General features: G+C 70.4%; 38 protein-coding genes and 4 tRNA genes (1 of these 42 running past the window's edge). 28 read left to right on the top strand and 14 right to left on the bottom strand.

Annotated elements, in window-relative coordinates; all coding sequences use genetic code 11:
• Together AC3DE3_RS12700 and AC3DE3_RS12705 are read left to right on the top strand one after the other, a co-directional pair.
• Positions 1 to 653, top strand: the 3' portion of a protein-coding gene (locus tag AC3DE3_RS12700) for a phosphoribosylaminoimidazolesuccinocarboxamide synthase (protein ID WP_488370223.1). The gene continues 241 nt to the left of window position 1, outside the view; the window shows 653 of its 894 coding nt (coding positions 242-894); its start codon lies beyond the left edge, outside the window; its stop codon occupies positions 651 to 653.
• 74 nt (positions 654 to 727) lie between these two features.
• A complete protein-coding gene (locus AC3DE3_RS12705) occupies positions 728 to 2,893 on the top strand; it encodes a S9 family peptidase (RefSeq protein WP_488370245.1) in 2,166 nt (721 codons plus the stop codon).
• Positions 2,894 to 3,026: 133 nt separating this feature from the next.
• On the opposite strand, the gene AC3DE3_RS12710 is transcribed toward AC3DE3_RS12705, so the two are convergent.
• Both AC3DE3_RS12710 and AC3DE3_RS12715 read right to left on the bottom strand, forming a co-directional pair.
• The gene (locus AC3DE3_RS12710; protein ID WP_260487344.1) at positions 3,027 to 3,578 is read right to left on the bottom strand and encodes a hypothetical protein; all 552 of its coding nucleotides are present in this window, start codon (positions 3,576 to 3,578) and stop codon (positions 3,027 to 3,029) included.
• Positions 3,575 to 3,853, bottom strand: coding sequence for a helix-turn-helix transcriptional regulator (locus AC3DE3_RS12715; protein WP_260487345.1), 279 nt, complete (start codon positions 3,851 to 3,853; stop codon positions 3,575 to 3,577). The genes AC3DE3_RS12710 and AC3DE3_RS12715 overlap by 4 nt, the downstream gene beginning before the upstream one ends.
• 63 nt (positions 3,854 to 3,916) lie before the next feature.
• Here AC3DE3_RS12715 and AC3DE3_RS12720 point away from each other — a divergent pair, with 63 nt between their 5' ends.
• The 4 genes from AC3DE3_RS12720 (at position 3,917) to purQ (ending at position 6,232) form a co-directional block, all read left to right on the top strand.
• Positions 3,917 to 4,414, top strand: coding sequence for a glutathione peroxidase (locus AC3DE3_RS12720; RefSeq protein WP_260487346.1), 498 nt, complete (start codon positions 3,917 to 3,919; stop codon positions 4,412 to 4,414).
• Positions 4,415 to 4,500: 86 nt separating this feature from the next.
• Complete coding sequence (locus AC3DE3_RS12725) at positions 4,501 to 5,205, top strand: DUF2334 domain-containing protein (protein ID WP_488370224.1); 705 nt, start codon at positions 4,501 to 4,503, stop codon at positions 5,203 to 5,205.
• Positions 5,206 to 5,303: 98 nt separating this feature from the next.
• The gene (purS, locus tag AC3DE3_RS12730; protein ID WP_488370225.1) at positions 5,304 to 5,558 is read left to right on the top strand and encodes a phosphoribosylformylglycinamidine synthase subunit PurS; all 255 of its coding nucleotides are present in this window, start codon (positions 5,304 to 5,306) and stop codon (positions 5,556 to 5,558) included.
• Positions 5,555 to 6,232, top strand: coding sequence for a phosphoribosylformylglycinamidine synthase subunit PurQ (purQ, locus tag AC3DE3_RS12735; RefSeq protein ID WP_488370226.1), 678 nt, complete (start codon positions 5,555 to 5,557; stop codon positions 6,230 to 6,232). The genes purS and purQ overlap by 4 nt, the downstream gene beginning before the upstream one ends.
• An 88-nt stretch (positions 6,233 to 6,320) precedes the next feature.
• Here the strand turns inward: purQ and AC3DE3_RS12740 are convergent, their stop codons facing one another.
• A complete protein-coding gene (locus AC3DE3_RS12740) occupies positions 6,321 to 6,509 on the bottom strand; it encodes a hypothetical protein (RefSeq protein WP_260487350.1) in 189 nt (62 codons plus the stop codon).
• 207 nt (positions 6,510 to 6,716) lie between these two features.
• Between AC3DE3_RS12740 and AC3DE3_RS12745 the strand changes: the two genes are divergently transcribed.
• The 3 genes from AC3DE3_RS12745 (at position 6,717) to AC3DE3_RS12755 (ending at position 11,055) form a co-directional block, all read left to right on the top strand.
• On the top strand, positions 6,717 to 7,928 hold the full coding sequence (locus AC3DE3_RS12745) for a saccharopine dehydrogenase family protein (RefSeq protein WP_488370227.1): 1,212 nt from the start codon (positions 6,717 to 6,719) through the stop codon (positions 7,926 to 7,928).
• Between the two features lie 117 nt (positions 7,929 to 8,045).
• On the top strand, positions 8,046 to 10,346 hold the full coding sequence (gene purL, locus AC3DE3_RS12750; RefSeq protein ID WP_488370228.1) for a phosphoribosylformylglycinamidine synthase subunit PurL: 2,301 nt from the start codon (positions 8,046 to 8,048) through the stop codon (positions 10,344 to 10,346).
• A 40-nt stretch (positions 10,347 to 10,386) separates the two neighbouring features.
• Positions 10,387 to 11,055: a YoaK family protein gene (locus AC3DE3_RS12755; protein ID WP_488370229.1), complete on the top strand. Its 669-nt coding sequence runs from the start codon at positions 10,387 to 10,389 to the stop codon at positions 11,053 to 11,055.
• Between the two features lie 22 nt (positions 11,056 to 11,077).
• On the opposite strand, the gene AC3DE3_RS12760 is transcribed toward AC3DE3_RS12755, so the two are convergent.
• A complete protein-coding gene (locus AC3DE3_RS12760) occupies positions 11,078 to 12,217 on the bottom strand; it encodes a hypothetical protein (RefSeq protein WP_260487354.1) in 1,140 nt (379 codons plus the stop codon).
• 60 nt (positions 12,218 to 12,277) lie between these two features.
• Between AC3DE3_RS12760 and AC3DE3_RS12765 the strand changes: the two genes are divergently transcribed.
• The 4 genes from AC3DE3_RS12765 to purM all read left to right on the top strand — a co-directional run bounded on the left by AC3DE3_RS12765 (position 12,278) and on the right by purM (position 17,141).
• Complete coding sequence (locus AC3DE3_RS12765; protein ID WP_488370230.1) at positions 12,278 to 13,834, top strand: LssY C-terminal domain-containing protein; 1,557 nt, start codon at positions 12,278 to 12,280, stop codon at positions 13,832 to 13,834.
• A complete protein-coding gene (locus AC3DE3_RS12770) occupies positions 13,831 to 14,217 on the top strand; it encodes a sterol carrier family protein (RefSeq protein ID WP_260487356.1) in 387 nt (128 codons plus the stop codon). The genes AC3DE3_RS12765 and AC3DE3_RS12770 overlap by 4 nt, the downstream gene beginning before the upstream one ends.
• 170 nt (positions 14,218 to 14,387) lie before the next feature.
• A complete protein-coding gene (gene purF, locus AC3DE3_RS12775) occupies positions 14,388 to 16,019 on the top strand; it encodes an amidophosphoribosyltransferase (RefSeq protein ID WP_260487357.1) in 1,632 nt (543 codons plus the stop codon).
• A 39-nt stretch (positions 16,020 to 16,058) separates the two neighbouring features.
• On the top strand, positions 16,059 to 17,141 hold the full coding sequence (gene purM / locus AC3DE3_RS12780; protein ID WP_260487358.1) for a phosphoribosylformylglycinamidine cyclo-ligase: 1,083 nt from the start codon (positions 16,059 to 16,061) through the stop codon (positions 17,139 to 17,141).
• A 154-nt stretch (positions 17,142 to 17,295) separates the two neighbouring features.
• On the opposite strand, the gene AC3DE3_RS12785 is transcribed toward purM, so the two are convergent.
• Together AC3DE3_RS12785 and ygfZ are read right to left on the bottom strand one after the other, a co-directional pair.
• On the bottom strand, positions 17,296 to 17,481 hold the full coding sequence (locus AC3DE3_RS12785) for a DUF3073 domain-containing protein (protein WP_067712007.1): 186 nt from the start codon (positions 17,479 to 17,481) through the stop codon (positions 17,296 to 17,298).
• Between the two features lie 171 nt (positions 17,482 to 17,652).
• Positions 17,653 to 18,816 carry a CAF17-like 4Fe-4S cluster assembly/insertion protein YgfZ gene (ygfZ, locus tag AC3DE3_RS12790; protein ID WP_260487359.1) on the bottom strand — a complete coding sequence of 388 codons (1,164 nt, stop codon included), beginning with the start codon at positions 18,814 to 18,816 and terminating at the stop codon, positions 17,653 to 17,655.
• A 39-nt stretch (positions 18,817 to 18,855) separates the two neighbouring features.
• On the opposite strand from ygfZ, the gene AC3DE3_RS12795 reads away from it, so the two are divergent.
• Positions 18,856 to 19,764, top strand: coding sequence for an aminodeoxychorismate lyase (locus tag AC3DE3_RS12795; RefSeq protein WP_260487360.1), 909 nt, complete (start codon positions 18,856 to 18,858; stop codon positions 19,762 to 19,764).
• A gap of 131 nt (positions 19,765 to 19,895) precedes the next feature.
• Here AC3DE3_RS12795 and AC3DE3_RS12800 read toward each other — a convergent pair whose 3' ends face one another.
• The 4 genes from AC3DE3_RS12800 to AC3DE3_RS12815 form a co-directional block, all read right to left on the bottom strand.
• Positions 19,896 to 20,585: a heme-binding beta-barrel domain-containing protein gene (locus tag AC3DE3_RS12800; protein WP_260487361.1), complete on the bottom strand. Its 690-nt coding sequence runs from the start codon at positions 20,583 to 20,585 to the stop codon at positions 19,896 to 19,898.
• 119 nt (positions 20,586 to 20,704) lie between these two features.
• Positions 20,705 to 21,205, bottom strand: coding sequence for a DUF8021 domain-containing protein (locus AC3DE3_RS12805; RefSeq protein WP_488370231.1), 501 nt, complete (start codon positions 21,203 to 21,205; stop codon positions 20,705 to 20,707).
• A 48-nt stretch (positions 21,206 to 21,253) separates the two neighbouring features.
• Positions 21,254 to 22,084, bottom strand: coding sequence for a sulfurtransferase (locus tag AC3DE3_RS12810; protein ID WP_488370232.1), 831 nt, complete (start codon positions 22,082 to 22,084; stop codon positions 21,254 to 21,256).
• Positions 22,085 to 22,094: 10 nt separating this feature from the next.
• A complete protein-coding gene (locus tag AC3DE3_RS12815) occupies positions 22,095 to 22,835 on the bottom strand; it encodes an LmeA family phospholipid-binding protein (protein ID WP_488370233.1) in 741 nt (246 codons plus the stop codon).
• A gap of 82 nt (positions 22,836 to 22,917) precedes the next feature.
• Here AC3DE3_RS12815 and AC3DE3_RS12820 point away from each other — a divergent pair, with 82 nt between their 5' ends.
• The 6 genes from AC3DE3_RS12820 (at position 22,918) to pstB (ending at position 28,761) form a co-directional block, all read left to right on the top strand.
• A complete protein-coding gene (locus AC3DE3_RS12820; protein WP_260487366.1) occupies positions 22,918 to 23,607 on the top strand; it encodes a winged helix-turn-helix domain-containing protein in 690 nt (229 codons plus the stop codon).
• Positions 23,604 to 24,575 carry a mycothiol synthase gene (gene mshD / locus AC3DE3_RS12825; protein WP_488370235.1) on the top strand — a complete coding sequence of 324 codons (972 nt, stop codon included), beginning with the start codon at positions 23,604 to 23,606 and terminating at the stop codon, positions 24,573 to 24,575. The genes AC3DE3_RS12820 and mshD overlap by 4 nt, the downstream gene beginning before the upstream one ends.
• Before the next feature lie 250 nt (positions 24,576 to 24,825).
• A complete protein-coding gene (pstS, locus tag AC3DE3_RS12830) occupies positions 24,826 to 25,935 on the top strand; it encodes a phosphate ABC transporter substrate-binding protein PstS (RefSeq protein ID WP_260487369.1) in 1,110 nt (369 codons plus the stop codon).
• Positions 25,936 to 26,014: 79 nt separating this feature from the next.
• Positions 26,015 to 27,061, top strand: a complete 1,047-nt coding sequence (gene pstC / locus AC3DE3_RS12835) for a phosphate ABC transporter permease subunit PstC (protein WP_260487371.1) — start codon at positions 26,015 to 26,017, stop codon at positions 27,059 to 27,061.
• Positions 27,061 to 27,975: a phosphate ABC transporter permease PstA gene (gene pstA, locus AC3DE3_RS12840; RefSeq protein WP_260487374.1), complete on the top strand. Its 915-nt coding sequence runs from the start codon at positions 27,061 to 27,063 to the stop codon at positions 27,973 to 27,975. Before pstC ends, pstA begins: the two co-directional genes overlap by 1 nt.
• A gap of 9 nt (positions 27,976 to 27,984) precedes the next feature.
• Positions 27,985 to 28,761, top strand: a complete 777-nt coding sequence (pstB, locus tag AC3DE3_RS12845; protein WP_260487376.1) for a phosphate ABC transporter ATP-binding protein PstB — start codon at positions 27,985 to 27,987, stop codon at positions 28,759 to 28,761.
• 87 nt (positions 28,762 to 28,848) lie between these two features.
• Here pstB and phoU read toward each other — a convergent pair whose 3' ends face one another.
• The 3 genes from phoU to AC3DE3_RS12860 all read right to left on the bottom strand — a co-directional run bounded on the left by phoU (position 28,849) and on the right by AC3DE3_RS12860 (position 31,058).
• Positions 28,849 to 29,631 carry a phosphate signaling complex protein PhoU gene (gene phoU, locus AC3DE3_RS12850; protein ID WP_488370236.1) on the bottom strand — a complete coding sequence of 261 codons (783 nt, stop codon included), beginning with the start codon at positions 29,629 to 29,631 and terminating at the stop codon, positions 28,849 to 28,851.
• 95 nt (positions 29,632 to 29,726) lie between these two features.
• Entirely contained in the window at positions 29,727 to 30,905 is a 1,179-nt protein-coding gene (dusB, locus tag AC3DE3_RS12855) for a tRNA dihydrouridine synthase DusB (protein WP_488370237.1), read from the bottom strand.
• A gap of 80 nt (positions 30,906 to 30,985) precedes the next feature.
• Positions 30,986 to 31,058: transfer RNA gene (locus tag AC3DE3_RS12860), tRNA-Lys, on the bottom strand.
• Positions 31,059 to 31,161: 103 nt separating this feature from the next.
• On the opposite strand from AC3DE3_RS12860, the gene AC3DE3_RS12865 reads away from it, so the two are divergent.
• The 7 genes from AC3DE3_RS12865 (at position 31,162) to AC3DE3_RS12895 (ending at position 38,152) form a co-directional block, all read left to right on the top strand.
• A tRNA-Glu gene (locus AC3DE3_RS12865) sits at positions 31,162 to 31,234 on the top strand.
• Between the two features lie 274 nt (positions 31,235 to 31,508).
• Positions 31,509 to 31,582: transfer RNA gene (locus tag AC3DE3_RS12870), tRNA-Asp, on the top strand.
• Positions 31,583 to 31,633: 51 nt separating this feature from the next.
• Positions 31,634 to 31,707 (top strand) — tRNA-Phe (locus tag AC3DE3_RS12875).
• Between the two features lie 86 nt (positions 31,708 to 31,793).
• Positions 31,794 to 35,033, top strand: coding sequence for an arabinosyltransferase domain-containing protein (locus AC3DE3_RS12880; RefSeq protein ID WP_488370238.1), 3,240 nt, complete (start codon positions 31,794 to 31,796; stop codon positions 35,031 to 35,033).
• A gap of 80 nt (positions 35,034 to 35,113) precedes the next feature.
• Positions 35,114 to 35,899: an enoyl-CoA hydratase gene (locus AC3DE3_RS12885; RefSeq protein ID WP_260487384.1), complete on the top strand. Its 786-nt coding sequence runs from the start codon at positions 35,114 to 35,116 to the stop codon at positions 35,897 to 35,899.
• Positions 35,887 to 37,086, top strand: a complete 1,200-nt coding sequence (locus tag AC3DE3_RS12890; protein ID WP_260487386.1) for a CobW family GTP-binding protein — start codon at positions 35,887 to 35,889, stop codon at positions 37,084 to 37,086. Before AC3DE3_RS12885 ends, AC3DE3_RS12890 begins: the two co-directional genes overlap by 13 nt.
• Before the next feature lie 181 nt (positions 37,087 to 37,267).
• Positions 37,268 to 38,152 carry a LuxR C-terminal-related transcriptional regulator gene (locus AC3DE3_RS12895; RefSeq protein ID WP_256820132.1) on the top strand — a complete coding sequence of 295 codons (885 nt, stop codon included), beginning with the start codon at positions 37,268 to 37,270 and terminating at the stop codon, positions 38,150 to 38,152.
• Between the two features lie 34 nt (positions 38,153 to 38,186).
• On the opposite strand, the gene AC3DE3_RS12900 is transcribed toward AC3DE3_RS12895, so the two are convergent.
• Positions 38,187 to 38,762, bottom strand: coding sequence for a cob(I)yrinic acid a,c-diamide adenosyltransferase (locus AC3DE3_RS12900; protein WP_260487390.1), 576 nt, complete (start codon positions 38,760 to 38,762; stop codon positions 38,187 to 38,189).
• A gap of 72 nt (positions 38,763 to 38,834) precedes the next feature.
• Here AC3DE3_RS12900 and murA point away from each other — a divergent pair, with 72 nt between their 5' ends.
• Positions 38,835 to 40,118 carry a UDP-N-acetylglucosamine 1-carboxyvinyltransferase gene (murA, locus tag AC3DE3_RS12905; protein ID WP_488370239.1) on the top strand — a complete coding sequence of 428 codons (1,284 nt, stop codon included), beginning with the start codon at positions 38,835 to 38,837 and terminating at the stop codon, positions 40,116 to 40,118.
• The last annotated feature ends 406 nt before the right edge of the window (positions 40,119 to 40,524 follow it).

Below are 40,524 nucleotides of genomic sequence, written 5' to 3' on the forward strand. Positions count from 1 at the left end.
TCGAGGTGCTGGGCAGGGCCATGGTGGTGCGTCGGCTGGACATGGTGCAGGCCGAGTGTGTGGCCCGCGGGTATCTCACCGGGTCGGGCATCGTCGAGTACCGCGAGTCCGGGACCGTGTGCGGCATCGAGTTGCCCGGTGGCCTGGTGGAGGCCAGCCGACTGCCCGAGCCGATCTTCACCCCGGCCACCAAGGCCGCGGTGGGGGACCACGACGAGAACATCTCGTTCGACCAGCTCGTCGGCATCGTCGGGGCCGATCTGGCCGAACGGCTGCGTTCGACGACCCTGGACGTCTATTCGCGGGCGGCGGAGATCGCGGCCGACCGGGGCGTGCTGCTGGCCGACACGAAGTTCGAGTTCGGCCTGGCGGACGGGGAACTCATTCTGGCCGACGAGGTCCTCACCCCGGACTCCTCCCGCTACTGGCCCGCGGACGATTACACCCCGGGTCGTGTGCAGCCGAGCTTCGACAAGCAGTACGTGCGCAACTGGCTCACCGGGCCGGAGGCCGGGTGGAACAAGGATGCCGACACCCCGCCCCCGGCGTTGCCGCAGGAGGTGGTGGACGCGACGCGGTCCCGCTACATCGAGGCCTACGAGCGCATCTCGGGTCGGCGGTTCGCCGACTGGATCGGCGGTGACGCCGCGTGAGCGCCTTCGACTCCACCTCGCAGACCCCGGCTGTTGACCCCGCCGAGCCCGCGGCGACCCCGCCCGCTCCGCCGGTGGCCGAGCGTCGGCCCCATCGCCGGGAACACCACGGCCGGGTTTTCGTCGACGACTACGAGTGGCTGCGTGACAAGGACGCCCCGGCGACGCGCGCGTACCTCGAGGCGGAGAACGCCTACACGGACGCGATGACCGCCGACCTCAAGCCCCTGGAAGACGAGGTCTACGAGGAGATCCGGTCGCGGGTGAAGGAGACCGACATGTCGGTCCCCGTCCGCGCGGGCGGTTGGTGGTACTTCTCCCGGACCGAAGAGGGGCGGTCGTACGCGCGGCACTGCCGGGTCCCGGTCCCGCAGCAGTTCGTCGACGACCCCTCGGATCCGGCCGGTTGGGCCCCGCCGGAGGTCTCGCCGGACGCGGAGCTGCCCGGAGAGCAGTTGCTCCTGGACGGCAACGCCGAGGCGGAGGGGCACGACTTCTTCGCGCTGGGCGCGTTCTCGGTGAGCCACGACGGGCGGGCCCTGGCCTGGGCCACCGACACGGAGGGCGACGAGCGCTACACGCTGCGGTTCCGGTCGCTGGACCCGGACTACACGGCTCCGGACGAGGAGATCTCGGGCATCGCCGCCGGGGTCACGTGGTCCCGCGACGGTCGGTACGTGTTCTACGTGACGGTGGACGACGCGTGGCGGCCGGACACGGTGTGGCGTCACCGACTGGGCACGACGAGGGACGACGACGAGAAGGTGTTCCACGAGCCCGACGAGTCCTACTGGATCGGGGTCGGCGAGACGCGCAGCGAGAAATTCCTGCAGATAGCGGCGGGGTCCAAGATCACCACGGAGGTGTGGTGCCTGGACGCCGACGATCCGGCGGGTGAGTTCTGGTGCGTCCGGCCCCGGCAGGAGGGCGTCGAGTACGACGTCGAGCACGCCGTGGTGGGCGGCGAGGACCGGTTCATCATCACCCACAACGACGGTGCGCCGAACTCCGAGATCGTGGAGGCGCCGGTCGGTCCGGTCGAGGGCGACTTCGGGGACCTGCGCACGCTGGTGGCGCACCGGGACGACGTCCGGCTGGAGGGCGTGGACGCCTTCGCGCGGGTCCTGGTGCTGGGCTACCGGGAGGGGGCGCTGCCGCGCTTCGGGCTGATGCCTCTCGACCGGGAGTCCACGGCCGGGGTGGAGGCGTATTCCCGGTTCGAACCAGTCGAGTTCGACGAGGAGCTGTTCACCTCCGGGCCCGGGTCCAACCCGGAGTGGGACGCACCGGTCCTGCGGTTCGGCTTCGGTTCGTTCGTCACTCCGGGTCGCGTCTACTCGCTCGACCTGGCTTCCGGCGAGCGAACGCTGCTGCGCGAGCAGGAGGTGCTCGGCGGGTACGACCCGAGCGGGTACGTGCAGCGCCGGGACTGGGCCACGGCCATCGACGGCACCCGGGTACCGATCTCGCTGGTGATGTCCACCGACACCGCCGCCCGCGTCGACGCCGGTGAGCAGGTGCCGACTCTGCTGTACGGCTACGGCTCGTATGAGACCAGCATCGACCCCGCGTTCTCGGTGGCCAGGCTCTCGCTGCTCGACCGGGGTATGGCGTACGCCGTCGCCCACGTCCGCGGGGGCGGCGAGATGGGGCGTCTCTGGTACGAGAACGGCAAGACGCTCACCAAGCGCAACACCTTCACCGACTTCGTCGACTGCGCCCGCCACCTGATCGACTCGGGGCTCACCGCGCCGGACCGTCTGGTGGCCGAGGGCGGCAGCGCCGGGGGACTGCTCATGGGCGCAGTGGCCAACCTCGCCCCCGAGCTGTTCGCGGGGATCCAGGCCGTGGTCCCGTTCGTCGACCCGCTCACCTCGATCCTCATGCCGGAGCTGCCGCTGACGGTGATCGAGTGGGACGAGTGGGGCGATCCGCTGCACTCGGAGGAGGTCTACGAGTACATGGCCTCCTATGCCCCGTACGAGAACATCGAGGCCAGGGACTACCCGGCGATCCTCGCGGTGACCTCTCTCAACGACACCCGGGTGCTGTACGTGGAGCCCGCCAAGTGGGTGGCCAAGCTGCGCGCCGTGGCCCCGTCGGCGAACTCGACGGACCGGCCGGTGCTGCTGCGCTGCGAGATGAGCGCGGGGCACGGGGGAGTGTCCGGACGCTACGAGCGGTGGCGTCAGACCGCCTTCGAGTACGCGTGGACGGTCCGCACGGCCGGCGCAGGCTAGGCCGGACGCGCCGCCCCACTCATCCCGGCATCCGTGCGCAATCACTGCAGCCGCACACAAGAATTCGTGTGCGGCTGCAGTGGATTGCGCACGGCCGTGCTCGGCGACGCCGGTCAGTGCCCGTCAGTGCCCGTCAGTGCCCGTCGGGAGTGGGCTCCGCGACGTCGTCCGGGCTCTCGGGGGCCATGGTGCCCGCCATCGCGGCGGCGGGGATGACGGCACCGGCGAGGAACGTGAGGATGCCCAGACCGCCCATCATGTAGGCGAGCCGGTGTCCGTCTCCGATCTCCAAGCTCGAGCCGAAGATCAGCACCATCGAGATCACGAACAGTCCGCCGGTGACCAGCGAGAGCGCCCGCGAGCGTGCCTCCAGGAGCGTCGCCAGTTCGAACTCGTCCAGGTATCGGGCGGGGGCGGTGTCCTTGGAGTCGATGGTGATGCGCAGCATCGTCCAGACGACGCAGATCACCACGGTCATGGGGAGCCAGGCCAGGATGATCGGGAACCAGAAGTAGCCCGCCACCGCGATTGTGGCCATGAACGCAAGGCTCGCCCAGTTCAGGCGGACGAGCAGTCGGCGACGTGCCGGGGTCCTCCACGACGGGAGTCTGCCCTCCGTCCGGGTCTGCATCCTCTCGAAGCGCTGCTCGGATCGGGTGAGGGTGTCGACGCGGTAGCTGGTCATGATCGGTCCTCTCGGGTGCGGCGGTAGATCTCGGCGGACATCGGCTGGAACTCCTCGCGGGAGAAGACGGCTTCGACGGGCAGGTCGAAGACCGCGCAGATCCGGAAGGCCAGATCCAGGCTCGGGTAGTGATCGCCTCTCTCGAGGGCCCCCACGGTCTGGGGGTTGACCTCGATCTGCTCGGCGAGCGCCGCCCGGCTCAGGCGGTGTTCTGCCCGCAGCACGGCGATCCGGTTGTGGATGGGGAGCTTTTCTCCCCTTCGGACTGGGCTCATGTATCTAAGTGTTGGGAAAACCCAACGATTTGTCAATGGCCGGGACCGAGTAGGCTGTGTCACATGAGCAGCGGAAGCGTCCACGACATCTCCTTCACCACCATCGACGGCGAGCAGGCGAGCCTCTCCGACTACGCGGGTCACGCGGTCCTCGTGGTCAACGTCGCCAGCGAGTGCGGCCTCACACCGCAGTACGAGGGCTTGCAGGAGCTGGCGGATGACTACCGCGACCGCGGGCTCTTCGTCCTCGGGTTCCCGTGCAACCAGTTCATGGGCCAGGAGCCCGGGGACGAGGACACCATCAAGGAGTTCACCTCCGGCAAGTACGGGATCACCTTCCCGCTCGCGGCCAAGGTCGACGTGAACGGCCCCGACCGCCACCCGCTCTACGCCGAGCTGACCAAGACCGCCGATTCCGACGGTGAGGCGGGGGACGTTCAGTGGAACTTCGAGAAGTTCCTGCTCTCGCCCGAGGGGGAGGTCGTGGCGCGGTTCCGTCCCAAGGTCGAGCCCGGTGCCCCCGAACTGGTGGAAGCGCTCGAGGAGACACTTCCGATCTGAGGGCGTGTGCAGGGATATCGGGCCCGGCAACGTGGCGTACACCTCGCCGTCGTCGCCTGGTCACCCCTCCCTGACACGATGGCCGCATGACACCGCGCCTCATCGTCTCGGTCTCCGGGCTCCGCGACACCACCCTCGACGACGCCGTCGACCTGGTCGGTGAGCTCGAGCGACGTTCCGTGCCCGTCTCCCTTCTCGTGGCGCCACGGCGAGGGCACGAGTACCGGCTCGCCGAGGACGCGGGCACCCAGGACTGGCTGCGGCACCGCCGCGCGCAGGGCGACGCGATCGTGCTGGGCGGCTACGACGACGCCGCGACCAAGCCGCGCAGGCCCGAGTTCGCCTCCATCGGACCCGCCGAGGCGGCCGTGCGCCTCGCCGCCGCCGACCGGCTCATGGCCGAGATGGGCCTGCGGACCCGGGTGTTCGCGCCGCCCCGCTGGAACGCCTCACCCGGATGCCTCAAGGCCCTGCCCGGGGCCGGCTTCCGGGTGTGCGCCGCACTGACCGGTGTCCACGACGTGGTCCGCGGCACCACCCATCGGGGTCGGGCGCTCTCGATAGGGGAGGGCTTCGTCGCCGACGGCTGGTGGTGCCGGGCCCTCGTCGCCGCGGCCGGACGCACCGCCGAGGCCGGTGGGCTCGTCCGGCTCAACATCTCGGCCACGCAACTCTCTCGGCGGGCGCCCCGGGCGGCGCTGCTCGACGCGGTCGATCTGGTGGCCGGCGAGCGCGGCGCGCAGGTCGCCCGGTACGAGTGGTCCCCGGTCGCGCTCGTGGGCGCCGCGTGAGCTTTCGGTCCCGCGATCAGCGGCGGGTAGGATCGGGCGGTGAGTCCCGGCCGGTCCGGGGCCGTCCCGCGTAGCCGTCCGATCGAGGAGATCCCACCGTGGCCCGAGTCGTCGTCGAAGTCATGCCCAAGGCCGAAATCCTCGATCCGCAGGGTCAGGCCATCCACCGAGCGCTCGGCCGCCTGGGCCACGGCGGCGTCACCGACGTCCGGCAGGGCAAGCGGTTCGAGCTCGAGGTCGCCGACGGTGTGTCGGACGCCGAACTCGAGGAGATCGCCTCGTCGCTGCTGGCCAACACGGTGATCGAGGACTGGAAGGTCGTCCGCGTGGGCACCGCGGAGGCGGCCTCGTGACCGCACGGATCGGCGTCATCACCTTCCCCGGCACTCTCGACGACATCGACGCCTCTCGCGCCATCACCCGGGCCGGCGGCGAGGCCGTCTCGCTGTGGCACGACGACGCGGACCTCAAGGGCGTCGACGCGGTGGTGGTCCCCGGCGGATTCTCCTACGGCGACTACCTTCGCTGCGGCGCGATCGCCTCGATGGCCCCCGTCATGGGTGAGGTCATCTCGGCAGCCAAGTGTGGCATGCCCGTTCTGGGCATCTGCAACGGCTTCCAGATCCTGTGCGAGGCCGGACTGCTCCCCGGCGCCATGGGGCGCAACCGCGACATGCACTTCATCTGCCGTGACGAGTGGCTGCGGGTGGAGAATAACGGCACCGCCTGGACCTCCCGGTTCGAGCAGGGTGCCGAGATCCTCATTCCTCTCAAGTCCGGCGAGGGGCGCTACATGGCCACGCCCGAGACCATCGAGCAGCTCGAGGCCGAGGGGCGCGTGGTCTTCCGCTTCGCGACCGACGCCCCCAACGGGTCCACCAACAACATCGCCGGCATCAGCTCCGCCAACGGGCGCGTGGTGGGCCTCATGCCGCACCCCGAGCATGCGATCGACCCGCTGACCGGCCCCTCCGACGACGGGCTGGGACTGTTCCTGTCCGCACTGGACACGGTCGTGAAGGTCTAGGTCCGAATTCGGGCGCCGCACGGCGCCGACGCCATAGCGAAGGGCCCGCTGGGATTGCTCCCGGCGGGCCCTCCGGTGTTGCGCCTGATCAGGCGAGGCCGCCCGTGCTGCCCAGGTCGGCGCCGAAGCTGCCGATGAGGCCCAGGAGCAGGTTCGGGAGGAGGAACGCGGCACCGACGAGCGTGTCGATGGCCGACGAGCCGGTCTCCGGCAGGCTGCCGGAGAACTCCGCGCTGAGGGGGGTGGTGAATTCGGCGATCGAACCGGTGAGGTCCATGGGGTCTCCTTTAAGAAATTCGCTCCGACATGATCGGGGCGAGGTGCGGCGACCCGGGTGGTCGCGCGCGCGAGATGATTTTGCACCCCGTGATGGTCGTTTGTTCAACTTTCTTCACATCAGTGACAGACGTCACTTCCGACACTCGAATCCTCTCGCGACCCCTGCGTCGCTCGCCGGGCGCCGTCGATGCGGTAGAACCGTGGAATGAGCGAAGCACACAGCCAGCCCGCCTCGGCCTCCGACAAGGCCGACCGTCCGTTCGACATCGTGCTCTACGGTGCGACCGGCTTCACCGGGGGCCTCGTCGCCGAGTACCTCATGCAGAACATGCCGGTGGGCGGCTCCTGGGCGGTCGCCGGCCGTAACCGGACGAAGCTCGACGCGATCGTCGCGCGACTGGCGAGCGAGATGCCCGACGTCCCCGCGCCCGGGGTCGTCGTCGCCGACACCGACGACGCGCGGTCGCTGGACGAGATGGCACGGTCGGCCCGGGTCGTCATCACCACCGTCGGCCCGTATCTCGAATACGGCGAGCCGCTGGTCGCCGCCTGCGCCGACGCCGGCACCGACTACGTGGACCTGACCGGTGAGCCCGAGTTCGTCGACCGCATGTACCTCGAGTACCACGACGCGGCCGTGGCCTCCGGCGCACGGATCGTCCACGCCTGTGGATTCGACTCGATCCCCCACGACCTGGGCGTTTTCTACACCATGAAGCAGGTGCCCGAGGGCGTGCCCGCGGTGGTCTACGGGGCCGTGCACGCGGACGCCCAGTTCTCCGGCGGGACCTTCCACTCGGCCATCGGGCAGTTCGCGCGCCTGCGGGACGCGGCCAAGACCGCCCGGCTCCGGCGGCAGAAGGAGGGCAAGGTCGCCGGCCGTCGGATCAAGTCGGTCCAGGGCAAGCCGCACCGCGACAGCGTGCTGGGTCGGTGGCTCGTGCCGCTGCCGACCATCGACCCCCAGGTCGTCCTGCGCTCCGCCGCAGCCCTCGACAGCTACGGCCCGGACTTCACCTACTCGCACTACGCCTCGGTCGGCTCGCCCGTCACCGCCACGGCCGGGATGGTCGGTGTCGGCGCGGTCGCGCTCGGTTCCCAGATCGGCCCCCTGCGTTCACAGATCCTCAAGCGGATCGACCGGGGTGCGGGGCCGAGCGAGTCCCGGCGGGCCCGGTCCTCGTTCGACGTCACCTTCGTCGCGCTGGCCGGTGGCCGTCGGGTCGTCACGCGTGTCTCGGGAGGCGACCCGGGGTACACGGAGACCTCGATGATGCTCGCCGAGTCCGCGCTGTGCCTGGCGTTCGACGAGCTGCCCGCGCTCTCGGGTCAGCTCACCACGGCACAGGCCATGGGCGACGCCCTCCTCGACCGCGTCCAGCGCGGCGGTCTGACGTTCGAGGTCCTGTCGACCTGACCCGGGAGTGCCCGGGAGACGTCACGGGAGCGCCGGAGGGGCACCGCACGACCCCGCTCGAGGTGGCGGCGCGGGCGTGGATTCGCCACCGGGTGGGGGCCGACTAGACTCGGCCCCGTGACCTCTCACGTGGACTCCATCTCGCACGCCTTCGACACTCCCGACCTCGCCCAGCCGTGGGCGGAACTCGGACTCAAGGAGGACGAGTACGCCCGCATCCGCGAGATCCTGGGGCGCCGCCCCACGGACGCCGAATTGGCGATGTACTCCGTCATGTGGTCGGAGCACTGCTCCTACAAGTCGTCCAAGGTGCACCTGAAATACTTCGGGGAGACCACCACCGACGAGATGCGCTCGTCCATGCTCGCCGGCATCGGTGAGAACGCCGGCGTCGTGGACATCGGCGGTGGCTGGGCCGTGACGTTCAAGGTCGAGTCCCACAATCACCCCTCGTACATCGAGCCCTACCAGGGCGCCGCGACCGGTGTCGGCGGGATCATCCGCGACATCATGGCGATGGGTGCGCGGCCGGTGGCCGTGATGGATCAGCTCCGCTTCGGCCCCGCCGACGCCGACGACACGCACCGTGTGCTCCCCGGTGTCGTGGCGGGCGTCGGCGGGTACGGCAACTGCCTGGGCCTGCCCAACATCGGTGGTGAGACGGTGTTCGACGAGTCCTACGCCGCCAACCCGCTGGTCAACGCCCTCGGTGCGGGCGTCATGCGCGTGGAGGACCTGCACCTGGCGTTCGCCTCCGGCACGGGCAACAGGATCATCCTGTTCGGTGCCCGCACCGGCCTCGACGGGATCGGTGGCGTGTCCGTGCTGGCGTCCGAGACCTTCGATGTGGACGAGAACGGCGCGCCGGTCAAGCCGCGCAAGCTCCCCAGCGTCCAAGTGGGCGACCCGTTCATGGAGAAGGTCCTCATCGAGTGCTGCCTCGAGCTGTACCGCGACGAGCTGGTCGTGGGCATCCAGGACCTCGGCGGTGCCGGCCTGGCGTGCGCCACCTCCGAGCTGGCCGCGGCCGGCGACGGCGGCATGCACATCGTGCTCGACAACGTCCCGCTGCGCGCGGAGGGCATGTCCGCCGCCGAGATCCTCTCCAGTGAGTCGCAGGAGCGCATGTGCGCCGTGGTGACGCCGGAGAACGTCGAGGCCTTCATGGAGGTGTGCCGCCGCTGGGACGTGTTGGCCGCCGACATCGGCGAGGTCACCGACGGCGACCGGCTCACCATCGAGTTCCGCGGCGAGACCGTGGTGGACGCCCCGCCGGAGTCGCTGGCCGACGAGGGGCCGGTCTACGAGCGCCCCCTCGAGCGGCCCGCCGACCAGGACGCCCTGCAGGCCGACACCACCGCGGACCTGGCCCGCCCGGCCACCGGCGACGAGTTGCGTCAGACCCTGCTGGACATGATCTCCAGCCCGGCCCTGTGCTCGCGCAAGTTCATCACCGAGCAGTACGACCGGTACGTCCGCGGCAACACGATCCTCGCGGAGAACGCCGACGGCGGAGTCCTGCGCATCGACGAGGAGTCCGGCCGCGGCATCGCGCTGTCGACCGACGCGTCGGGGCGCTACACCAAGCTCGACCCGTACACCGGAGCCCGGCTGGCCCTGGCGGAGGCGTACCGCAATGTCGCCGTCACCGGCGCCACCCCGGTCGCGGTGACCAACTGCCTGAACTTCGGCTCCCCCGAGGACCCGGGCGTGATGTGGCAGTTCCGCGAGGCCGTCCACGGTCTCGCGGACGGCTGTGCCGAGCTCGGTATTCCCGTCACCGGCGGCAACGTCTCGTTCTACAACCAGACCGGTTCCACCCCGATCCTGCCGACGCCCGTCGTGGGCGTGCTCGGCGTGATCGACGACGTCGCCCGCCGCACGCCGACGGCCTTCGGTGACACCCCCGGCGAGAGCATCTACCTGCTCGGCGAGACCCGCGACGAGCTCGACGGCTCCATCTGGGCCCAGGTCGCCCACGACCATCTCGGTGGGCTGCCCCCGACCGTGGACCTGAAGTGGGAGGCCACGCTGGCCCGCATCATGGCGACCAGCTCCAAGGACGGTCTCATCACCGGTGCCCACGACCTGTCCGAGGGCGGGCTCGCCCAGGCCCTCGTCGAGTCGGCGCTGGCGGGGGAGTGCGGCATCCGCGTCGTGCTGCCGTCCGACGCCGACCCGTTCGTCTGGTTGTTCTCCGAGTCCGCCGGGCGCGTGATCGTCTCCGTGCCCCGCGGCGAGGAGATCCGCTTCCAGCAGATGCTCACCGCGCAGAACATCCCGCACACCCGCGTCGGTGTCACCGACCCCGAGTCGGGGACGTTCGAGGTGCAGGGCCAGTTCACCCTGACGATCGACGAGCTCCGCGACGCCCACGAGGGGACGCTCCCGGCGCTGTTCGGGGTCGACCCGGTCTGAGTCGGTGCGGTAGGCGGCCGGATCGGGGGTAGGCGGGCGGATGCGCGACCTGCGCAAGCGTGAACGGGTCCTCGCGGTGGTGCTCGCCGCCACCGCCGGGTTCGTCGACGCGGTGGGGTTCCTCGTGGTGGGCGGCTACTTCGTGTCCTTCATGAGCGGGAACTCCACCCGCATGGTCGTCGACCTCTCGGGCGGTGACCTGGGCGGCGCCGGCATCGCCGCGGTCGTGCTGGTCTCGTTCTTCCTCGGTGCGGTCGGCGGAGCCGTGGTCACCCGTCGCCGCAACCTCGACGACCGCCCCGCGGTCCTGTCCCTGGTCGCGGTCCTGCTGCTGGCGTCCCTCGCCCTGCACCGGGTCACCACGGCCGCGGTGCTGGGGGCCCCGGTGTCGGTCGCCGCGGCGGCCGCGTCGATGGGTGCCATGAACTCCGTCTTCCACTCACGCGGCGAGGTCTCGCTCGGCGTGACGTACATGACGGGCGCGGTGGTGAAGTCGGCCCACCGCCTGGTCGATGCGCTGGCCGGGGGGTCCTGGGCCCCGTACCGCCAGCAGGTGGCCCTGTGGTCCGCACTCGTCCTGGGTGGTGTCGCCGGAGCGTCGCTGCACGCCGTCATGGGGGCCGACGCACTGTCGCTGGCCGCTGTGGTCGTGATCGGCGCGGCGGTCGTGACCGTCCTGTTGCGGGCCCGGGACTACCGCACCCCCTGACGGCCCGCCAGGGCCCCGGGCCTCATGGATGTGCTCGTCGTCGTGCCCCCAGATAGGCCTCCCGCGCGGCGAGGCCACGGACCACCTCGTCGAGCATCGGTCGCACGAACCGTTCCTTGTGCGCGGCATCGGACGCCGCCGCGGCGGCCAGGTTGAGCGCGGAGAACGTCGCCAGCATCAACGACACGCGCACGAGGGTGACGCTGACGGGCAACCCGGACAGGAGCCCGCCCGGCTCGTCCGGGGGACGCAGCGTCCACCGCGTCTCGGTGATCTCGGGGATGGCGATCCACCCGAGGGTCACGAAGAACAGGAACACGAGGGAGGCGAAGAGCGCCGCCTGGATGAGGGTGGCCAGCACCGGCACCAGCACGAGGTTGACCCGCTCGGCGCGGCGCAGGAGCTGCTCCGGTTCCCGGCCGCGCAGGTCGTGGAGGATGTCGTCCCGGGTGGAGATGCCCACCAGGAGCACGGTGAGCCCCACCATCACACCGAGCACGGCGAACGTCCGCGGCCAGGACAGCTCCACCATGATCTGCCAGATCTCCACGCTGAAGAACAGGAACAGCACGGCCAACATGAGGATCGGCAGCACCCGCGCCACCATCGGTCCCATGGTGGTCAACTCGCGTCGCACGCGGCGCGCCGACCACCGGACCAACGAGCCGAGCCCCGTGTAGGTCCCCGCCAGGACGCCCGCCGCCAGCAGGGCGGTGGTGCGGTGCGTGGGGCCGTCGTGGGGGTCGAAGGCGAGGTGGGGGACGACGACGAGGGCGGCCAGTGCGACGAGACCGAGCACCGAGCCGACCGCCGGGTGCGCGCGACGGGCGGTCTTCGAGACCAGCCATCCCACGAGCGGGGCGGCGACCCACAGCGCGATCGCGAGCACGAGCAACCCGACGATCGGCGCGGGGACGTCGATCAGCTCGGGGTCCGCGTCCGGGCCGAGCCGCTCGAGCAGGGCGATCATGTGGTCGTTCGAGCGGTCCACGGCCGAGATCCCGGTGCAGGCCACCGCGAGACCGGCGCTGACGCCGGCGGACCGGGCGAGCAGTTCCCGCCGCCGCGTGGCGGGGGCGATCATGAGCGGCAGGCCCAGGGCGCGCAGGTGGTCCTCGTGGGCGGGCAGGCTGCTCGCGGGGGTGGGATCGGGCGTGGGCACGCGCACATTCTCGCAGTGATCGCGGTCCGCGAGGGTCGGACCGGAGGCTATCGTCGAACCATGTCCACCAGCGAGCGCACGGCGCCCGTCTACGTCAGCCCGCCGTCCAAGGTCCGCGACGACACGGTGCGCCCCGTCCTGCCCGGCCTCGCGGTGGACACCGTGTTCTTCGCGCTCGCGACACTGTCGGCGTGCTGGCTGGGGTGGCGACTGCTGGCCGACGTCTGGCACCACACCTGGTGGCACCTGCTCCTGCTCATCCCGTTCTGGGCGCTGGTCGCCTACCTGGTCCTGCCGCGCCTGCAGACGCTCATCACGGCGGTGTACGTCCCCGGGTACTTCATCGCGCGCACCCGCACCTCCGACGGGCTGTTGGGGGACCCGGTCAACCTGGCCGTCGACGGCACCGCCCGTCAGATCCACGAGGCCATGACCGCCTGCGGCTGGGTGCTGGCCGACGACATCACGGTGCGCTCATCCTGGGGCATCATCGTCTCCTCGGTGCTGCGCCGGTCCTACCCGTCGGCCCCGGTCAGCCCGCTGAAGCTCTTCGGTCGGCGGCAGTGCCTCGCCTACCAGCAGGAGGTGGAGGGCAACGCGGCCCAGCGCCACCACGTGCGCTTCTGGCGCTGTCCGGACGGCTGGCTCCTGCCCGGCGGGCACCGTGTCCAGTGGCTCGGCGCCGGCACCTACGACCGCGCGGTGGGCCTGTCGCTGTTCACCCTCCAGGTGACCCACAAGATCGACGCGGACATCGACGTCGAGCGCGACTACATCGTGGACTCCATCCAGTACCACATGCCGGCTGTGGGGGTCCGGGTGCTGGAGAACTTCTCGACCGGTTACCACTCCCGCAACGGCGGCGGCGACGCGATCCGTACCGATGGAGACCTGCCCGTGGTGGACCTGCGGTGCGTGCCGGTCCCCGAGGCGTCGGCGGCCGACCTACCGCCCGGCGTGGTGCGCGCGGCTCGCGGCTTCGACGACCCGGACGCCGAGGGGGGCGTGGCCTCGGGGGATCCGGACCGGCCGGCCGACGACGTCGCACCCGACCCCGGGCACCTGCCGCGACCGGCGGCGCTCACCGCGGGGTGCGCCCTCGTCGGGCTCAGCGTCCTCGTTCTGACCGTGCTGGCACTGCGCGATCTGGTGGGCGGGGCGGACCTGGAGGAGTTCGCCGGGCTGCAGCAGTCCGAGCTGGTGCCCGCCATCATCGCCCTCGCGCTGTTCATCGGCGCGACCTACGGCGCGATGGGCGTGCTGGCACTGCTCACCTACCGCGGATACGCCAGACCGCGCGTGTGGCTCCTGGCGCTGACGTGGGTGAGCACGCTCTCCACCGAGTACGGGCGGTTGACCACCGATGCCGAGCAGGACACGTTCCTCGGCGGGTATCCCGTCCTGGCCGTCAACGTCCTCATCATGCTGCTGCTCACGAGCATGGCCTCGCGGACGTGGAGTCGGCGCACCGCCCAGGACCGGCGTGACCGTCGGCGTGGTGCGCGCACCGGGGTGCGGGAACTGCCGGCCGGCGGGGCCCCGGACGCCGTGGCGCCGGCGCGTGCGGCCACACACGCTGCGGCGTCGATCCCCGCCGGCTCGGGGGACCCGACGTGAGCCGCGTCCCCGACGCCGCGGCGGTGCGCGCGGCCGTCGAGGCGGTGACGCCGTGGCTCGACGACGACGAGACGGCTGCCGAACCCGGTCGGTCGGCGCTGGCGGCGGCGGTCCGCGGCACCGTGGAGGTCCTCGCGGCCGAGCTGCCGGGGCGTTCCGTCGAGGTCCGTGTTCCGCCGTTCGCCGCGGCGCAGTGTGTGGAGGGGCCGCGGCACACCCGGGGCAGCCCACCCAACGTTGTCGAGACGGACCCCCGCACCTGGCTGGAGCTGGCGACGGGCCGGATCGGCTGGGACGCCGCGGTGAGAGAGGGCCGGGTGCGGGCCTCGGGCACCCGCGCGGCGGCGGTCGCCGCAGGGTTGCCGGTCATCCGACCCGCGTGAACGGCGCGGGGGTGTCTCCCGGCGGGAGGAACGGTGTGGGGTCCCGCCCGATGGAGGGGTCCGCGCACCGGCCTTTGGGGTCACGGGGGTCGGTGACCGTAGACTTGCAGGCGCACCGCCGGGGTCCGTCCGGGCGGACCGCCCCGAAAGCCGCGAGGGAGCACCAGCAGGTGGAGAGCACGTCGTCACGACCGGCACCGTCCGGATCACTCCGCCGTACCGGTGGCGGGTCCGCCGTGGGGCTGGGGCTGCCGGACCCGTCCGTTCCCGGGCCCGCGGGCCTGCCCGTCGACGCCGAGCGCATCGGCCCGGTCGAGGAGTGCGGAGTCTTCGGCGTGTGGGCCCCCGGCGAGGACGTCGCCAAGCTCACCTACTACGGCCTGTACGCGCTGCAGCACCGCGGTCAGGAGGCCGCCGGTATCGCCGTCGCGGACGGCGAGCAGGTCCTGGTCTACAAGGACCTCGGCCTGGTCAGCCAGGTCTTCGACGAGCAGACGCTCGAATCGATGCACGGTCACGTGGCGATCGGGCACTGCCGCTACTCGACCACGGGCGCGGCGAGCTGGGACAACGCCCAGCCGATGTTCAGGCCCACGACCGACGGCGGTTCCCTGGTGCTCGGGCACAACGGCAACCTGGTCAACACGCAGGAGCTCAAGCGGCACGCGACGGACCTGGGGATCGGTGGGTATTCGGAGGAGAGCACCCACTCGGACTCCGACATCGTCTCGACCCTCCTCGCCCACGAGGCGCGTGACGGGGGACTGGAGGAGGCCGCGGCCCGTCTGCTGCCCCGCCTGCGCGGGGCCTACTGCCTCACCTTCTCCGACGAGAACACGCTCTACGCGGCCCGCGACCCGCACGGCGTGCGCCCGCTGGCGCTCGGACGTCTCGAGCGTGGCTGGGTCGTGTCGTCCGAGACGTCCGCCCTGGACATCGTCGGGGCCTCGTTTGTCCGCGACATCGAGCCCGGCGAACTCATCGCGATCGACGCCGACGGCGTGCGGTCCCGCAAGCTCTCGCCCCCGACTCCCAAGACGTGCGTGTTCGAGTACGTCTACCTCGCCCGTCCCGATTCGGTGATCAACCAGCGCCTGGTCAATTCGGCGCGGGTCGAGATCGGGCGCCGCCTGGCCCGCGAACACCCCGCCGAGGGCGACCTGGTGATCCCGGTCCCCGAGTCCGGCACCCCGGCCGCGGTCGGCTACGCCCAGGAGTCCGGGATCCCGTTCGCCCAGGGGCTGACGAAGAACGCCTACGTGGGCCGCACGTTCATCCAGCCCAGCCAGACCATCCGTCAACTGGGCATCCGCCTCAAACTCAATCCGTTGCGCGAGGTTATCCGCGGGCAGCGGCTCGTGGTGGTGGACGACTCGATCGTGCGCGGGAACACCCAGCGGGCCCTGGTCCGCATGTTGTACGAGGCCGGAGCCCGCGAGGTGCACGTCCGGATCGCCTCTCCGCCGGTGCGCTGGCCCTGCTTCTACGGGATCGACTTCGCCAGTCCCGCCGAACTCATCGCCAACGGCGTCGACGCCTCCGACGGGATGCTCGAGGGGGTCCGCCGTGCCATCGGCGCAGACAGCCTCGGTTACGTCTCCGTCGAGGGGATGATCGAGGCCAGTGGCCAACGGCCCGACGAACTGTGCGCGGCCTGCTTCGACGGTCACTATCCCATCGAGCTGCCCGACGACTCACCCATGAGCGCGGCCGTCCGCGCGCTGGCTGCCGAGGTCGACGGCCTCGAGGCCGATCGCTTCCCGGTCCGCAGTGACAGCGGGGACCCTGTCCGCCGACCCTGAACAGGCGCCCGACCAGGGGCACCGACGAGGAGACACCACATGACCGACAACTCACACCACCCGACCGGCGCCTCGTACGCCGCCGCCGGCGTCGACATCGACGCCGGCGAGCGCGCGGTGGAGCTGTTCGCCCCCCACGCCAAGCGGGCGACCCGGCCGGAGGTGATGGGGGGCCTCGGTGGTTTCGCCGGCCTGTTCTCGCTGAAGAACACCTACCGGCAGCCGCTGCTCGCCTCGTCCACGGACGGCGTCGGCACCAAGATCGCCGTCGCGCAGGCGATGGACGTCCACAACACGGTCGGTATCGACCTCGTCGCGATGGTCGTCGACGACCTCGTGGTGTGCGGTGCCGAGCCGCTGTTCCTCCAGGACTACATCGCCATCGGCAAGGTCGTCCCCGAGCATGTCGCGGACATCGTCGAGGGGATCGCCGAAGGCTGCGTCCAGGCCGGATGTGCGCTGCTGGGCGGGGAGACCGCTGAGCACCCGGGGCTCATGGCTCCGGGGGAGTACGACATCTCCGCCACCGGCGTGGGGATCGTCGAGGCCGACGAGATCCTCCAGGCCGAGAACGTCCGTCCCGGCGACGTGATCATCGGTATGGCCTCGTCGGGGCTGCACTCCAACGGCTACTCCCTGGCCCGCCACGTGCTCCTGGAGCTCGCCCGACTCCCGCTCGAAGGACACGTCGAGGAGTTCGGACGGACCCTGGGTGAGGAGTTGCTCGAGCCGACGCGCATCTACGCGCTCGACTGCCTCAGCCTCATCGCGGAGACCGACGTCCGGGTCTTCAGTCACGTCACCGGTGGCGGGCTCGCCGAGAACCTCGCCCGGGTGATGCCCCGGGGCCTGGTCGCCCGGCTCGACCGGGGCCGGTGGTCCGTCCCCGCGGTCTTCAACACCATCGCCCACCACGGCCGCGTCGAGCAGGCCGAGATGGAGCGCACGTTCAACATGGGTGTCGGGATGGTCGCCGTCCTGCCCGAGGAGGACGTGGACCGCGCCCAGGCGGTCCTCACCGCCCGCCACGTCGAGAACTGGGTGATCGGTCGCGTGGAGAAGGCCAGCGAGGACGTCGACGCCCCGCGGGTGACGCTCGAGGGGTCACACGCCCGGTTCTAGACGCGCGCAGCGCGCAGACGACAGCGACCCGGCCGGGGCAGTTCCGGCCGGGTCGCTGTCTCTTGCTGTGTCCCACGCCCGTATGACGTACGAGGGCCGGGCACCCTCTCGGGGATGCCCGGCCCTCGTGGCTCCTACCGGAGCGGGGGGTGCGTCAGTACCTGGTGTCGCCGTCGGACCACGACCCGTAGGGGTCGTCGTCCTCGTCGGTGCTGAGTCGCGTGGGCGACCCTCCACCCGACAACTCCTGCTGGAGACGTTCTAGGTCCGTCTGCGGAGTGTTGTACTTCAGTTCGCGAGCGACCTTGGTCTGCTTCGCCTTCGCGCGGCCTCGGCCCATTGACCTGACCCCCTCGGAAACGGTGCTGGGCCACCTCGGGGGTGCCCATTGCAAGTGTGAGTATCTGCCTGTCCACAGGATAGCGTGCCCGGCGCGGAATGTCCGCCCGGGTGTCGGGGAGTCGCCTCCGGTAGTGACCCGCGGGGGTGATCCCGCCCCTGCGGGGGTGCGTCAGACCTGACCGCGGAGCCGGCGGACGGCCTCTCGCCCGGCCTGCGTCCCGGTCTCCTGCGGGACGCTGTCCGGATCGACGGCGGCGAGGACCCCGTCGATCTCGAGAGCGGCGTCGAGGGGGACCGACCGCTTGAGCAGGGCGAGCGCCACCGGGCCGTCCTCGTGGTGCTGGACCACCGTTCCGACGCGTCCGACGGTCCGTCCACCGGAGCTGACCTCGGTTCCGGGCACGGGTAGTTCGTCGCTGCCGGAGCCGTCCAGCTGGAGTCGCACGAGTACCCGGGGCGACCGTCCGAGGTTGTGGACGCGGGACACCGTCTCCTGGCCCCGGTAGCAGCCCTTGTCCAGGTGCACGGCGCCGAGCTGGGCGACCGCGCCGATCCAGGTGGGCACCTCGTGGGGGATGGTCTTCTCGTCCGTGTCCACCCCGAGGCGACCACGCAGCGGGGTCGTCCCGGCCGCACGCATCGCCTCGAACGCCCACGACCCCGCCGGGCGTGCACCCGCCGCGACCGCCGCGTCGAACCACGCGGTCAGTCCGGAACGGGGGACCACCAGATCGATCGACCCGGCCAGGGGCCAGGGCATCCGCCGGGCCACGCCGCCCCCCGGCAGCGCGGCGCTGGCGTAGTCCCCGGCGGGCAGGGCCACCTCGGTGCCGTCCGGGGCCGCGAGGGAGGCGGGCAGGGTGGCGCCGGTGAGGGTGATGACCGCGAGTTCGGCCGTCTCCGGGGTGGCGTCGGCCCAGAACACCATCTTGGTGAGGAACTGCAGCAGGGCCGCACCGCGGCCGGGTTCGGTGTCCACGACGAGCGTGCCCGCCACATCGGCCAGGACCGCGTGGTGTTCCACCCGCCCGTTCGCGTCCAGGATCAGTGTCTCCGCGCCGCCGCCGTCCGGGATCTCGGACACGTGCTGGGAGACGAAGCCCTCGAGCCAGGTCAGCCGCTCCCCGCCACCGATGGTCAGGACATCCCGGTGCGAGCGGTCGACGACCACGAAGCCGGAGTCGGCAGCGCGCTGCTCGCCGAAGGGGTCGCCGTAGTGGAACGGCACCCCGACGTCGGGGGAGGTGTCGGCCTCGTCTACTGCTCCGGGGCGGTTCAGGATCGGGCTGCGGTAGCCGCTGTCGGTCCGCTCGGGCACAACTGGGTCGGTCACGGACGCGAGTCTACGTATCCCGCCGTAGTGTTGGGCGGCATGGGCACAGGACTGGGAACGGGAGCCGATCGACCCGATGACGCACGGGTGGTCGTGCTCGTCGCGGGCGGGCCCGAGGGGCCGCGACCCCGGGTCCACCCGTCCGATCAACCGCTGTTGTTGGCCGACGACCTGGCCGCCGTCCGCGGCGACGGTTGCTTCGAGACGCTCCTGCTGGTGGGCGGCCGCCCCGCCAAACCGGAGCGACACCTCGCGCGACTCGCGAGGTCGGCGGGCGCGTTGGGGCTGACCGGCCCGTCCCCGGAGCAGTGGCTGGCGGCGATCGACCTGGCGGCGAGCCGGTGGGGGCCGGACTCCGAGGCGATGCTCCGGCTGGTGTTGTCACGTGGGCCCGAGCGCGGCGGGCAGGAGACCGCCTACATCACGGTGGCACCCGTCAGCGGCGTAGCGCTCCGGTCGCGGGCCGAGGGCATCGCGGTGACGGCCCTCGGTCGGGGGTACGCGGCGGACGTCGCCGGGTCCGCCCCGTGGTTGTTGCTCGGATCCAAGACCCTGTCGTACGCGAGCAATATGGCGGCACTGCGGCACGCCGCGGCTGCGGGGTTCGACGACGTCGTCTACCTGTCCTCCGACGGCGAGGTGTTGGAGGGGCCCCGGTCCACCGTGGTGATCGCCCGGGGTGGCGAGCTGCTGAGCCCCCCGGCGGAGGTCGGGATCCTCGAGGGCACCACCCTGGCTGCCATGACCGAGATCGCCGAGCGTGAGGGGGTGCCGGTGCGCCGCGAGCGACTACTGCTCACCGATCTGCTGGCAGCGGACGCCGTGTGGCTGCTGTCCTCGGTGACCCTGTGCGCGAGGGTCCGCAGGATCGATGACGTCACACTGCCGACCGCAGCCCCGGGGATCGACGTCGCGGGCATGGTCGACCGCGCAGTCGGCCGAACCTGACGGATCCGACCCCCCGGAACGAGCTCGACCCCCCGGAACGAGAAAATCCGCCACACCGACCAGGGAACCACCGCCCTGTCGGTAAGGCGGTGGTTCCCGGGTCGGCGCAGCGGACCGGGCAGGGGGCCGCGTCAGCCGGCGACCCGGCGCAGGCGCGCGGACATGTGGGGCACGAGTCCCTTCTCCGGGTGGACGCGCTCCTCGACCCAGCCGAGGTCGCCGTCCTCGACGATCCCGTAGATGCGCTTGGCGCCGCCCCGTCTGGGTCCGGTGGGGGAGGACAGGACCACGTCGGTGGCCATCTCCCAGGCGGACTGGGTGATCGGCGCTCCGTAGTACATCTCGATGACGCCGGAGGCGTGCGCGACGAGGAACTCGAGTTGATCGTCCTCGGAGATCCGCCAGAACCCCGCCTCTCGGTAGGCCGCGTCGTCCACGGTGCCGCCGGAGTCGAAGGTCCAGGCGCGCGATGTCCAGCTCAGGTAGTTCTCGCCGTCGTGGGCCACGACGACCTGTTGGCCGAACCGGTGCTGGCCGCGGTCCTCGGTGTCCGCCTCGCCCTCGCCCTCCCACACGCCCACGAGGGGAAGCAGGGCGAGCAGGCCGGGATGCAGGTCGGGGCCGAAGCGCAGGTTGGCCGTGTCCTCGGGAACCGGGAGTTCGGAGAACGCGGGGATATTGCGTCGGGCGGTCTCCGCCGACCGCTCCGCCGCGGCGTCGACGGCCGCGTTCCCGGATCCGCGCACTACCGCCTCGCCGCGGTCCCCCTCGGGGGTGGGCGGCGTGGGGTCACCGGCGTTCGGCTGGCCGCTTTCCGTCACGACTCGTCGGTGACCGTGCGGTACACGATGTAGCAGGTGGCCCACAGGATGGCCAGCGTGCAGAGGACGAGGAGAATCTCGAAGAAGAGCACCATGGCTCAATCCTAACCCCGAGCCACTCAGCCCAGTGAGATGCGGGCCTCGATCGAGTGGATGAGGCAGTCCTCGGGAGGTACGACGAAGTCCTCGCTGACCCTCGCGCGGGCACCCAGCACGGTGGCGAGCGTGAAGTCCGCGTGGACGACACCCTCACGTCCCGGGGGGTCGACCGTGATGACGATGTCGCGCACCTCGCGGATCACCGAGTACTGGAGGTGCAGGTGCAGATCCCACCGGAGCTGGTCCGCCCCGAACCCGGTCTTCAGTCCGTTCTCGCGCCGGACACAGTCCTTCGCGAACGGCACGCGGAATGCGGCGGCCGGGACCGTGAGAGCCGTGAGGTACATCCGGACGGCGGCCTCACGCTCCTCCGGGGAGTAGGGGCCGGGATGATCGGGCACGGCCGGGGTCGCCCCACGGCGTTGATCGATTCCCACGATGACGGCGGAGGCGACCGAGGCGCCGACGGCGACCACGGAGGCCCGCCCGGCCATGCCGAGCGCACGCGACAGCAGAGACATGGGTTCGAGATTAGTCAGTTCCGACGGCCGACGGGGTGAACACGCGGCTCACCTCTCGACCGGGACCCCGATGAGCGAGCCGTACTCCACCCAGCTGCCGTCGTAGTTGACGACATTCGGTTGATCGAGGAGTTCGTGGAGGACGAACCAGGTGTGGCTGGACCTCTCGCCGATCCGGCAGTAGGCGACGACACGGCGGTCGGGGGAGCCGAGGAGGTCGGCGTAGATCTCCCGCAACTCGGCGTCCGAGCGGAACGTGCCGTCGCGGGTGACCGCCCGGTTCCACGGGATGCTCACGGCGCCCGGGATGTGCCCGCGCTGGCGTCCACCCTCCTGGGGCAGGCCGGCCGGGGCGGCGAGACGGCCGGTGAACTCGTCGACCGATCGGACGTCCACGAGCGCGTCTCTGCCGAGGCCCGCGAGGACGTCGTCGCGGAACGCCCGGATCGACAGGTCCTGGGGCTCGGCGTCGTACTCGGTCACCTGGCGCTGCGGCAGCTCCGTCTCCAGGGGCAGGCCGTCCCGTTCCCAGCGCATACGGCCACCGTCCAGCAGTCGCACGTCGGGGTGCCCGTACAGCCGGAGGTACCAGTACGCGTACGCGGCGAACCAGTTGTGGTTGCCGCCGTAGACGACCACGGTGTGCTCGCGGGTGATGCCCCGTCCCGACATGAGCTCACCGAACCGCTCGCGGTCGACGAGGTCGCGGGTGTACTCCTGCTGCAGCTCGGTGCGCCAGTTCAGCGCGACGGCCCCGGGGATGTGCCCGTCGGTGTGGTAAGCCGTCACGTCCTCGTCGACCTCGAGGAAGACCACCGAGTCGTCGGCCAGGCGCGAGGCGGCCCAGCGGGTGCTGACCAGTACGTCGTCGCGACTCATGAACCCGAGTCTAGAGGTCGGGCCGGGCGAGGCCGCCCAGCGGCGCGGTGCCGGGTCCGCCCCGGCCGGTGGCGGTGATGGTGCCACCCCTGACGTCGAGGGACTCGACGGCCACGCCCAGCGGGAGGACGTCCGGTTCCAACGTCAGTGCGGTGCGGCGCATGGCCAGTGCGCCATCGCCGTCGGGGAAACCAGCCGGTCCGGTCGCGGGTGCGACGGGGACGAGGTGGGCCCCGAGGTCGTCGACGACGAGGTCGACGAACGCCGAGACACGGACGTCGGTCCCCTCGAGTGTCCCGGTGACGCGGGCCCGGTTCTCGGTGCCCCCGGCGAGGCTCGGATCATCGGCCGCACCGACCAGCACGTCCCGCATACCCAGGGCCGGGCCCAGCGAGTCGCCGGTCATCTGTACCGAGACCGTCACCGCTCCGGACGTCAGGGGTCCGCTCCGGTCCGGTGGCACCGAGACGTCGGTGGCCATGGCCTCGACCGCGACGGGACCGAGTCCGGGACGGTCGACCCCCTCGACCCGGATCGCCACCGAGGTGAGGGTGTCCGGCCCCGACCACCGGGACCCGGGGACCCCGCCGATCTTCACCGAGGGCGGCCCGCTGAGGGGGATCCCCCGGGCGATCCGGTCGGACAGAGCGGCTTCGATCCGCGAGGCCGACACGGCCTCCGCGGTGAAGGCGCCGCCGGCCACGATGGCCATGGCAGCGGCCGCGATGACGACGGGGCGGGGGGCTCTCATGGGTTTCAGGTGTACTCCAATCCCCGTTTCGGGGGTGCGGGTCGCTAGTATCGTCTCGGCCCCCGGACGGAGAGGAAGCGACATGGACGTAGTGCTCCTCGCTGCTGAAGCAGACCCTGAGGCGGTCATCCCCGCACTGCCTCTCCTACCGCACTCGGTGCGGGTGCTCCCCCCGCTGGCGTCCTCGCTCGGGGATCTCTCCGGGGCGGCGCTCGCCCTGGTCGACGCGCGGAGTGATCTCGCGGCGTCGCGTGCACTGTGCAGACTGTTGTCCGGCGGGGGAGACCTCGCAGTCATCGCCGTGGTCTCCGAGGGTGGTCTGATCGCCGTCAGTGGGGACTGGGGTCTCGACGACATCCTCCTCCCGACCACCGGTCCGGCGGAGGTGGACGCCAGGTTCCGGCTCGCCGCCGCGCGGCATTCGTCCCAGGGTGAGGCCGAGGGCGGCCTCCTCACGGTCGGTGAGCTGGTGATCGACGAGGAGACCTACGTCGCCCGGGTCAAGGGGCGTCCCCTGGACCTGACCTACAAGGAGTTCGAACTCCTCAAACACCTCTGCCAGCATCCCGGCCGGGTGTTCTCCCGTGCACAGTTGCTCCAGGAGGTCTGGGGCTACGACTTCTTCGGTGGCACCAGGACCGTCGACGTCCATGTCCGGCGACTTCGCGCGAAACTCGGTCCCGATCACGAGTCCCTCATCGGCACCGTCCGTAACGTCGGGTACAAAGCGGTCCGACCCTCGGACCGCCGGGAGGACGGGGGGGACGCATGACGGTCACCGAACGCGTGATGGACTCCGGTGCGGTCGACATGATCGAGGCGATGGCACGGCAGGCCGGGGCTGTCGACGGGGTCGCACCGCTCGGCGAGCAGCCGATGCGGGCCCTACGGGGGACCACGGGCGAGGTGCGTCACTTCCTGGCGAGCGAACCCGAGGCGGACGATGATGCCGCTGTTCACGGAGCCGCGGCTCCCTCGATCGTCGGCTACGCCCAGCTCACCGGCACGGGGGACGAGGCGACCGCGGAACTCGTCGTGGACCCCTCGCGCCGTCGCAGGGGCCACGGGACCGCCCTCGTCCGCGCGGTTCTCGAGGCCGAGCCCGGCGCCGCGGTGTGGGCGCACGGGGACCTGCCCTCCGCCCGCGCGGTGGCCGAGGGCCTCGGGCTGGCGCGGACCCGCGAACTGCTCAAGATGCGGAGGCGGGCGTCGAACGGGCCGGCACTCGCGGACCCGCGCCCGTCCGAGGGCATCGAGACCGGCACCCTCGCCGATGCCGAGTCGGAGGGTGGGGTCCGGTGGCCGGGGATGGACTCCCGGGAAGAATTCCTCCGCGTGAACAACGCCGCGTTCTCGTGGCACCCGGAACAGGGGGGCTGGACGCGCGAACAACTCGACGACCGCCTCGCCGTGGACTGGGTCGACCCCGGGGCGGTCTTCCTCGCGGTGGACACCTCGGGCGACCGCCCGCGGCTGGCGGGGTTCCACTGGACCAAGACCGTCGCGGAACCCGGGGAGCCGGTCGAGGGGGAGGTCTACGTGGTCGCGGTCGACCCGGCCGACCAGGGCCGCGGATTGGGCGGCCTGCTCACGGCCATCGGGGTCGACCACCTCGAGAGCCGGGCACGGGCGGGGTCGGTCGTCCTCTACGTGGAGGGTGACAACCGACCGGCGATCCGCACCTACGAGAGGCTCGGATTCGCTGTCGAACACCGAGATGTGACCTACTCCTCGCGCTGAGACGCGGGCGGTCCCGACCTGCGATCCCAGGATAACCCCAGGTGGGGGGCGCGCAGGGGGTGTCGGGCAGCCGAGGTTAACGCTCCGAGCAGGGAGTTCACCTCGGGTTCACCTGCCTTCGCGGGGTTGTTCACGTCGGAGACCTAGGTTTTCTCGTCGTCGGGTCGATGTGTGTCGATCCGGCCTCGCGACGTGAGTCACCAACTACGTGACACGGTGGAGTCCTCCACCGATGAACCAAGGAGAATCTGTGGACCTCAAGCGCACCGGTGCCCTGCTCGGCCTGGCCACCCTGACGACGTTCGGTCTGGCCGCCTGCTCGGATGACAACGCCGGCGGGGGCGACACGGCAGCCCAGGCCGTCTCCGGCGCGGAGTGTGGTGGCAAGGCCAGCCTGAACTCCTCGGGGTCGTCCGCGCAGAACAACGCCATGACGATCTTCGCCAACTCGTACAGCATGAGCTGCGAGGGGCAGACGCTGGACTACAACTCGAACGGTTCCGGTTCGGGAGTCAAGGAGTTCATCGGCGGCCAGACCGACTTCGGCGGCTCCGACTCCCCGCTCAAGGACGACGAGTACACCCAGGCCGAGGAGCGGTGCGAGGGTCCGGCATGGAACCTGCCCGCCGTCTTCGGACCCATCGCTGTCGCCTACAACCTCGACGGTGTCGAGGTTGCGCTCTCGGCCGACACCATCGCCAAGATCTTCTCCGGTGAGATCACCAACTGGAACGACCCGGCCATCGCAGCGGAGAACGAGGGCACCGAGCTGCCCGATCAGGACATCACCGTGATCTTCCGGTCGGACGAGTCCGGCACCACCGACAACTTCCAGAAGTACCTCGAGGCGGCCGCCCCGGAGTCGTGGACCGGGGGAGCCGGCAAGACCTTCAACGGGGGCACGGGCGAGGGCTCCCGCGGCAACGAGGGCGTCTCCGCGGCCATCGCGCAGACCCCCGGGACGATCACCTACACCGAGTGGTCGTACGCCAAGAACCAGGACCTCGGCATGGTGAAGATCATCACCCCGGCCGACGCGGAGGGCGTGGAGCTCAACGCCGAGACCGCCGGCACCACGATCGACTCGGCCACCCTGAAGAACGAGGGTTCCAACGATCTGGTGATCGACACCTCGTCGTTCTACGTCCCCGAGGTCGCGGGCGCCTACCCGATCATCATGCCCACCTACGAGCTCGTCTGCTCGACGTACGCCGACCCGGAGACGGCCGAGGCCGTCAAGTCCTTCCTGGGTGTCGCGGTGGCGGAGGACGTCCAGGCCCAGCTCGAGGACGAGGGCTACATCCCCGTGCCGGACGCCTTCCGCGAGAAGCTCCTCACGGCCATCTCCGAGATCTCCTGATATTCGCGGTCACCGCGTCCGTCCCTGTACGGTCGGGCGCGGTGACCGACCCTTTCCCACCTGAGCGACTGAAGGTCTCATGACAGTTCACGAATCCGTCGACCGTGACGCCGGCGAGAACGCCACGTCCGGTGATCCCAGAGACGGCACCGGAAGGGTGTCGGGCGCGGACGGCGGTGGGGGCGGTCTGCACGACGCCCGGTCGTCCCAGAGGATCGACTCCCTGTTCCGCGGACTCACCGTCGCGGCGGGCGGGGTCATCGTCGCGCTCATCGCGCTGATCGGGATCGTCCTCGTCATGCAGGCGACACCGTCGCTCCTGCAGAACAACGTCAACTTCTTCACGTCCTCGGAGTGGAACACCACCGACCCGCAGAACATGCGCTTCGGCATCCTGGATCTACTCAAGGTCACGGTGCTGAGCTCGATCTTCGCACTGGTGCTGGCGGTGCCCGTCTCGATCGGCATCGCGACGTTCCTCGTGCAGTACGCGCCGCCGCGGCTCTCCCGGTCCCTGTCGGCACTCATCGACCTGCTCGCCGCCGTCCCGTCGATCATCTACGGCATGTGGGGGTTGCTCGTCCTCGGACCGTGGATGGTCCCGTTCGCCGGCTGGCTGAACGAGAACCTCAGTTGGATCTTCCTGTTCGGTGACGGCAACGTCACCATCGCGGGCGGCGGCACCATCTTCACCGCCGGCGTCGTCCTGGCCATCATGATCCTGCCGATCATCACGTCCATGTCGCGCGAGACCATCCGCCAGACCCCGTCCCTCCACCAGGAGGCGGCCCTCGCGCTGGGCGCCACCAAGTGGGAGAAGATCCGACTGACCTGCTTCCCGTACGCCAAGTCCGGGATGATCGCGGGTTCGATGCTCGCCCTCGGCCGGGCCCTCGGCGAGACGGTGGCCGTGCTGATCATCCTCCGCGCGGCGAGCTCGGCGAGCACCCTGTCCCTCTTCGACGGAGGTTTCACGTTCGCGTCGAAGATCGCCTCCGGCAGCGCCGAGTTCAACCATCCGCTCCCGACCGGCGCGTACATCGCGGCCGGTCTCGTGCTCTTCATCCTCACCTTCATCGTCAACCTCATCGCGCGGTCGGTGTCCGGTGGAAAGGTCAACGGCTGATGTCACAGGTAACCCCCGACCTCGCCAAACCCGCCAAGCCGGCCGAGACGTTCCTCCCGATCTCCACCAGCCGCAAGATCAAGGACAAGGCGGCGACCGTGGTCTTCACGGTGTGTTTCGTTCTGGCCGTCATCCCGCTGGTCGCCCTGCTGTACAAGGTGATCGCCTCGGGCCTGCCCGCGGTCCTCGACGTGACGTGGTGGACCAACTCCTTCAACCTCGTCGCCCCGTCCTCGATGGCCGGCGGTGTGGGCCATGCGATCTACGGCAGCCTCGTCCAGGCCGCCATCGCGGCGGTCATCTCGATCCCTCTCGGGGTCGCGGCCGGCATCATGCTGATCGAGTACCCCGGGTCGCGGGTCGCCAAGCCCACCACCTTCATGGTCGACGTGCTCGCCGGCGTCCCCTCGGTGGTGGCGGCCATCTTCATCTTCGGCGTCTGGGTCTCGGTGCTGAAGTTCAATCTCAGCGCGTTCGCGGTGTCCCTCGCGCTGGTGCTGCTCATGCTGCCGCTGATCGTGCGGTCGACCGAGGAGATGCTCAAGCTCGTGCCGGACGAGCTCCGCGAGGCCTCCTACGCCCTCGGCGTGCCCAAGTGGAAGACCATCGTCAGCGTCGTCATCCCCACGGCGCTGTCGGGGATGATCTCCGGCATCTTCCTCGCCCTCGCCCGGGTGATGGGTGAGACCGCGCCGGTGCTGATCCTGGTGGGGTACACCGCGCGGTACAACTACGACGTCTTCGAGGGCAACATGGCCTCGCTCCCGTTGCTGATCTACAACCAGCTGTCGAACCCCAACGAGGCCGGCCAGTTCCGGATCTGGGGTGCCGCGCTCACCCTCATCATCATCATCGCGCTGGCGAACGTGCTCGCCACCTTCGCCGCCAAGGCGCTCGCGCCCAAGACCAAGTAAGGACCAGCCATGGCCAAGCGTCTCGACCTCGAGAACGTCGACATCTTCTACGGGGACTTCCACGCCGTGAAGGACGTCGACCTCCACGTGCCACCGCGGTCGGTGACCGCGTTCATCGGCCCGTCCGGGTGTGGCAAGTCCACCGTCCTGCGTTCCCTCAACCGTATGCACGAGGAGATCGCGGGCGCCTACGTCAAGGGCTCCATCAAGCTCGACGGAGTGGACATCTACGACAAGAAGATCGACCCGGTCGCGGTGCGGCGGACCATCGGGATGGTCTTCCAGCGCCCCAACCCGTTCCCCACGATGTCCATCAAGGAGAACGTCGTGGCGGGCCTCAGGCTCCAGGGCGTCAAGAACAAGAAGACCCTCGACGAGGTTGCCGAGAAGTCGCTGCGGGGCGCCAATCTGTGGAACGAGGTCAAGGATCGTCTCGACAAGCCCGGTGGCGGGCTCTCGGGCGGGCAGCAGCAGCGCCTGTGCATCGCCCGCGCGATCGCCATCGAGCCGCAGGTGTTGCTGATGGACGAGCCCTGTTCCGCACTCGACCCGATCTCGACTCTGGCGGTGGAGGATCTCATCTCCGAGCTGAAGAACGAGTTCACGATCGTGATCGTCACGCACAACATGCAGCAGGCTGCCCGCGTCTCCGACCAGACCGCGTTCTTCTCCCTCGAGGCGACCGGCATGCCGGGCCAGCTGGTGGAGGTCAACTCCACCGAGAAGATCTTCTCCAACCCGGACAACAAGCAGACCGAGGACTACGTCTCCGGACGTTTCGGCTGACCCGCGTTCGAGCACGCGGACCAGTGCCCCGGTGTCGGCCTCGCGGCCGGCTCCGGGGCACTCGTCCATCCGCGTCCGGTCGGGGGGTCAGGCGTCCCCGGCAGGCCCGTCCCCGTCGGCGGCCTCATGGCGGGCGATGCGCTCCTTGAAGGTGCGGTCCGTCTCGTTGAACTGACGCACCAGCTCTTCGCTCGAGGGGGACGGCCGCTCGGGGTCGTCCTCGGGCACTGTGGCGTACTCGCCGGTGGCCAGGAAGATCACGCGTTGGGCGACCTCCACGGCGTGGTCGGCGAACCGCTCGTAGTACCGGCCGAGGAGCGTGACGTCGACTGCGCACGCGACGCCCCACTTCCACTCTCGCACCGTCAGCAGGGTGAACAGGTGCCGCCGGAGGTCGTCGACGGCGTCGTCCTGCTGCGCCAGCGTGGCCGCTTGCTCGGCATCGCGGTTGAGGAGGACCTCGGTCGCCGAGCGACCCAGCGAGACGGCGACCCGGCCCATCTCGGCGAGGTATCCGTTGACCGGCTCGGGGAGGACCGGCTCGGGGTGACGTCGGCGGACGATCTTGGCGACATGGCCGGCCAGGGTGCCCATGCGGACGAGGTCCTGCACCAGCTGGATCGAGGTGACCACCTGCCGGAGGTCGCGGGCGACGGGCGCCTGGAGGGCGAGGAGCGCGAAGCCACGTTCCTCGTTCTCGGTCGCCAGCCTGGACATCTCCGACGCGGACTCGAGGACCTTCTCCGCGGCGACGAGGTCGACCTGGAGCAGGGCATGGGTGGCCAGCTCCATGTCATCGGTCGCCAGGGAGCACATCCGGGCCATGGACGTGGCCAGGCCCGCGAGTTCTTCGGAGTAGACGAGACGCATGTTGCCAGGATACGCGCATGTCAGCGCCGTGATCGGCGGCGCGGTGAACGACCGGTGAACTCACGGGATCGGCAGGCCCGCCCGGCCGCGCGGGCTCAGCCGCCCGAGTTCTCGGCGTCAGCGCCCTCGAGCGCGGTCGCGTCGTCCTCGGGGTCGTCGAGCCAGCCCTCGGGGAGCAGCACCCTGGAGGGGGAGCCCTGACGACCCCGCGGGCCGTAGCCGTCGGAGGGGAAGGGCTCGTCGGCGGGGAGATCGGCGAGCAACTCCGCGAGGTCGTCCAGGGTGCGGACGGCGGACAGCCCGACACGCTTCTCGGACCCGGCGGGGAATCCGCGGAGGTACCACGCGACGTGCTTGCGGATGTCGCGCATCCCCTTGTCCTCGCCGTGGTGCTGGGCCAGGAGCTCGCCGTGGCGGTACATGATGCGCGCGACCTCACCGAGGGTGGGCGGGACCGGCGCCTCACGGCCGTCGAGCCGGGCGGCGAGTTCCGAGAACAGCCAGGGACGTCCCAGACAACCGCGACCGATCACGACGCCCGCGCAGCCGGTCTCCTCGCGCATCCGCACGGCGTCCTCCGCGGAGAAGATGTCACCGTTGCCCAGGACGGGGACGTCCGAGACGGCGCCGATGTGCTCGACCAGCCGGGAGATTTGCGACCAGTCGGCCTCGCCCGAGTAGCGCTGCGCGGCGGTCCGGGCGTGCAGCGCGACGGCTTGGGCGCCCTCCTCGACGGCGATGCGGCCGGCGTCGAGATGGGTGTGGTGGGCGTCGTCGATCCCCACCCGCATCTTCACCGTCACGGGGATGTCCGTGCCCTCCGTCGCGCGGACCGCCGCCGCGACGATCGACCGGAACAGTCGGCGCTTGTAGGGAATGGCGGACCCGCCACCGCGCCGCGTGACCTTGGGGACGGGACACCCGAAGTTGATGTCGATGTGGTCGGCGAGGTCCTCGTCGACGATCATCTTGGCCGCCGCATAGGTGTACTCCGCGTCGACCGTGTACAGCTGCAGGCTGCGCGGTGACTCGTCCGGTGCGAACGTGGCCATGTGCAACGTTGCGGGCTGGCGCTCGACCAGTGCGCGTGCCGTGACCATCTCGCAGACGTACAGACCGGAGACCGACCCCTGCTGCTCCCGCTCGATCTCGCGGCACAGGGTGCGGAACGCGACATTGGTGACCCCGGCCATCGGGGCCAGGACGACAGGCGAGGCGAGTTCCAGCGGGCCGATGCGCAGAGCGGGGGCCGCGGTGGCGGTGGGTGCGGACATGGTCGTGATTCTCCCAGCGGGGCGCGGACAGGTCCAATGGACCGGCACACGGGGGCCCGGGGTGTCGTCTGACGACGTTGTGCCCCCAGTCGGGCTCGAACCGACGACCTGCGGATTAAAAGTCCGTAGCTCTACCAACTGAGCTATAGGGGCGACGGCCACGATACCGTCCGCGTGTGTGGTTGGTTTATCCGCCCGGTGGGTGGTGCCCTACACTGGATCCCGCTGCGGACCGGGGCACCCGGACGTGGCGTAGGCCCCCTTCGTTTAGCGGCCTAGGACACCGGCCTTTCACGCCGGCAGCGCGGGTTCGAATCCCGTAGGGGGTACATACAGCCGGGGTCCCGGTCACCATGAGGTGGCCGGGACCTCGTGCATCCGCGGCCCTCCGCCGCGACGATTCACGCCCCCCTGCTGTGGCGTGTGCGACCAGGGATGGCCCGAGGTGTGTGTGCGTCCGCGTCGTCGGACGGAACGCCGGTCCGTCATGTCGAGGGCAGCCACCGCCGAAGCGCCCCTGAACTGCTCTGATACGCGGCGCGGGGGGCCGATTTGCGCAACGGCCCAGCGGTCCACTAATGTTCTTTCTCGTGCGAAGAGCACGGCCCTGTGGCGCAGTTGGTTAGCGCGCCGCCCTGTCACGGCGGAGGTCGCGGGTTCGAGTCCCGTCAGGGTCGCACGAGGCAACCGGCGCATTCGGTGTTCACCGGATGCGCCGGTCGTCTTAGGGCCAGGTAGCTCAGTTGGTACGAGCGTCCGCCTGAAAAGCGGAAGGTCGTCGGTTCGATCCCGACTCTGGCCACAACGATCCGAACGCGCCGAGGGGACCCCCCTCCGGCGCGTTCGTCGTTTCGGGGAACCTCCACCCCTCGTTATAGCGTGGTCGTCATGCCATCGACTGCCACCGAGGTTCCTGACGTGCCGGAGAAGTCCCGACGAGGACCTCGGTTGGGGATCGTGGCCACGGTCAGCGGGATCATCGGCATACTCCTGGCGGTCATCGTGCCGCTGCTGCCGGTCACGCAGACGACCACCACCGTCAGCTGGCCCGACGCGGGCACGCTCGAGCCGGTCACCGCCCCGCTCGTCGCCTACTACCCTCTCGACCTCACCGTCGAGGTGCCGTGCACGGCCGTCGGTCAGTTGCTCGACGGCCGCGAGGACGGCGTGCTGGTATCGACCGCGCCCCGCGAGGCGGGGGAGAACGCGGGGTCCCGCGCGCTCATGGTCTCCGTCGCCGGCCCCAACGTGGAGGTCCGCAGCCGCAACGCGCTCGTCGCCTCCGCGCCCACCGCTGCGGTCACGGCGGCCGGCGCGTGCTCCACGATCCGCGTCACCGCCGACTCCGGGTCGATCGGTGCCGAATTCGTCGGTCTGGAGATCGACGGGCAGGGGGTCGGCGGCCGGATCGACGCGGACCTCCGCCCACAGGTCGTCGGAGTGTTCACCGACCTGGAAGGCGCCGCACCGGAGGGCATGGCGGTCGACATCACGGTCGACTCCCGCTATACCACCCAGGCGACCGCCCTCAAGCAGATCGCGATCGTCCTGGGGGTCCTCGCGATCGTCGTCGCGCTCATCGCGCTGCACCGACTCGACCTGCGGGACGGACGGATCGCTCGTCGCATCCTCCCCCCGGGCTGGTGGAAGCCGCGACCGTTGGACCTGCTGGTCGTCGCGACCCTCCTGGTGTGGCACGTCATCGGGGCCAACACCGCAGACGACGGGTACATCCTCACCGAGGCCCGCGCGGCCGTGTCCAGCGGCTACATGCCGGAGGTGTTCCGTTATTACGGTGCCCCGTACGCGCCGTTCGGCATGCCGTATTACCTGTACACCGCCATGAGTGCGATCTCACTGGGCAGTGTCTGGCTCCGCCTGCCCGCGCTGCTGCTGGGCATCGCCTCGTGGATCCTGCTGTCCCGGGAGGTCATCCCGAGGCTCGGCATCGCCGCCCGTCGGGCCTCGGCCGTGCGATGGAGTACGGCTGCGGTCTTCCTCGCGTTCTGGCTCACCTACAACAACGGCCTCCGGCCCGAACCGATCATCGCCTTCGGTGTGCTGGCCACCTGGGTCTCGCTCGAGCGGGCGCTCGCGACCGGACGACTGCTGCCGGCGGCCACCGGTTTCATCATCGGTGGACTCACCCTGTCCGCGGCGCCCACCGGCACGTTCTGCATCGCCGTCATCATCGCCGCGTCGCGGCCGCTCCTGCTGCTCGTGATCCGGCGGGCGAAGCGGGACGGATGGATGCCGACCCTCGCTCCGCTGCTGGCGGCCGGGCTGGGCGTGCTGCACCTGATCTTCCTCGACCAGCCCCTGGTCACCACGCTGCAGTCCTCGGCGCTGCTCGGAGACGTCGGCCCGTCCGGCAGCTGGTACGAGGAGGTCTGGCGCTACGAGTGGTTGATGAACCCGACCCCCGACGGCTCGCTGGCCCGCCGGTTCGGGGTCCTCGCGATGCTGCTCTCGCTCATCACCTGCGCGGCGATCCTGTTCCGCAAGGGCCGGATCCCCGGGGTGTCCGTGGGACCCGCCCGCCGCATCGTGGGCCTCGCCGCCATCTCCATCGCGTTCATGGCGCTCAACCCCACCAAGTGGACCCACCACTTCGGGGCCTTCGCCACCATCGGCGCAGCGCTGGCGGCGCTGGTGACCATGGCCGTCCTCCCGGCCGCGACCAGGTCTCTCCGCAACCGCATGCTCTTCCTGGCCGCCGTCCTGTTCGTGCTGGCGCTGAGCTTCACCTCGACCAACGGGTGGTGGTACATCTCCATCTACGGGATCCCGTGGGGAGGAGCCCAGCCCACGATCGCCGGGATCCACCTGTACTCGGTGTTCCTCGGACTGATGCTCCTGGCGCTCCTCGCCGCACTCGTCCTGCACTACCGGGAACCGTTCGTGACGCGGACGGGGCCGGAGCGTGACGGTGGCGACCGCGGACCCGTGCTCCGGCTAGTACGCGAGGTCTCCCACGCCCCACTCGGGGTGGGGGCGGCGCTCGTCGTCGTCGTCATCGTCGCCTCCATGGCCGCGGCGGTCCGCAACCAGTACCCCGCGTACTCGGTGGGCCTGCAGAACCTCCGCGCGCTCTCAGGCGAGCCGTGCGGTATCGCCGACGTCGTGCTCGCCGAGCCGGACGCCAACGCCGGCCTGCTCGCCCCGGTCGGTGACCCCCGCGACCAACTCGAGTCCGGCGGTGAGGCGGTCCGGTTCGCACCGGACGGGATCCCCACCGACCTCACCGCCACCCAGGCCGCGGACACCGACACCCCCGGCACGGGAGAGGGCTCCGACACCACGTCGACCACCGCCGGCACCGAGGGTGGGGTGCGCGCAGGCGAAGGCATCAACGGCAGCCACGCGGTCCTGCCCTTCGGCCTCGACCCCGCCCGCGTGCCGATCCTCGGCAGTTACCAGTCGGGGGCGCAGGTCAACGCCGAGACCACCACGGACTGGTACCCGCTGCCCGGACGGTCCGAGCAGAACCCGCTCGTCACGATCGGCGTGGCCGGGTCCTTCGCACCCGACGCGGTGCTCGTCGAGTACTCCACCGGTGGCGGGGAGTTCGAGGTGGCGGGCTCGGTCGCGCCGATCGACATCGGTCCGGCCCCGTCCTGGCGCAACCTGCGCGTGCCGATGGACACCCTGCCCGACGACGCCACGGCCATCCGGTTGGTCGTGCGCGATCTCGACCCGGACCCGTCGCGGTGGATCGCCGTCACCCCGCCGCGCATGCCCGAGCTGGTGACGATGCAGGACCTCGTCGGGGATTCGCGCCCGGTGCTCCCGGACTGGGCCGTGGCGTTCCACGTCCCGTGCCTGCGGCCGTTCGACGAGTACGCCGGCATCCACGAGCTCCCCGAGTACCGCGTCCTGCCCGATCGCGCGCTGGCCGTGAGCTCCACCAACACGTGGCAGGCGTGGGATGGCGGCGGGCCACTCGGGTTCATCGAGCTGTTGCTCGAGGGCGAGACGGTGCCGACCTATCTCGAGCACGACTGGGACCGCGACTGGGGATCGCTCGTGCGGTACACCCCGCTGGTGCCCGGGGCGCGCGAGGCGACCGTCACCCACGGTGAGGCCGTACGGTCGGGACTGTGGAACGGCGGGCCCCTCGCCCGGTGACCGGCTAGCATCGGTTCCGCCGACTTTTACAAGGACTTCCAAGTAATGGCGGAACGAACCCCAGACGACAGGAGACGCACATGTCCGTGACGGAGAAGCAGTTCGAGAACATCCTGGTCAGCCAGACCGACCGGGTCGCGACCATCACGCTCAACCGCCCCAAGGCGCTCAACGCCCTGTCCAGCGGCATGGAGAAGGAGGTCGTCGAGGCGGTCGAGGCGCTGGACGGCGACGCGGGCGTCGGCTGCATCATCATCACCGGGTCGGAGAAGGCCTTCGCGGCCGGTGCCGACATCAAGGAGATGAAGGACAAGAGCTACCCGGGCATCTACCTCGAGCGGTTCTTCCACGACTGGAAGCGCCTCACCGCTGCGCGCACGCCGATCATCGCCGCGGTGTCCGGCTTCGCCCTGGGCGGCGGCTGTGAGCTGGCCATGATGTGCGACATGATCATCGCCGGCGACAACGCCAAGTTCGGTCAGCCCGAGATCACCCTCGGCGTGATCCCGGGCATGGGCGGCTCGCAGCGCCTCACCCGCGCGGTGGGCAAGGCCAAGGCCATGGACCTGTGCCTGACCGGCCGCCAGATGGACGCCGACGAGGCCGAGCGCTCCGGCCTGGTCGCCCGCGTCGTCCCGGCCGCGGAGCTGCTCGACGAGACCATGAAGGTCGCCACCAAGATCGCCTCCATGAGCAAGACCACGGCCATCGTCGCGAAGCAGGCGGTCAACCGCTCCTTCGAGACCACCCTCGAGGAGGGCCTGCTCGCCGAGCAGAACGCCTTCTACGCGCTGTTCGCCACCGAGGACCAGACCGAGGGCATGTCGGCGTTCGCGGAGAAGCGCAGGCCCGAGTGGCGTCGCTGAACGACGGCCTCAGGCACGGGCACCTCGCCGGGGGCGGTGACGGGACGGGCGACGCCCACCGCGCCCCCGGCGAGCCCCTGCCCGTGCTCGTGTTGACCGGTTACCTGGGCGCGGGCAAGACCACACTGCTCAATCACCTGCTGTCCGGCACCCCGGGGCTGCGCATCGCCGCGATCGTCAACGACTTCGGTGAGATCGACGTGGACGCCACCGCCGTCGCCGGCCGCGTGGACTCCATGGTCTCGCTCGCCAACGGCTGCGTCTGCTGCGAGGTCGACGCCAGCGAGCTCGGCGAGACCCTGACCAGACTCGCCGACCCGGAGCTCGGCCTCGACCTCGCGGTCATCGAGGCCAGCGGGCTGGCCGAGCCGACGGTCCTGTCGCGGATGGTCCACGACGTTCCCCGGCACGTGGCGCGCCACGCCGGAATGGTCCAGGTGGTCGACGCCGAGGGCCTCGACGAGGCCATGACGCGCCATCCGAGACTGGCGGCGCACCTGGCGGAGGCCGACCTCGTCGTCGTCAACAAATGCGACCTCGTCACCCGGGAGCGCTTCGACGAGCTCCGCGCGTCGATCCGCGACCACGCCCCGCGCGTGGCCGTGCTGCCCGCGGTCCGCGCCGCGGTGCCGGCCGGGTTGCTCCTGGAGATGACGCCCGGGAACCCACCCGGATCCGCGACCGCCGGTGGCGGCGACCACCGCCATGGTGAGCACGCGCACCTGCACGACGGCTACACGGCCGTCACGGTGACCCCGGCGGGCCACCTGCACCCGCGACGCTTCCTCGCCGCGGTCTCCGCGCCGCCGACCGGCGCCTACCGCGCCAAGGGCACCCTGACCCTGGCCACCGCGGACGGCCCCCGCCGCTACGAGGTGGCCCTGGTGGGCCGCCGGTTGGAGCTGCGCGCCGGGGGAGCGGGGCCGGAGGGTCTCGTGGTGATCGGCGTGGAGATGGACGACGACGAGGTGGGCCGTTTCCTGGACGGGGCCGTCCTCGCCGCCGGGGAGACGCTCGACCAGACCGCGGAACTGGGCCTGCACCCGTATCTGGTCGGTGACCCGGACTCCAGTGACGTGGAGGAATGGATCTACGACGAACAGCGCACGGCGCCCGTCACCGGGGCCGCGGCGATGCTGGCGGATCCCGAGGATCCGGAGGCATTCGATCCAGCTTTCACGCCCTGAGGACGGCGCGGGAGGGAAGCGGCGACCGGTACCCCCGACGACCTGACGGCAATCTCATGTTCTGGTTCGGCGTCACCCCGACCACGTGCGTATAGTGGCGCTGACGACGCCGAAGTGTCGCACCGGCAGGGGGGTCATCCGCCCGCAGCGGGGGTGCCGCACGGACGAGGGAGGAGACCTCGTGGACGAGGACAACACCGGCCACGGCCCGAGCGGCGCCGGGGATGCCCAGCGACGCAAGCGCGACCTCGCGTCCGTGCGCAGCGCGATCGCCGCTCTCCGCGAGGCGACGGGCATCCCGGTCACGATCGGCGGTGTGGTCGGGGAGGGTCACACCCTGGTCCTGTCCGAGTCCCTCGGCATGCGGACCTCGGCGATGAAGGACCTCAAGGTCCACTACGGCGCAGGCGTGGGCGGCCGGGTCATGGCCACCGGCAAGCCGGTCGGCGTGGCCGACTATCCGCGGGCCGGGGTCATCACGCACGAGTACGACCTCCCCGTCCTCTCCGAGGGGCTCCGGTCGATGGCCGCGATCCCCGTGGTGGTGGGGAAGGACGTCCGCGCGGTGATCTACGCCGGCGTCCACTCCTCGGTCAGGTTCGGCGAGAAGGTCCTCAACCAGATGGCGGCCACGGCCCGCGCGCTGGAGCAGGAGATCGCCGTCAACGACGCGTTGGCGGCCCGCGGCGCCGCCCCGGTCGGCCCGGGTTCCGGCGAGGGGCGGTGGGACGACGTGCTCTCCAACGAGCGCATGCGCGAGACACACGCGCGTCTGCGGATGCTCGCCTCCCGAACCGAGGACCCGGACGTGCGCGCCGAACTCGAGCGCATCTGTGCCGAGATGGTCTCCCCGCCGCCCGAGATGCCCACCGCACGGCTGTCCCGCCGCGAATTGGACGTGCTGGCCTGCGTCGCCCAGGGCAAGACGAACATCGAGACCGCCGCCGACATGGGGATCGGCGCCGAGACCGTGAAGAGCTACCTGCGCTCGGTGATGCGCAAACTCGACGCACACACCCGGTTCGAGGCGGTCAACGCAGCGCGCCGGATGGGCGCGCTGCCCTGACCCCCTGACCCTGCACCGGTAGGTCGCGCTCCGGTCAGTCGCGCTCGCCGCCGGGCACCCACAGGACGTCGCCCTCCGGGTTCGCGACGCGGCCCAGGACGAACAACAGGTCCGACAGCCGGTTCAGATACTTCGCCGGCAGGGCCGACGTCGTCTGCGGGTGCGCCTCGACGGCCGCCCACGCCGAACGCTCCGCGCGTCGGGTGATGGTGCGCGCCACGTGGAGGTATGCGCCCCCCGGGGTCCCGCCGGGCAGGATGAACGACGTTAGGTCGGGCACCTCGGCGTTGAACTCGTCGATCCAGCCCTCGAGGCGGTCGATGTACGCCTGCTCGATACGCAGCGGCGGGTACTTCGGGTTCTCCACCTCCGGGGTCGACAGATCCGCGCCGGCGTCGAAGAGGTCGTTCTGCACCGTCCGCAGTACCGCGGCGACGCGATCGTCGAGCCCGCCGAGCGTCACGGCCACGCCGATCGCCGCGTTGGCCTCGTCGCAGTCCGCGTACGCCACCAGTCGTGGATCGTTCTTGCTCACACGCGAGAAGTCGGACAACCCCGTGGACCCGTCGTCGCCGGTCCGGGTATAGATCTTGGTCAGATGAACAGCCATGTCGGCCAACCTACGCTGCGACGGGACCGCGGCCGGCGCTGATCCCTCCCCCGACTCGCCTAGGGTGGAACCGTGAGCGCTAATCCCACGTCCCGCGAGGAGAGCTTCCTCGTCCGCGGCGGCACCCGACTGTCCGGCGAGATCTCCGTTTCCGGCGCCAAGAACAGCGTGCTCAAGTTGATGGCCGTGGCGCTCATGGCCGAGGGACGGACGACGCTGACCAACTGCCCGACCATCTCTGACGTCCCGGCGATGGCCGACGTCCTGCGCCACCTCGGGTGCACGGTCGAGATCTCCGGCGACACGGTCGTGATCGACACCCCGGCCGAGTTGGGGCACGTCGCCGACGACAAGGCGGCCCAGCGACTCCGGGCATCGGTGTGCATCCTGGGCCCGCTGGTCGGCCGCCACCACCGCGCCGTGATCGCCATGCCCGGTGGCGACGCCATCGGCAGCCGCCCCCTCAACTGGCACCAGAACGGGCTCAACAGGCTCGGCGCCCAGACCCGTATGGACCACGGCCGACTCGTCGCCGAGGCCTCCGAACTCCGGGGCGCGAACTACGAACTGAGCTTCCCGTCGGTCGGTGCGACCGAGACGTTCGTGACCGCGGCGGTCCTGGCGGAGGGCACCTCGGTACTGAAGAACGCGGCCCGCGAACCGGAGATCGTCGACATCTGCGACCTCCTCAACGAGATGGGCGCCCGGATCAGCGGCGCGGGGACCAGCGTCATCACCATCGAGGGAGTGGACGAGCTGACCCCGGTCAGTCACCGGGTGGTCGGGGACCGGATCGTCGCCGCCACCTGGGCGATGGGCGCGGTGATGACCCGGGGCGACGTCACCGTCAATGGGATCGACCCCATGTTCATCCACGTGGTGTTGGAGAACCTCCGTGCGGTGGGTGCCGACGTCGAGACCGGTCCCGACTGGATCCGGGTCTCCCAGGACGGCCGACCGCGGGCCCGCGACATCCGGACCCTGCCCTTCCCGGGGTTCCCCACGGACCTGCAGCCCATGGCGATCGCGCTCGCCTCGGTCTCCGAGGGCGTGTCGGTGGTGACCGAGAACCTCTTCGAGGCCAGGTTCCGGTTCGTCGAGGAGATGGTCCGCATGGGCGTCGACGCGGAGACGGACGGGCACCACGCCAAGATCGTCGGGCGGGAACGCCTGGACTCGGCGACCGTCTGGGCGAGCGACATCCGTGCCGGGGCCGGGCTCGTGTTGGCCGGCATGTGCGCAGACGACATCACCGAGGTCTGCGAGATCTTCCACATCGACCGGGGATATTCGGACTTCGTGGGAAACATCCGCACCCTCGGCGGCGAGATCGAGCGAGTGCCCACCGATCGATGACCCGGATGGGGTCTCCGTTCGCGACTGTCGCGGGAAAAAAGCCTCTGACCAGGCGATTAGTACTTTCGCCGCGGCCCGTGTAACTTTATCGGAGCCGCGAGGGAGCGGGCCGGAGCCGAGAGGCGAGGGTCTGGTTCGGGTGGTGGGAAGGTGTGGGTGGCGGTTCTCCTGGTTTGACTGGGGCGGGCGGGTCACCTACGCTGGAGAAGTTGCCCCGAGAGGGGCGACGGATGGCAGTAACTACCCCGCGAGCTGGTTGTCTTCGGATGGCTGGGGAGTGGTGTGTGGGTGTTGTTTGAGAACTCAACAGTGTGTTTTGTTTGTGATAGTGCCAAATTTTTTGTTTGGTTGCGACCCTTTCACATCCCTGTCGTGGGGGTCGCGTTTTTGGTTTGAACAGCCAGTT

The organism is Dietzia sp. IBK-p2-16D (assembly GCF_057773085.1).

Excerpts from the sequence above, each read along its gene's own strand:
- AC3DE3_RS12795 (WP_260487360.1), top strand. The coding sequence starts at position 18,856 with ATGGGCACAGGACTGGGAACGGGAGCCGATCGACCCGATGACGCACGG.
- AC3DE3_RS12885 (WP_260487384.1), top strand. The coding sequence starts at position 35,114 with ATGTCCGTGACGGAGAAGCAGTTCGAGAACATCCTGGTCAGCCAGACC.
- AC3DE3_RS12755 (WP_488370229.1), top strand. The coding sequence starts at position 10,387 with ATGCGCGACCTGCGCAAGCGTGAACGGGTCCTCGCGGTGGTGCTCGCC.
- AC3DE3_RS12805 (WP_488370231.1), bottom strand. The coding sequence starts at position 21,205 with ATGTCTCTGCTGTCGCGTGCGCTCGGCATGGCCGGGCGGGCCTCCGTG.
- AC3DE3_RS12715 (WP_260487345.1), bottom strand. The coding sequence starts at position 3,853 with ATGAGCCCAGTCCGAAGGGGAGAAAAGCTCCCCATCCACAACCGGATC.
- AC3DE3_RS12880 (WP_488370238.1), top strand. The coding sequence starts at position 31,794 with ATGCCATCGACTGCCACCGAGGTTCCTGACGTGCCGGAGAAGTCCCGA.
- AC3DE3_RS12900 (WP_260487390.1), bottom strand. The coding sequence starts at position 38,762 with ATGGCTGTTCATCTGACCAAGATCTATACCCGGACCGGCGACGACGGG.
- AC3DE3_RS12785 (WP_067712007.1), bottom strand. The coding sequence starts at position 17,481 with ATGGGCCGAGGCCGCGCGAAGGCGAAGCAGACCAAGGTCGCTCGCGAA.
- AC3DE3_RS12725 (WP_488370224.1), top strand. The coding sequence starts at position 4,501 with ATGACACCGCGCCTCATCGTCTCGGTCTCCGGGCTCCGCGACACCACC.
- AC3DE3_RS12745 (WP_488370227.1), top strand. The coding sequence starts at position 6,717 with ATGAGCGAAGCACACAGCCAGCCCGCCTCGGCCTCCGACAAGGCCGAC.
- mshD (WP_488370235.1), top strand. The coding sequence starts at position 23,604 with ATGACGGTCACCGAACGCGTGATGGACTCCGGTGCGGTCGACATGATC.
- pstB (WP_260487376.1), top strand. The coding sequence starts at position 27,985 with ATGGCCAAGCGTCTCGACCTCGAGAACGTCGACATCTTCTACGGGGAC.
- AC3DE3_RS12740 (WP_260487350.1), bottom strand. The coding sequence starts at position 6,509 with ATGGACCTCACCGGTTCGATCGCCGAATTCACCACCCCCCTCAGCGCG.
- phoU (WP_488370236.1), bottom strand. The coding sequence starts at position 29,631 with ATGCGTCTCGTCTACTCCGAAGAACTCGCGGGCCTGGCCACGTCCATG.
- pstA (WP_260487374.1), top strand. The coding sequence starts at position 27,061 with ATGTCACAGGTAACCCCCGACCTCGCCAAACCCGCCAAGCCGGCCGAG.
- purM (WP_260487358.1), top strand. The coding sequence starts at position 16,059 with ATGACCGACAACTCACACCACCCGACCGGCGCCTCGTACGCCGCCGCC.
- AC3DE3_RS12720 (WP_260487346.1), top strand. The coding sequence starts at position 3,917 with ATGAGCAGCGGAAGCGTCCACGACATCTCCTTCACCACCATCGACGGC.
- pstC (WP_260487371.1), top strand. The coding sequence starts at position 26,015 with ATGACAGTTCACGAATCCGTCGACCGTGACGCCGGCGAGAACGCCACG.
- AC3DE3_RS12815 (WP_488370233.1), bottom strand. The coding sequence starts at position 22,835 with ATGAGAGCCCCCCGCCCCGTCGTCATCGCGGCCGCTGCCATGGCCATC.
- AC3DE3_RS12820 (WP_260487366.1), top strand. The coding sequence starts at position 22,918 with ATGGACGTAGTGCTCCTCGCTGCTGAAGCAGACCCTGAGGCGGTCATC.
- dusB (WP_488370237.1), bottom strand. The coding sequence starts at position 30,905 with ATGTCCGCACCCACCGCCACCGCGGCCCCCGCTCTGCGCATCGGCCCG.
- AC3DE3_RS12710 (WP_260487344.1), bottom strand. The coding sequence starts at position 3,578 with ATGACCAGCTACCGCGTCGACACCCTCACCCGATCCGAGCAGCGCTTC.
- AC3DE3_RS12765 (WP_488370230.1), top strand. The coding sequence starts at position 12,278 with ATGTCCACCAGCGAGCGCACGGCGCCCGTCTACGTCAGCCCGCCGTCC.
- AC3DE3_RS12810 (WP_488370232.1), bottom strand. The coding sequence starts at position 22,084 with ATGAGTCGCGACGACGTACTGGTCAGCACCCGCTGGGCCGCCTCGCGC.